This is a genomic window from Streptomyces chlorus (assembly GCF_042655885.1).
Classification (GTDB): domain Bacteria; phylum Actinomycetota; class Actinomycetes; order Streptomycetales; family Streptomycetaceae; genus Streptomyces; species Streptomyces chlorus.
Genome location: NZ_JBHSOA010000003.1, coordinates 179,110 through 234,379 on the forward strand (window position 1 = coordinate 179,110; position 55,270 = coordinate 234,379).

Annotated in this window: 52 protein-coding genes and 2 pseudogenes (1 of these 54 cut by a window edge); 28 read left to right on the forward strand and 26 right to left on the reverse strand. The window is 72.1% G+C overall.

The genetic code is table 11. The annotated features are described in order from the left end of the window. Positions 1–11: 11 nt before the first annotated feature. The 4 genes from ACFPZI_RS01190 to ACFPZI_RS01205 all read right to left on the reverse strand — a co-directional run bounded on the left by ACFPZI_RS01190 (position 12) and on the right by ACFPZI_RS01205 (position 2,209). Complete coding sequence (locus tag ACFPZI_RS01190) at positions 12–386, reverse strand: roadblock/LC7 domain-containing protein (RefSeq protein WP_381356871.1); 375 nt, start codon at positions 384–386, stop codon at positions 12–14. Between the two features lie 85 nt (positions 387–471). Beyond that, positions 472–990: a roadblock/LC7 domain-containing protein gene (locus ACFPZI_RS01195; RefSeq protein ID WP_381356872.1), complete on the reverse strand. Its 519-nt coding sequence runs from the start codon at positions 988–990 to the stop codon at positions 472–474. A gap of 38 nt (positions 991–1,028) precedes the next feature. Continuing rightward, positions 1,029–1,808: a hypothetical protein gene (locus ACFPZI_RS01200; RefSeq protein ID WP_381356875.1), complete on the reverse strand. Its 780-nt coding sequence runs from the start codon at positions 1,806–1,808 to the stop codon at positions 1,029–1,031. Beyond that, complete coding sequence (locus ACFPZI_RS01205) at positions 1,805–2,209, reverse strand: hypothetical protein (protein WP_381356876.1); 405 nt, start codon at positions 2,207–2,209, stop codon at positions 1,805–1,807. Before ACFPZI_RS01205 ends, ACFPZI_RS01200 begins: the two co-directional genes overlap by 4 nt. A 506-nt stretch (positions 2,210–2,715) precedes the next feature. On the opposite strand from ACFPZI_RS01205, the gene ACFPZI_RS01210 reads away from it, so the two are divergent. After that, positions 2,716–3,918, forward strand: coding sequence for a hypothetical protein (locus ACFPZI_RS01210; protein ID WP_381356879.1), 1,203 nt, complete (start codon positions 2,716–2,718; stop codon positions 3,916–3,918). Between the two features lie 81 nt (positions 3,919–3,999). Here ACFPZI_RS01210 and ACFPZI_RS01215 read toward each other — a convergent pair whose 3' ends face one another. Beyond that, a complete protein-coding gene (locus ACFPZI_RS01215; protein ID WP_381356882.1) occupies positions 4,000–5,331 on the reverse strand; it encodes a hypothetical protein in 1,332 nt (443 codons plus the stop codon). Positions 5,332–5,557: 226 nt separating this feature from the next. On the opposite strand from ACFPZI_RS01215, the gene ACFPZI_RS01220 reads away from it, so the two are divergent. The 3 genes from ACFPZI_RS01220 to tgmB all read left to right on the forward strand — a co-directional run bounded on the left by ACFPZI_RS01220 (position 5,558) and on the right by tgmB (position 7,196). Further along, a complete protein-coding gene (locus ACFPZI_RS01220; protein ID WP_381356884.1) occupies positions 5,558–5,884 on the forward strand; it encodes a YkvA family protein in 327 nt (108 codons plus the stop codon). Between the two features lie 120 nt (positions 5,885–6,004). After that, entirely contained in the window at positions 6,005–6,196 is a 192-nt protein-coding gene (gene tgmA / locus ACFPZI_RS01225) for a putative ATP-grasp-modified RiPP (protein WP_381356887.1), read from the forward strand. Between the two features lie 16 nt (positions 6,197–6,212). Then, positions 6,213–7,196, forward strand: a complete 984-nt coding sequence (gene tgmB / locus ACFPZI_RS01230; protein WP_381356890.1) for an ATP-grasp ribosomal peptide maturase — start codon at positions 6,213–6,215, stop codon at positions 7,194–7,196. 61 nt (positions 7,197–7,257) lie between these two features. Here tgmB and ACFPZI_RS01235 read toward each other — a convergent pair whose 3' ends face one another. The 5 genes and pseudogenes from ACFPZI_RS01235 to ACFPZI_RS01255 all read right to left on the reverse strand — a co-directional run bounded on the left by ACFPZI_RS01235 (position 7,258) and on the right by ACFPZI_RS01255 (position 11,254). Beyond that, entirely contained in the window at positions 7,258–7,476 is a 219-nt protein-coding gene (locus ACFPZI_RS01235; protein ID WP_381356893.1) for a hypothetical protein, read from the reverse strand. A gap of 171 nt (positions 7,477–7,647) precedes the next feature. After that, positions 7,648–8,040: pseudogene (locus ACFPZI_RS01240) on the reverse strand (hypothetical protein); the annotation flags it as partial. Positions 8,041–8,071: 31 nt separating this feature from the next. Continuing rightward, positions 8,072–8,338 (reverse strand): DUF5133 domain-containing protein, encoded by a 267-nt coding sequence (locus tag ACFPZI_RS01245; protein WP_381356896.1) that lies wholly within the window; start codon positions 8,336–8,338, stop codon positions 8,072–8,074. A 123-nt stretch (positions 8,339–8,461) separates the two neighbouring features. Further along, positions 8,462–10,231 carry an ABC transporter ATP-binding protein gene (locus tag ACFPZI_RS01250; protein WP_381356899.1) on the reverse strand — a complete coding sequence of 590 codons (1,770 nt, stop codon included), beginning with the start codon at positions 10,229–10,231 and terminating at the stop codon, positions 8,462–8,464. A 165-nt stretch (positions 10,232–10,396) separates the two neighbouring features. Beyond that, positions 10,397–11,254 carry an aldo/keto reductase gene (locus tag ACFPZI_RS01255; RefSeq protein WP_381356902.1) on the reverse strand — a complete coding sequence of 286 codons (858 nt, stop codon included), beginning with the start codon at positions 11,252–11,254 and terminating at the stop codon, positions 10,397–10,399. A 512-nt stretch (positions 11,255–11,766) separates the two neighbouring features. On the opposite strand from ACFPZI_RS01255, the gene ACFPZI_RS01260 reads away from it, so the two are divergent. Together ACFPZI_RS01260 and ACFPZI_RS01265 are read left to right on the forward strand one after the other, a co-directional pair. After that, on the forward strand, positions 11,767–12,972 hold the full coding sequence (locus ACFPZI_RS01260) for a glycoside hydrolase family 64 protein (protein WP_381356905.1): 1,206 nt from the start codon (positions 11,767–11,769) through the stop codon (positions 12,970–12,972). 318 nt (positions 12,973–13,290) lie between these two features. Beyond that, on the forward strand, positions 13,291–13,497 hold the full coding sequence (locus ACFPZI_RS01265) for a hypothetical protein (RefSeq protein ID WP_381356907.1): 207 nt from the start codon (positions 13,291–13,293) through the stop codon (positions 13,495–13,497). A gap of 43 nt (positions 13,498–13,540) precedes the next feature. On the opposite strand, the gene ACFPZI_RS01270 is transcribed toward ACFPZI_RS01265, so the two are convergent. Both ACFPZI_RS01270 and ACFPZI_RS01275 read right to left on the reverse strand, forming a co-directional pair. Then, positions 13,541–15,067: a hypothetical protein gene (locus tag ACFPZI_RS01270; protein ID WP_381356910.1), complete on the reverse strand. Its 1,527-nt coding sequence runs from the start codon at positions 15,065–15,067 to the stop codon at positions 13,541–13,543. A gap of 107 nt (positions 15,068–15,174) precedes the next feature. Then, positions 15,175–15,930 carry a beta-phosphoglucomutase family hydrolase gene (locus tag ACFPZI_RS01275; protein WP_381356913.1) on the reverse strand — a complete coding sequence of 252 codons (756 nt, stop codon included), beginning with the start codon at positions 15,928–15,930 and terminating at the stop codon, positions 15,175–15,177. 107 nt (positions 15,931–16,037) lie between these two features. Here ACFPZI_RS01275 and ACFPZI_RS01280 point away from each other — a divergent pair, with 107 nt between their 5' ends. Together ACFPZI_RS01280 and ACFPZI_RS01285 are read left to right on the forward strand one after the other, a co-directional pair. Beyond that, positions 16,038–16,745 carry a nucleoside/nucleotide kinase family protein gene (locus ACFPZI_RS01280; protein ID WP_381356916.1) on the forward strand — a complete coding sequence of 236 codons (708 nt, stop codon included), beginning with the start codon at positions 16,038–16,040 and terminating at the stop codon, positions 16,743–16,745. A 291-nt stretch (positions 16,746–17,036) separates the two neighbouring features. After that, positions 17,037–17,411, forward strand: a complete 375-nt coding sequence (locus ACFPZI_RS01285; RefSeq protein ID WP_381356919.1) for a hypothetical protein — start codon at positions 17,037–17,039, stop codon at positions 17,409–17,411. Positions 17,412–17,436: 25 nt separating this feature from the next. Here ACFPZI_RS01285 and ACFPZI_RS01290 read toward each other — a convergent pair whose 3' ends face one another. Together ACFPZI_RS01290 and ACFPZI_RS01295 are read right to left on the reverse strand one after the other, a co-directional pair. Next, complete coding sequence (locus tag ACFPZI_RS01290; protein ID WP_381356921.1) at positions 17,437–18,213, reverse strand: peptidoglycan-binding domain-containing protein; 777 nt, start codon at positions 18,211–18,213, stop codon at positions 17,437–17,439. Between the two features lie 73 nt (positions 18,214–18,286). After that, positions 18,287–19,126, reverse strand: a complete 840-nt coding sequence (locus ACFPZI_RS01295) for an ATP-grasp domain-containing protein (RefSeq protein ID WP_381356924.1) — start codon at positions 19,124–19,126, stop codon at positions 18,287–18,289. Between the two features lie 227 nt (positions 19,127–19,353). Between ACFPZI_RS01295 and ACFPZI_RS01300 the strand changes: the two genes are divergently transcribed. Further along, positions 19,354–19,770 (forward strand): Zn-ribbon domain-containing OB-fold protein, encoded by a 417-nt coding sequence (locus ACFPZI_RS01300; protein ID WP_381356926.1) that lies wholly within the window; start codon positions 19,354–19,356, stop codon positions 19,768–19,770. A 34-nt stretch (positions 19,771–19,804) separates the two neighbouring features. On the opposite strand, the gene ACFPZI_RS01305 is transcribed toward ACFPZI_RS01300, so the two are convergent. After that, the gene (locus ACFPZI_RS01305) at positions 19,805–20,191 is read right to left on the reverse strand and encodes a PPOX class F420-dependent oxidoreductase (RefSeq protein ID WP_381356929.1); all 387 of its coding nucleotides are present in this window, start codon (positions 20,189–20,191) and stop codon (positions 19,805–19,807) included. A 216-nt stretch (positions 20,192–20,407) separates the two neighbouring features. On the opposite strand from ACFPZI_RS01305, the gene ACFPZI_RS01310 reads away from it, so the two are divergent. After that, the gene (locus ACFPZI_RS01310) at positions 20,408–21,775 is read left to right on the forward strand and encodes a S1 family peptidase (RefSeq protein ID WP_381356932.1); all 1,368 of its coding nucleotides are present in this window, start codon (positions 20,408–20,410) and stop codon (positions 21,773–21,775) included. 214 nt (positions 21,776–21,989) lie between these two features. On the opposite strand, the gene ACFPZI_RS01315 is transcribed toward ACFPZI_RS01310, so the two are convergent. Further along, positions 21,990–22,175, reverse strand: coding sequence for a hypothetical protein (locus ACFPZI_RS01315; RefSeq protein WP_381210834.1), 186 nt, complete (start codon positions 22,173–22,175; stop codon positions 21,990–21,992). Positions 22,176–22,472: 297 nt separating this feature from the next. On the opposite strand from ACFPZI_RS01315, the gene ACFPZI_RS01320 reads away from it, so the two are divergent. Both ACFPZI_RS01320 and ACFPZI_RS01325 read left to right on the forward strand, forming a co-directional pair. Then, complete coding sequence (locus ACFPZI_RS01320; RefSeq protein ID WP_381356935.1) at positions 22,473–22,658, forward strand: hypothetical protein; 186 nt, start codon at positions 22,473–22,475, stop codon at positions 22,656–22,658. Positions 22,659–22,673: 15 nt separating this feature from the next. Further along, entirely contained in the window at positions 22,674–23,924 is a 1,251-nt protein-coding gene (locus ACFPZI_RS01325; RefSeq protein ID WP_381356938.1) for a Gfo/Idh/MocA family protein, read from the forward strand. On the opposite strand, the gene ACFPZI_RS01330 is transcribed toward ACFPZI_RS01325, so the two are convergent. The 3 genes from ACFPZI_RS01330 to ACFPZI_RS01340 all read right to left on the reverse strand — a co-directional run bounded on the left by ACFPZI_RS01330 (position 23,908) and on the right by ACFPZI_RS01340 (position 26,681). Then, positions 23,908–24,834 carry an SDR family oxidoreductase gene (locus ACFPZI_RS01330; RefSeq protein ID WP_381356941.1) on the reverse strand — a complete coding sequence of 309 codons (927 nt, stop codon included), beginning with the start codon at positions 24,832–24,834 and terminating at the stop codon, positions 23,908–23,910. The two genes, ACFPZI_RS01325 and ACFPZI_RS01330, sit on opposite strands and share 17 nt — an antisense overlap. A gap of 132 nt (positions 24,835–24,966) precedes the next feature. After that, positions 24,967–25,596 carry an MBL fold metallo-hydrolase gene (locus tag ACFPZI_RS01335; protein WP_381356943.1) on the reverse strand — a complete coding sequence of 210 codons (630 nt, stop codon included), beginning with the start codon at positions 25,594–25,596 and terminating at the stop codon, positions 24,967–24,969. Then, positions 25,596–26,681 (reverse strand): S-(hydroxymethyl)mycothiol dehydrogenase, encoded by a 1,086-nt coding sequence (locus ACFPZI_RS01340; protein WP_381356946.1) that lies wholly within the window; start codon positions 26,679–26,681, stop codon positions 25,596–25,598. Before ACFPZI_RS01340 ends, ACFPZI_RS01335 begins: the two co-directional genes overlap by 1 nt. A 198-nt stretch (positions 26,682–26,879) precedes the next feature. Between ACFPZI_RS01340 and ACFPZI_RS01345 the strand changes: the two genes are divergently transcribed. The 11 genes from ACFPZI_RS01345 (at position 26,880) to rfbC (ending at position 40,242) form a co-directional block, all read left to right on the forward strand. Then, entirely contained in the window at positions 26,880–28,634 is a 1,755-nt protein-coding gene (locus ACFPZI_RS01345) for an ABC transporter ATP-binding protein (RefSeq protein WP_381356949.1), read from the forward strand. 191 nt (positions 28,635–28,825) lie between these two features. Next, positions 28,826–29,191, forward strand: a complete 366-nt coding sequence (locus ACFPZI_RS01350) for a nuclear transport factor 2 family protein (RefSeq protein ID WP_381356952.1) — start codon at positions 28,826–28,828, stop codon at positions 29,189–29,191. Between the two features lie 260 nt (positions 29,192–29,451). Continuing rightward, entirely contained in the window at positions 29,452–29,925 is a 474-nt protein-coding gene (locus ACFPZI_RS01355) for a (2Fe-2S)-binding protein (protein WP_381356954.1), read from the forward strand. Then, the gene (locus ACFPZI_RS01360; RefSeq protein ID WP_381356956.1) at positions 29,922–32,318 is read left to right on the forward strand and encodes a xanthine dehydrogenase family protein molybdopterin-binding subunit; all 2,397 of its coding nucleotides are present in this window, start codon (positions 29,922–29,924) and stop codon (positions 32,316–32,318) included. Before ACFPZI_RS01355 ends, ACFPZI_RS01360 begins: the two co-directional genes overlap by 4 nt. Continuing rightward, positions 32,315–33,169, forward strand: a complete 855-nt coding sequence (locus ACFPZI_RS01365; RefSeq protein ID WP_381356958.1) for an FAD binding domain-containing protein — start codon at positions 32,315–32,317, stop codon at positions 33,167–33,169. Before ACFPZI_RS01360 ends, ACFPZI_RS01365 begins: the two co-directional genes overlap by 4 nt. A gap of 119 nt (positions 33,170–33,288) precedes the next feature. After that, positions 33,289–34,146: an AAA family ATPase gene (locus tag ACFPZI_RS01370; RefSeq protein WP_381356961.1), complete on the forward strand. Its 858-nt coding sequence runs from the start codon at positions 33,289–33,291 to the stop codon at positions 34,144–34,146. Positions 34,147–34,160: 14 nt separating this feature from the next. Beyond that, positions 34,161–35,486: a vWA domain-containing protein gene (locus tag ACFPZI_RS01375; protein ID WP_381356964.1), complete on the forward strand. Its 1,326-nt coding sequence runs from the start codon at positions 34,161–34,163 to the stop codon at positions 35,484–35,486. After that, positions 35,479–36,588 (forward strand): XdhC family protein, encoded by a 1,110-nt coding sequence (locus ACFPZI_RS01380; protein WP_381356967.1) that lies wholly within the window; start codon positions 35,479–35,481, stop codon positions 36,586–36,588. Before ACFPZI_RS01375 ends, ACFPZI_RS01380 begins: the two co-directional genes overlap by 8 nt. Before the next feature lie 88 nt (positions 36,589–36,676). After that, a complete protein-coding gene (locus tag ACFPZI_RS01385) occupies positions 36,677–37,333 on the forward strand; it encodes an SRPBCC family protein (protein ID WP_381356970.1) in 657 nt (218 codons plus the stop codon). A gap of 359 nt (positions 37,334–37,692) precedes the next feature. Then, the gene (locus ACFPZI_RS01390) at positions 37,693–39,630 is read left to right on the forward strand and encodes a glycosyltransferase family 2 protein (protein WP_381356973.1); all 1,938 of its coding nucleotides are present in this window, start codon (positions 37,693–37,695) and stop codon (positions 39,628–39,630) included. A gap of 3 nt (positions 39,631–39,633) precedes the next feature. Next, positions 39,634–40,242 (forward strand): dTDP-4-dehydrorhamnose 3,5-epimerase, encoded by a 609-nt coding sequence (gene rfbC / locus ACFPZI_RS01395; RefSeq protein ID WP_381356976.1) that lies wholly within the window; start codon positions 39,634–39,636, stop codon positions 40,240–40,242. Here rfbC and ACFPZI_RS01400 read toward each other — a convergent pair. From ACFPZI_RS01400 to ACFPZI_RS01425, 6 genes and pseudogenes are all read right to left on the reverse strand, one after another. After that, positions 40,232–41,035 (reverse strand): class I SAM-dependent methyltransferase, encoded by an 804-nt coding sequence (locus ACFPZI_RS01400; protein WP_381356978.1) that lies wholly within the window; start codon positions 41,033–41,035, stop codon positions 40,232–40,234. The two genes, rfbC and ACFPZI_RS01400, sit on opposite strands and share 11 nt — an antisense overlap. Next, complete coding sequence (gene rfbD, locus ACFPZI_RS01405; protein WP_381356981.1) at positions 41,022–41,909, reverse strand: dTDP-4-dehydrorhamnose reductase; 888 nt, start codon at positions 41,907–41,909, stop codon at positions 41,022–41,024. The genes ACFPZI_RS01400 and rfbD overlap by 14 nt, the downstream gene beginning before the upstream one ends. Beyond that, a complete protein-coding gene (gene rfbB, locus ACFPZI_RS01410) occupies positions 41,906–42,895 on the reverse strand; it encodes a dTDP-glucose 4,6-dehydratase (RefSeq protein ID WP_381356984.1) in 990 nt (329 codons plus the stop codon). The genes rfbD and rfbB overlap by 4 nt, the downstream gene beginning before the upstream one ends. After that, positions 42,892–43,959 carry a glucose-1-phosphate thymidylyltransferase gene (locus tag ACFPZI_RS01415; RefSeq protein WP_381356987.1) on the reverse strand — a complete coding sequence of 356 codons (1,068 nt, stop codon included), beginning with the start codon at positions 43,957–43,959 and terminating at the stop codon, positions 42,892–42,894. Before ACFPZI_RS01415 ends, rfbB begins: the two co-directional genes overlap by 4 nt. 361 nt (positions 43,960–44,320) lie before the next feature. Next, a pseudogene (locus ACFPZI_RS01420) lies at positions 44,321–45,049 on the reverse strand (SpoIIE family protein phosphatase); the annotation flags it as partial. Between the two features lie 462 nt (positions 45,050–45,511). After that, positions 45,512–46,828 (reverse strand): S1 family peptidase, encoded by a 1,317-nt coding sequence (locus tag ACFPZI_RS01425; RefSeq protein ID WP_381356989.1) that lies wholly within the window; start codon positions 46,826–46,828, stop codon positions 45,512–45,514. A gap of 639 nt (positions 46,829–47,467) precedes the next feature. Between ACFPZI_RS01425 and ACFPZI_RS01430 the strand changes: the two genes are divergently transcribed. The 4 genes from ACFPZI_RS01430 to ACFPZI_RS01445 all read left to right on the forward strand — a co-directional run bounded on the left by ACFPZI_RS01430 (position 47,468) and on the right by ACFPZI_RS01445 (position 53,701). Continuing rightward, the gene (locus tag ACFPZI_RS01430) at positions 47,468–47,683 is read left to right on the forward strand and encodes a type A2 lantipeptide (RefSeq protein ID WP_381356991.1); all 216 of its coding nucleotides are present in this window, start codon (positions 47,468–47,470) and stop codon (positions 47,681–47,683) included. Positions 47,684–47,842: 159 nt separating this feature from the next. Then, a complete protein-coding gene (locus ACFPZI_RS01435) occupies positions 47,843–48,649 on the forward strand; it encodes an HlyD family efflux transporter periplasmic adaptor subunit (protein ID WP_381356994.1) in 807 nt (268 codons plus the stop codon). Beyond that, positions 48,646–50,871, forward strand: coding sequence for an NHLP family bacteriocin export ABC transporter peptidase/permease/ATPase subunit (locus ACFPZI_RS01440; protein WP_381356996.1), 2,226 nt, complete (start codon positions 48,646–48,648; stop codon positions 50,869–50,871). Before ACFPZI_RS01435 ends, ACFPZI_RS01440 begins: the two co-directional genes overlap by 4 nt. Position 50,872: 1 nt before the next feature. Beyond that, entirely contained in the window at positions 50,873–53,701 is a 2,829-nt protein-coding gene (locus ACFPZI_RS01445) for an NHLP bacteriocin export ABC transporter permease/ATPase subunit (RefSeq protein WP_381356998.1), read from the forward strand. 178 nt (positions 53,702–53,879) lie between these two features. On the opposite strand, the gene ACFPZI_RS01450 is transcribed toward ACFPZI_RS01445, so the two are convergent. Beyond that, a complete protein-coding gene (locus ACFPZI_RS01450) occupies positions 53,880–54,314 on the reverse strand; it encodes a subtilase-type protease inhibitor (RefSeq protein ID WP_381357001.1) in 435 nt (144 codons plus the stop codon). A gap of 336 nt (positions 54,315–54,650) precedes the next feature. Here ACFPZI_RS01450 and ACFPZI_RS01455 point away from each other — a divergent pair, with 336 nt between their 5' ends. Next, positions 54,651–55,270, forward strand: partial view of an alpha-hydroxy-acid oxidizing protein gene (locus ACFPZI_RS01455; RefSeq protein WP_381357004.1) — the 5' portion only. The gene runs 550 nt beyond the window's last position; the window shows 620 of its 1,170 coding nt (coding positions 1–620); its start codon is at positions 54,651–54,653; its stop codon lies beyond the right edge, outside the window.

Sequence of the window (55,270 nt, forward strand, 5' to 3'; positions counted from 1 at the left end):
ACGGTCCTGTCTCAGACCTCCAGATCGTTCTCGATCCGGCGCAGCTGGTGGCGGGCCATCGCCAGGTTGGAGCGGGCGCTGTCCAGCACCAGGTACAGGAACAGCCCGTTGCCGCCGCGCCCCTTGATCGGGCGGATCAGGTGGTACTGGCTGCCCAGGGTGATGAGGATGTCGTCGATCTCCTCCTTCAGCCCCAGAAGTTCCATCGTGCGCAGTTTCGAGCGCACGACGTCGGTGTTGCCCGCGGCGGCGACCTCCAGGTTGAAGTCCTTGCCGCCGCCGATCGTGCCGAGCGCCATGCCACTGGTGTAGTCGACGAGCGCGGCGGCCGTGGCGCCGTCGATGGAGCTGAGGCAGTCCTTGAGCGAGGTCTCGGTGTTGGCCATGAGAGGTGTCCTTTCGGTCGTGATGGTTGTTCCGGTCGGCCGCCAGGTCGTGTCACGGGGGCCGGCCGAGGGGAAAAGTCGGGATTCAGCCGCCGGGCTGGGGCCGGGGCTGGTGTGCCGGCCGCTGCGGGGTGCGCACCGGCAGGGTGCCGATCCGGCGGTCGGCGTCCGGGGAGGGCGGGGCGTGCGCGTCGAGCGCCGCGCGCTCCGCGTGTCTGCCCCCGCCCGGACCGACACGGGTGTCGATCAGATCCGCGATCCGTGCACCGCTGCGCCGGCCCTCCAGATGCAGCCGGCCCACGTTGACCCGGTCGTCGGCGAGCAGGGTGAGCACCGCGGTGCTTCCGGCGGCGTAGGTCGCCACGTATCCCCGGGTGCCGCGCACCAGCAGTTCGCGGAACTCGCCGCGGGCGGCGGCATCCGTCATCCGGTACGCGACCCCGAGCGCGGCGGCGGTGAGCGCGGCCAGGCCCTCCGGCTCGGTGTCGGGCACATCGTGGGCGAGGACGAGTCCGTCGACGGTGGCCGCGAGCGACCCCGCCAGCCGGGGGATCCGGGTACGGAGCCGACGCAGTTCGTCCAGCACGTCGGTCTCGACGGCCATGAGCAGTCTCCTTTCGGCACGCTGTCGACGCGCGCGGATCACAGGGCCTCCAAGGCGTCCAGGAGCCGTCGCAGCAGTGCCGTGTCGGGCTCGTCCCACGCATCGCCGGATGCACCGGTGCCCGGGCGGACGGAGGCGACGGGCGGGGGCGGTGCGGGGGTGATCAGTCCGTCTGCGGCCAGGCGGCGCAGCTCGACGAGGGTGTGGAAGGTGCGGCACGCGAGGGCCGAGGCGATCTGCGCGGCGGTGCTGGTGCCGTCGACCCGGGCGAGTGTCCGGCCGCGGCGGGGCGGCAGGTCCGCCGGGTCGGCACCGGGTACGCGGGTGAGCGGGGCGGTGTCGACGGCGGGGTCGGGCCAGATGCGGTCCAGCAGGTCACGGCGGCGCCGTGACTCGCGCAGCACGCCGGCCACCGGGACGGGGCGGACCGTGCCGAACCAGTGGGCGGCCTCGGGTCTGAAGCGGAGCGCGGCGGTGTCCTGGGCGAGCGCGAAGTACGCGGCGTCGAAGAGCGCGCCCAGGTGGCACAACTCCAGCGCGCCGGCGGTGAGCCGACCGCTGTCCACGAGCTGACGGCCGACGCGGTGGCGGGCACCGGCCCGCTCAACCGCCTCCCACCAGCCGTCGGCGGGGAGCGCGCCGCTGCGGGTGAGCAGATCGCCGAGGTCGGGACTGTAAGCGGATTCGACGTGGACGACGTGCCCCGCCGCCAGGTAGAAGACCCCGGACTCGGTGGAGAGGGCTCCGGTGGCGCGGTCGGCCGCGAGACTGCCCAGCATGGCGGGCGCCGATCCGTCGGTGGCTGCCGCGGTGGTCATCCGAGCACCAGCCGGTCCGCCATCTCGGCCAGCCGGATGCGGGCCAGGGCCAGGTTGCCTTCGCCGCGGTCGAGCCACAGGTACAGGAACACGGTGCTGTCGAAGGTCGTGATCACGAACCGGAGCAGGTGGTACGCGTCGACGGTGGTGAGGATCAGGTCCTGGACGGGCGGTTCCTTGCCGGACAGAACGGACGGCGCGCCGTCGGCCGGTGCGAGTGTGCCGCTCTCCATGGCGAGACGGGCCAGTTCGGCGGTCTCCGCCGCCGTGGCCTCCGGGTCGTCGCCCGGTGTCTCGCCCACCACGCCGAGCGCGAGTCCACTGATCCAGTCGACCACCAGTGCTCCTCGCGCGCCGGGCAGTCGCATGGCTTCCAGTAGGCTCTCATCGATTCCGGGCACGCCGGATCCCCCTCCATCGCACGGCTGTACCGCGAACGTGACGTCGAAGCTACGCTGCGTACTCGACCGAGGTGTGGGCTTTGGTTTTTTCCCTTGGAATATGCGACATGACCCCCTCGGGGCTGGTAGCGTCGGCGCTTTTTGAGGTCCGGCACGACCGCCGGGAGGGAGTCTCCTGAGCGGCAGGGCGCGGGCAGGGCCTTCCCCGCTACGGATGGTGGGCCTGCCCTGCTCGCGGGGACCCATGGTGGTGACCGGGTACCGTCGCGACCACGAGTGACGGCCCTCCACCATGTGTGCGCCCCGCACACCCCCGTACGCGGCACACACATGCGCGCATGACACATGGGGATGACACGTACGGGGGTGACACGTGACACATGAGGGCCCCGCCCCACGGGTAGCGAGAACGAGAAGCACCGCTCGGTGATCAACCCGCGTCGGTCCCGCCGTCCGACAGCGATGACAATGGCAGGAAGCACGTGCCCCCGTTCACCCCTGGACCCATGCCTACCTCACGCACAGCCCGCCCCATGATCCCGCCCTCCGTCTGGCTGACCGCCGGCCGGTACTCCGGGACCTCCGCACATGACGTCCTCCGGCGCACCCTGCACCGGCTGGAGGCCAGCGGGGACGTCGACTCCTTCCTGGAACTGCCCGAAGAGCCGCCCGAGACAGGGCCGGAGCCGCGGCACGACGCGCCGGACCTGGTGTTCCAGGCCCGTGTCCGGGTCGCCGGCGCGGTGACCGTGCGCGCCCGGCTGGGTGTCGGACCCGATGCCCACGGAGGCCAGCCCTGGGTCCTGGTCGCCGAGGCCGAACAGCCGTGGGACCACATGTGGCCGTCCCCCACCGGCATGTTCTGGCCCATGGACGAACCGGACATGGGCTGGAATCACGACGCGGCCACAGGACTGCGGCTGGGAGAGATCAGTCCGCTCCCCGAGGACGACAAGGCCGTACGGCGGCTGATGCGCGACTGCGCACGAAGCGCGAACGGGAACGGGTGGAACATCCACGTCGTCGTCCACGAGGCGATGACCACCGACGACCGCGGCCGGGTGCCGCTCGCGCGCTGGCTGCCGCCGGGCCTGCGGCACCGTGTGGTGGAGCACCGGGCCGCACCTCACCAGCTGCGGGTCGTGAACTGGGCGCTGCGCGACTGTGGCGTCGAGGTGCCGCGCGGCGGTGCGGTGGTCCTGCCCGGCAGCCCGGTCCCGGACGGCTACGACGCCGGGGAGTTCTCGGTGCGCGCGGTCTTCCTGGACGGCACCCGGCCGGCCGACCTCGTCGACGCGGTGACCCGGTTCGCGGCCCTGCCTCGTCCGCTGCCGGTCGGGGCCGAGGCGGCGCTGACCGCGCTGCGGGAGGACTGGCGTCTGCTGAACCTGGAGGAGGAACTCGCCCGCGAGCGCCGGCTGGTCTCCCTGTACGCCGACGCGCTGGAGGCCATGACCACGTCCCGCGACCTGTACCGGGAGGCCGCCGAGAGCGCCCACGAGGCGCTGGCCGCGTACCGGGAGGCCGCCGAGGCCTCGGGCATCCGGGCCCTGCCGCCCGGCACGCGGGCCCCGTCTCCGATGCAGCAGCTGACCCGCACGTTCGAGCGCCTGAGGTTCGGCCCCAGGGCACGCCGTCCGTCGCCCGTCGGGGAGGAGCGCCAGGCCCTGCCCGCCGCCGACGCGCGGTCGACGCCTTCCGGCCCGTAGGACGGTCTGTCCGGCGGATCGCGCCGGACAGGGGAGGGCCGGCCTCCGTCGGGGCGACACGCCGTCCGGGCCGTACGGCGGTCAGTCCGGCGTCCGGGATGTGCCGGGCGCCGGCCACACCGCCCAGTGTCTGCCGGGGAACGGGGACGCCACCCGGACGATCAGGGCCGTCAGCGCCAGGAGCGCGGCGACGACGGCCGCCGCGCCGGCGAGCCACTGCGGGGCGAGTCCGAGGCCGACGGCCCGGGACAGGGCGGCGGACGGGAAGGTGCCGCCGTAGGCGTGGGCCCCGGCCAGGACGGCCGGCAGCACGACCGCCGCCGCCAGTACGAGCACGCCGGGGCGTACGACCAGGAACAGGGCCAGCGTCGTGCAGAGCACCGGCAGACCGACCGCGAGGGCGTGCGGGACCAGGGAAAAACCGTCACCCCGGAGCGGGAAGTGGACCACCGCGCACACGGCGAGGGCCACCGCGGCGGACCAGCTCGACCAGGTCATGGACCGGACGAGCTGCGCGTGTACCCGGCGGGGGTGCCGGATCCGCCGCCTCGAGTGCAGGGCCGCCGCGCCCCGGGCGCCGCGGTACAGGGGCGGGAAACCCGCCTCCGGTCTCCCACGGCGCTCGTCGTCCCGCACGCCCCCGCGCTCTTCCCGGCGCCGGTCCCGGTTCCCGCCGGTGTCGCCGGCCCCTTTCCGGGTTCCGTACGCGTCACCGGTCCGGTCCCCGCGCTCGTCCTCGTACCAGGACGGTTCGGGCGCGGGACGGTCGAGGTGATCCGGTGGGGGCTGCGCGGCCAGACGGTCTATCAGCTCGATCAGTTCCTCGACGGAGCGGCCGGAGGCGGCGGCCCGCAGCGCCTCCTCACGGCAGTGGGGTGCCAGCTGCTCGCTGTGCAGCAGCGTCACCAGCCGGGACACGTCCTCCACCGGGCGGTGCGCCGCCGCGGCCCGGATCGCCTCGTCCGCGCTGTCGGCGTCGCGGGGCGGCCGGGTCAGCAGGGCGACCAGACGGGCCACGTCCTCGACGGGGCGGCTCACCCCGATGGCGCGCAGGGCGTCGACCACGGCCCGGGTGTGTTCGGGTGAACGGGCCAGTGACGTGATGAGGTCGGCGACCTCGTCCGGGGGGCGGTCCGACACCGCCGCGTACACCAGGTTGCCCACAGGATCGCCGTACTGCTGTCGATCCTGCCCCGCGTCGGGGCGTAGGGGCTCCGCCGGGTCCACGTCCAGGCGTAGTCCGCCGGTGCCGTAGACCGTCCCGGCGGTCGGAAGGGGCGTCGGTGGCGGCTCCGGCGCGAGGACCACGTCCGTCCCTCCGGGTATCCCGGAGGCAGTCGAGACGGTCGAGACGGTCGAGTCGCTCGAGGGACTCGAGGTGTTCGACGGGGGTGTCGATGAGCAGGTGGTCATGCTCGGCTCCATGAAGGAAGACTCAGGCCGCTCCCCGTCCCCGGACGTACGACGAGCGACGTTACGTGCACCATTACTAAGCGCCCCCGCCCGGCACGGCCACTCGGCTGGGCCACCGGTATGACCTGCGCCACTCAGCCGACTCCCGCGGGTGTCATACCGGAGCCGTTCCCGGGCATCCAGACAGGGAGACCGATCTCCCGCCGCACCCTGAGGAGGACAGCCCGTGGACACAACCACCGTGGTACTCGTCGTGGCCGCCGTCGCCGCGGCCGCCGTGCTGGCCTGCGCCGTGGCCGTCATGGTGCGACTGGTCCGCACCCGGCGCGAGCTGCGGCGCGCCGGCCTGCCCACGGGCCCGCGCTGGGTGTTCTGGGGCGCGGTCCTCTACCTCGTCCTGCCGACCGACCTGCTGCCCGACCCGGTCTATCTGGACGACATCGGCGTGCTGCTGCTCGCGCTGCGCTCCATGCGCGGATCCCTCGGCGCGGGTTCACCCGGAACGACGTCCCGGCGACCGGATCGTGAACCCGCCAATGACTACGCTCCGTGAGGAAACCAACCACCCGTTCGATTCGTATAAGTCTCTGGAAGCCAAAACAAGTCGGCGGACCAGGCAGCGGTGCACAGCGGGCCGTCGCCTGGTCGGCGCAGCACCGACGAGGGAGAGACGATGCAACCGTTCGCGCTCAACTACGCACGTCCGGCACGGGAGTTGGTCGTAACCACTCCGTATGTGTACGACTCCGGACTGCAGTTGAACGTCCTCGCCGACGGACGAGTGGCGGCCTGCGATCACGCACTGTTGCGAGAGGTGGGCACCACGACGTCCACGGCGGGCTCCAAGACCCACTTCGACGACTGACCGTGAGTCGCAGACGATGACCGTACTGATCCTCACCTGCGAGGAGGATGTGACCGCCGACATGGTGGTCGTGCACCTGCACGGCTCCGGGGTTCCGGTGGTACGCCTCGACCCTGCCGATCTGACTGCCGGTGTCTCGCTCTCGGGTGAATACGTCCACGGCCGCTTTCGCGGCCATCTCTCCGCCGGGGGGCGGCTGGTGAGCATCGGCGGACTGCGGTCCGTGTGGGTGCGCAGGCCGGGTACCCCGGCCGGGCGGGCGGCCCAGCCGTCGCCCTGGCTGACCGAGGAGGCCGCTCAAGCTCTCTACGGGATGCTGCGCGGCTCGGACGCCCGCTGGATGAACCATCCGGACGCGGCCCGGCAGGCACGCCACAAGCCGTGGCAGCTCCGGCTGGCGCAGCACTGCGGCCTGCCCGTGCCGGCCACGGCGATCACGACCTTCCCGCGCGCCGCCCGGGAGTTCGCGGAGCGGTTCCCGGATCTGGTGGTCAAGCCGGTTTCCGGATCGCATCCGCAGGATCCCCCGCGGGCCGTGCCGACCAGCAGGGTGGCTCCGGACACCGACTTCGCCGCCGTGGCGTTCGGACCGACACTGCTCCAGCGGCGGATCGCGAAGCGCGCCGACATCCGGCTCACCGCCGTGGGCGAGCGACTGCTGGCCGCCCGCAAGGCCGCGGACCCCGGCGCCGAACCGGCGGAGGTGGATGTGCGTTTCGCGCCGCCCGGGGCACCCTGGGAGCCGGTCGACGTACTGCCGCGTATCGCCGACTCCGTCCGCACCTATCTGCGCAAGGCTGAACTGGCCTACGGGGCCTTCGACTTCGTCGAGGACGCCGACGGGACGTGGTGGTTCCTGGAGTGCAACCAGTCGGGGCAGTTCGGGTTCGTGGAGGTGGAAACGGGGCAGCCGATCGCGCGTACCGTCGCCGAGTGGCTGGCGCGGCCCGTTCCCGAGGAGACGGTGGAGGCCGACGGGCCCCCCACCACGACATGCTGAGGGGCCCGTCACCACGCGGGGGCATGGTGGTACGGGCCCGTCCTCCGGTTCGGTACCCGGATCAGTGTGGCCTGGGGCCGGGCAGAAGGGCGGTGCGCTGCCAGCCGTTGCCCGGGGACTGCTGCCGGTCGAGGCCGCCCTGGGAGCGCCCGGGGGACTGCAGGGGACCCATGACCAGCTCCAGTTCCCTGTTCACTCGTTCGGCCTCGCTGCGGACCTGTGCGGGCACATCACCGCGCTCCGTGATGAGTCGGTCGTAGATGGGGGATTCCTTGAACACCCTGCAACGCGCCTCTCTGCTCCGTCGGCCCCGGGACGGGGACGCGACTGATGAGTGTAGGCGCCCGGACATCATTCAGGGGGAATTCACCCGTACGACTTGACGCAGACCGGCACACGAGGGATATTCCCCGCGCCCCGGGGCGGGACGCCCGCGCTGGTGCCGGATCCGTCAGGCGCCCGTGGTCGAACCGGGGCGGACGATCATGAGGACCGTGACCGTCGCCCACAGCAGGTTGAACACGCCGGTGAACATGGCCAGTCGCGCTGTCGCCCGCCGGTCGACGGACCGGTGCCGGGCCGGCTGCTCGACGAGTTCGTCCTGACGGGGCAGTACGAAGGCGATCAGGACGGCCGCGGCCGCCGCCGTGAGCGCGATGGAGGTGACGAGCCAGCCGTCGCCCAGAACACCCATGGCGAGCGCGGTGGCCAGCCCGAGCACGGGTACCGCGACGCCGATGCGGGAGTAGACCCTGCAGATGCGGTGCAGCACCTCGACGGTGGTCACCGCCGCCGCGACGGGCCCGTCACCCCCGGCGGGGGCGGCGCGGCGCGCGGCCGGCGGCCCGCCGCGGGCACCGGCTCGTAGCCGCCGGTCACACGGTCAGGCAGCGGCCGTTCTCGCCGTCCGGGCCCGGGGCCGTGGTCCGGCCGTCGGCCGCGGTCCACTCCTGGGCGAGCAGCGAGTCCGCGCGGGTGACGGCTTCACGGATGCCGGCCGTTCCCGTCATCACGCAGAGCGTGTACGTGATGTCCTCCAGCTCGCGCGCCGCGACGGGCGAGTGCCGCTCCGCCTGCGCGATCCGCAGCGTCGCGTAACGCGTCAGCAGCCGTCTGACGGTCTTCGGATCCGGTAGCAGCACGAAGGCGCCTCTCTCTGGGTGTGTGGCTGCGCCTACCCGCATCGCACGGAAGTAGTCACCCCATCCGGCAGACCGGCCCCCATGGACTGAATGGAGGGACACCGGACGTGACCTGGCTGCCCGTCAGGCCGCCTGCCCACTGTGCAGCGCGGTGTACGCCCCTCCCCGGCGCAGCAGTTCCTCGTGGGTGCCGATCTCCTGGATCCGGCCGTCCGCCATCACCACGATCCGGTCGGCACCGCGCACGGTGGACAGCCGGTGCGCCACGACGAAGGTGGTCCGCCCGTGCAGCAGCCGGGCGAGCGCCTCCTGGACCAGCGCCTCGGAGCGGGTGTCCAGCGCCGAGGTCGCCTCGTCGAGGACGAGCACCTTGGGGTCCCTGATCAGGGCGCGGGCGATGGCGAGGCGCTGGCGCTGTCCGCCGGACAGGCGTGCACCGCGCTCCCCGACGAGGGTGTCGAGGCCCTGGGGCAGCCGGTCGACGAACTCCAGCGCGTTGGCGTCGCGCAGCGCGGACCGCACCGACTCCTCGTCGGCGTCGTCCATGCCGTAGGCGACGTTCTCCCTGATCGTGCCGTCGAAGAGGATCGACTCCTGGGGCACGACCGACAGGAAGCGCCGGTAGGTGCGCAGGTCGAGGCCGTTCATGTCGGCGCCGTCGAGGAGCAGGCGGCCCGAGGTCGGGCGGATGAAACCGATGACGAGGTTGAGCACGGTGGACTTGCCCGCGCCCGAGGCGCCCACGAAGGCGACGGTCTCGCCCGGGGCGACATCGAGGGTGAAGTCGCGTACGGCAGGGCGCTCGTCCCGCTCGTAGGCGTGGTCCACGCCCTCGAACGTGACCGCGCCGCGCAGGGCGGTGACCTCTGCTTTTCCCTCGTTGTCCTCCAGTTCGGGAGCCTGGAGAACCTCGCCGACCGAGCGCACGGACTCGAGGCCCTTGGTGATGACCGGGGCCAGGCCCGCCAGTGTCGTCGTGGAGTTGGTGAGTGTGGTCAGGAAGGCGCTCAGCATCACGACGTCGCCGGCGGTGACGCCCCAGACGTCGTAGTACGAGATCAGCGCCGCGCCGGCCAGCACGAGGACGCCCACCATGTTGAGCACCACCCAGGCCAGCGAGCCGAACCGGCCGTTGACCAGGTCCAGGCGCATCCCGGAGGTGAGCAGCCGGTTCAGGGTGCCGTCCATCCGGCGCAGGGCCTTGCCCTCCAGCCCGTGGGCGCGGGTGACCGGGATGAGCCGGGTCATCTCCGTCACCCGGGACGACAGGGTCTCCACCTCGTGCCGGAAGTGCTCGTTGTGGGTCCGCAGCCGGGACCGCAGCCGGGCCACGAGCAGAGCGGCGGTGGGCACGACGACCAGGAAGACGGGCAGGAACTCGGGCGTGCGGAGGGCGATGATGACCAATCCGCCGATGAGTACGGTGATCGCGCCGAGCCCCATCTCCGCGGTCTGCTGCACCATCTGTTCGACGGTCTCCACGTCCCGCACGACCTTGGCCTGGAGCACACCGGCGCTCACGCGGGAGTGGTAACCGATGGAGAGCTGCTGCATCCGCGTGCACAGGGCGGAGCGCAGGGCGGTGCCCATGCGGCGGACGCTGCCGTACAGGAGGCGCACGTAGAGCAGGTGCAGCGGATAGTTGACCAGCAGGATGAACATGATGACGCCGGTGCTGGTCCAGAGCTGCGAGATCGACCGGTGCTGCACCACGGTGTCGATGATGGATGCGGTGATCAGCGGCAGCAGCCAGATGGGACTGTGCTTGACCGTGAAGACACCGGCCGCGGCGGCGAGCCGGCCACGGTCGGCGCGGAGGAGATAGGCGAGGGTGCGGACCGGGTGCTCGCCCCGGTAGCGGTGGTCGAGTGGTCTTGCCGGCGACGAAGCCATCGGCGGTGGTCCTCCCCTGAAGCCGGGTACGGCAGGTGCAGCCCGGTTGCGGCGGTACGGCGAACACTCTCCCCCCACTCCCCGGAAAGCGCTTTCCCCCTTACCGGGCAGGAGTACACCAGACCCGTGTGCGTGACCGCACCGGCCTCCATGGCCTGAGATCTCTCAGGCGGCGTCCAGCTCCGCGATCTCCTCGGCACTCAGCACCAGGTCTGCGGCGCGGACCGAGTCGCGGACGGACTCCGGCCGGCTCGCCCCCGGGATCGGCACGACCACCGGCGACTTGGCGAGCATCCACGCCAGACACACCTGGTACGGACTCACTCCGCGCGCCTGCGCGACGCGCGCGAACGGGGCGTACGTCGAGCCCAGGTCACCGGCGCGGGTAATACCGCCGAAGGGGCTCCAGGGCAGGAACGCGACGCCGAGTTCGGCGCACAGCCCCAGCTCGGGCGCGCTGGAGCGGAAGCCCGGCGAGAACTGGTTCTGCACGGAGACGAGCCGGCCGCCGAGGATGTCCCGGGCCTGCCGGATCCGCTCCGGATCGGCGTTGGAGATCCCGGCCATGCGGATCTTGCCCTCGTCCAGCAGGTCACGGACGGCGCCGATGGACTCGGCGTACGGGATTCGGGGGTCGGGCCGGTGGAACTGGTAGAGCCCGATGGCCTCCACCCCGAGCCGGCACAGGGACGCCTCGCAGGCCTCCTTGAGATGCCGGGGGCTGCCGTCCATCGTCCAACTGCCGTCGCCGGGGCGCAGATGGCCGCCCTTTGTGGCGACCAGGACGTCGCCACCCCGATCGCGGGAGGCGAGGGCCTTGGCGATCAGGGTCTCGTTGTGGCCGACCTCGCCGGCGTCCCGGTGGTAGGCGTCCGCGGTGTCGATCAAGGTGACGCCGACGTCCAGCGCGGCGTGGACGGTGGCCAGGGAGCGCGCCTCGTCCGGCCGCCCCTCGATCGACAGGGGCATTGCGCCCAGTCCGATCGCGCTGACCTCGACATCACCGATACGGCGGGTGTGCATGTACGCGTGACCTCTTCCGGATGTCGTCTCGCTGCGTCTGACAAGCGGTTCCAGCCTGGTCTCCGTACGGCGGGAAATCCAATAGAAGAATGCGAACGCATTCAGCAGGTACGGCTCTGAATCGCATGCGAGCCGGTCACCTCCGGAGCCGGGTCCCACGCCCCGGACCCGGGCCGCCGTCGGCCGACCACGGGATGGAGCGCTCTCCGCACACTCCGCCCCCCTCCGCCCGACCTGACTCAAGCGACCCTTAAGAAGCAATCAAGCATGTGTGGGGTTCTCGCACGCACTTCAAGTAAGTGCTGTTCGGGGCGGGCCGAGGGACAAGTCGGACCCATTGGCGGGGGTGGTTCCGGTCCGTACCATCAGAGCCACGTGCCGACACCGACGTACGGCGTGAGAGCGCTCTCATCACCACGGGGAACGCTCGGGGTCCCGACCCCGCACCCGGTCGGCACTTTGTCAGGTACCGCTCATCACGAACAGCTCGATCACCTCAGGAGACCCCCCACATGACTCCTCGTCACCAGCGCTCCCTCGGCCGCCGGAAGGTTCTCTTCGCCCTCGGTGGGGCCGCCATGGCCGTGCCCGCCGCCGCCGCGCTCGCCCCCCACGCCCTCGCGGAGACTTCCCCCGACATGCGGCCCACCGCGGCCGCCGCCGGCACCCTCCCGCTGACGATCGTCAACAACAGCGGTTCCTTCGGCAACGCGAACGTGCACCTCTACATCGTGGGCAACCAGGACGGCCGTCAGGTACGGGTCACCCCGGACGGCACCCTGGCCCCGATCGCCCTGTCGGACAACGGTGCCGACGGCTTCACCGACTACGCGATCAGCCTGGCCGGCAGCGGCGAGACCCGGCTGTCCCTGCCGTACATGTCCGGCCGCATCTATGTCGCCCTCGGCCAGAAACTCAAGTTCAGGGCCGTCACGGACGGCAACGGCAACGCGGCGCTGCAGTACCCGGCCGGCTGGGTCACCTCGGACCCCAACTACCGTGTGCTGCACGACTGCGCGGAGTTCACCCACAACTCCGCCGGCATGTTCTGCAACACCACGATGGTCGACATGTTCAGCGTGCCGATGAACATCCGGCTCACCGGCTCCAGGGACCAGTCCACGGGCGTGTTCCGGAACGGGGGCCGCGGGGCCGTGTTCGCCGCGCTCAAGCAGGTGGAGGCGTTCTCGCGGCTCGTCGTGGACGACACCCGGATCATCGCTCCGGGACACGGTCTGGACGCGGGTCTGTTCGCCGGGGACTACCTCGCTCCGTACATCGACGAGGTGTGGAGCACCTACACCGGACGGGATCTCAGGGTCACCACCAACGCCGGTACGTTCACCGGCCGGGTGCGCGGCGACCGGTTCACCTTCGGCGGGCCCGCCCAGGTCTCCTTCGGCAGGCCGTCCACCCGGGACATCCTCTTCTGCGACGGGGCACTCGCCGCCCCCAACGACGGCACGACCGGCCCGGTCGCCGCCGTGCTCGGCGCCGGCTTCAACCGTTCGACGCTGCTCAGCCACCCCGACCAGCCGACCACCAACACCTCGGCCTTCTACCGGACCGCGCTCACCAACCACTACTCCAGGGCCGTGCACACGGCCACGGAGGACGGCAAGGCGTACGGCTTCGCCTTCGACGACGTCGCCGACTTCGCCTCGTACATCCAGGACACGGCCCCCACGGGCGTGCGCCTGACGCTGTCGCCCTTCTGAAGCCTGTCCAGAAGCCCTGAAGGGCCGGAAGACGAACGGTGTCCCTCCCCGCCCGCGGTGTGCCGCGGGCGGGGAGGGACACCGTCGAGGACTCCGGAACGGTGGGATGTGGCGCCGGCGCCCCCGCGAGCGTCGCCCTGCCGCAGCGGGCAGGTTTCCCGCGGGCCGGGGAAGGTACTCCTGCACCTGAGGAGCGGCCCCTTCCAAGCGGCGCCCCCCGTGTTCCGGATGCACTTCGGGCTCCCGCGTTGAATGGTGATACCGGACCCGGTGACCGCACCGGGGCCGCTACAGCCATCCGGACCCGAGGAGTCAGAGATGTCGACGACCCAGCCCGAGGAGTCCCGGCCGCCCGAGGAACGCACCACCCCGGACGGCCTGCTCCACGCCCGTACCGGCACCGATGTGTCGCCGGAGGATCTCGTCCTTGCCTCCGGCAAGGATCTCACCCCGCAGAATCTCGAATGGGCCAAGCGCAAGCTGGCGGAGGAGGGGCCCGCCGCACTGGACAAGCTCCTCCCCTGACCCTGATCCCGGCCCTTGCCCGGCTCTTCCCGTTCCCCCGCCCTCACTCCGGCCCGTCCGCGGCCGCGCCCCTCGGGGCGTCCTGCCCCGGCGTCGGCGCGATCCTGACCTGGAGGTCGCTGATCGTGTGCGTGGACCAGGCGCGGGCATAGCCGGGCGGGGTTCCGCCGGGGCCGGTGAGCACGGCGACGGGGACACGGTCCGCGGTGCTCAGTATCTCCGCCACTGTGGTGTTCTCGTTGTTCCCGCCCGTCCCGCCGGAGGAGCAGCCGGTGTAGTAGGCCACGGGGATGGCTTCGTGACCGGTGATCAGGCAGGGCGGGCGGATGCCGAGCCGGTGCAGTTCGCCGGCGGTGCGGGCCCAGTCCCGGCGGCTGTCGGTGTTGCGGTCCACGGTGTGCATCAGGACGGCCAGCTGCACGGCCAGATGGCCGACCAGCGCGAGCGCGACCAGTGACGTCACGACCGGCCGCCACGTCCCGGCCGGTGTCCTGACCAGGTGCCACAGCGCGTCGGCGACGGGGATCGCGAGCAGGGCGTAGGCGGGCTGGAGGAAGCGGGGTGCCGCGTACCCGATCATGAAGAGGTACGGGAGGGCTGCCGTGGCGGCGCAGGCCAGCGGCAGCCCGGTGCGCAGGGCGCGCCGGGCCCGTACAGCGACGACCAGCGCGAGGACGGCCAGGAGCGGCAGGGCGAACCACCAGAGGGTGATCACCGGATGGGGCATCGTCCCCGTGCACGGACGGCACAGACCTCGCCCGCCCAGGCTGCGCAGTTGGTCGTCGACGGCGATCTGCAGGCCGAGCCCGCCCTGGATGCGGGAGGCCTCGGCCAGCCGCTCCCCCGGGCCGCCGTACCAGGCGTAGGCCTCGGCCACCCACTCGGCCGCGCCCACCGCGAGGCCCGTCGCGAGGGCGATCAGAAGACGGACGTGCCGGCCTGCCAGGGCGAGGATCAGCAGGGGGATCGTCACCCATACGGCGTCGGTGGGTCTCATCAGCGTCATCAGCGCGGCTCCCGCCGCGACGCCCCACAGCGCCCCGCGCGCCGAGCGGTCCGCGTGGTACCGCAGGAAGCAGCCGACGGCGATCAGGGCGCCGATCGCGACCCACTGGTTGGGCATGGCCTGGGGGCCGTAGAAGAGGGTCACCCACAAGGACGCGAAGAAGGCGCCGGCGGTGACCAGGACCCGGGTGGGGAACAGGCCGCGCCAGGCGCGCAGCGCCAGGTACAGGCCCAGGCCGGACAGGAGGGCGAGGTAGACGCGCAGCAGTGCGGTGGACTCCGACCAGGAGGCGACGGGCGCCACCAGGAGGGGGACGCCCCGGGAGCGCGGGGCGCTGAAGAAGGCGGCCGGGTGGTGGGAGGTGACCTGGCTGACGTAGACGATCTCGTCCCAGCCGAGTCCCAGCACCGGACGGACGAGGACGAGTTGGGCGACGGTGAAGACGGCGGCCAGGACCGCGAGCGGTGCGGTGCCGCCCGTGGCACGTGGTGCGCCCGGCGAGGACGTGCGTGCGCGTGCGCGTCGCCGTCCTCCGGCGAGAAGGGCATCCTTGCCGTCGGCCATCGTCCGTCCCTTGTCCCGTGTGCCGTCGTTCCCGCCGGTCACTTGAGCGCAAACAGAAACAAATTAACCCGCGGAGCGCGCAGGGGCAGGCGGGACTACGGTTGCGGTCACCGCTCGCCCGGTTCTCCGGGTTCTCCGATGAGCTCGGCGAGGTCCGTCACGACCCGGTCGGCGCCATGGGCGTAGAGCGCGGCCGACCGGCCGACGCGGTCCACGCCTACGACGTACCCGAAGCGGCCGGCGCGGCCCGCGTCCATGCCGGCCAGCGCGTCCTCGAACACGGCGGCCCGACCGGGCGGGACGCCGAGATCCCGGGCGGCGGCGAGGAAGGTGTCGGGGCGCGGCTTGCCAGGAAGGCCGCGCTCGGCGGCGGCCACACCGTCCACGCGGGCGTCGAAGAGGTGCTCGGCACCGAGGGCGCGCAGCACGTCCCGGCAGTTGGCGCTGGCGGAGACGACGGCGGTGCGCAGGCCGTCGGCACGGGCCGCCACGATGTAGCGCAGTGTGCCGCCGTAGGCCTCCGCTCCGCCGCTGCGGATCCTTTCCAGGAACAGCTCGTTCTTGCGGCGGGCGAGCCCGTGCACGGTCGCGGCGCCGGGCGGATCGTCCGGTGTGCCCTTGGGGAGGCCGACGCCGCGGGAGGCGAGGAAGGTGCGTACGCCGTCGGCCCGCGGACGGCCGTCCACGTACTCGGCGTAGTCGGCGTCGCTGAACGGCCGGAAGTCCGCCCCGTCCCGCTCGCGCAGGAAGGCGTCGAACGCCTGCTTCCAGGCCGCCGCGTGGACTGCGGCGGTCCTGGAGATGACTCCGTCGAGGTCGAAGAGGCAGGCCAGGATGTTCTCGGGCAGACCCAGATCCGTCATACCGGACATGGTCCCGCGTCACGGCGTACAGCACACGGTGAGAGACGGACGGCGGCGGGACCGCCGGCGCCGTCCGGGCGGCGGGCGGGAGTGACACACTCTCCCGTGTGGCGCCGACCTTCGACGATCTCCTCCACCGCGCCCGAGCCCTCGGCCGGGACGGCCGACGCGCGGTGCTCGGCATCGCGGGCAGCCCCGGGGCCGGGAAGTCCACGCTCGCCGGGGAGTTGGTGCGGGCACTGAACGGCGCCGGGGAGCCGTGGGTCGCGCACGTCCCGATGGACGGCTTCCACCTCGCCGACGCCGAACTGGACCGGCTCGGCCGCCGGGACCGCAAGGGCGCCCCGGACACCTTCGACGCGGCCGGGTACGCGGCCCTGTTGCGGCGGCTGCGCGAGGAGGCGTACGGGGACGTCGTGTACGCGCCCGGTTTTGAACGGGTGCTGGAGCAGCCCGTCGCGGGGGCCGTTCCGGTGCCGCCGACGGCTCGGCTGGTGGTGACGGAGGGGAACTACCTGCTGCTGGACACCGGTGCGTGGGCGCGGGTGCGACCGCAGCTCGACGAGGTGTGGTTCTGCGAACTGGACGAGGAGGAGCGGGTGCGGCGGCTGGTGGTCCGGCACGTGGAGTTCGGCAAGCGTCGGGACGAGGCGGTGGCCTGGGTCGCGCGCTCGGACGGGCCCAACGCCGAACTGGTCGCGCGGACCCGGCACCGCGCGGACCTCGTGGTCCCGGCGTCGGCGGTGCCACGTGTGCGCCGCACCCACTCCTCACCGGCGTCGTCAAGGGGACCTTCCGCTTCAAAGCGCGCATGAATGTTTTCATACGCCTTGCAAACCACATGGCATATATAAATACTGCTGGCAGATCACGACATGTCCACTCCGGACCGCGATCCCTGCCCGCCACGTCATCACCCGCTCCGCCCGGAAAGCCGACGGTCCGCCCCTGCGCAGCCAGACACCTTCGCAGCGGATGACGCCGGCCCCGACCGGACGCCCGTACCAACGCCCGAACCCGCCGGCCCCTGCCCGCTCCGACGGCCGCGCCGGACCAGGGCCGCCCCACCCGTCGTCCACCCCAGCGACGCCGCACACCCGGAAGCGATGATCATGACCGTGACGTCCACGCGCCTCAGTCCGGACTGGCCCTGCCAGGTCAAGGCACCCGGCAGCTACGACTGGGAACGCTCGGCGGCCAAGTGGCTGCGCGAGCTGGTACCGGCGCGCTACGCGAGCTACCCCGCGTTCATCCGGCACCCCGTCCTGCTGGCCCGGCACGCCCAGATCCAGGTCGAGCACGAGATCCGAGTGGCGCGCATCGCCCTGCAGACGGCGCGGGCCGACCTGCCCCGGCTCGGCCTGCACGAAGGGGTCATCGAGCACACGATCAAACTGTACGCGGCCGAGGTCATGCAGTTGCAGCACATCGCGCGCAGCGTGCGCGCGGTCACGCGGGCCCTGGTGGAATCGGGCCGCTGACCGGGCGGGACGCGCCGGTCGGGCGTCACCCCGTACGGGACTCCAGCGCGCGGCGGGTGTCGTCGCCGTAAACGCCGGTCTCGTCACCCTGGACGCCGTACCAGAGCTGGAACCGGGCGACGGCCGCGGACAGGGTGGCGTCATAGCGGCCACTGGTGGCGCCGTCGCGGTAGACGTCCGGGATACGCAGGAGGCGTTCCTGGAGTTCGGCCACCTCGGGGCCCGAGTCGCCCTCGCCGAGGAACCCGGGGGCGGCCGGGGCCCGCTCGGGCGGCGCGGCGGGCGGGCTCGTGGAGGGGCGGGGATCCGGCACGGCTCGGTCGTCGGTGTTCTGCCCCAGGAGCAGGACCGCGCCACCGAAACCCAGTACCGCCGCCGCGGCCACGGCGATCGCCACGGCGGCCCGCCGCGTCGCGGGGCTGTGCGTGGGCGGATGCGCGGGGGCGTGCGAGGGCCGGCCGGGCACAGTGCTGCCGTACGAGGGGCCTTGCGGCGCACGGCGGTTGGCTGGCGTGCGCCCGGGTGCTGGACTGTGGTGCGTGAAGCTCTCGTACGCGGGGCCGGGCACGGTCGTCGGCGGCCGGGCGGGCGGTTCGGAGGCGACCGACGGGAACTCCTGTGTCTCGTCCTCCGGACCGGTCGCCGGCCGGGGCAGGGTGACGGACTCGTAGCCCTCGCACTTCTCCCGTTCGAACTCCTTGAACAGTTCGGCGAGCGCGTCCGTGCGGCGCGGGCGCAGGACGCGGACGGGCTCGAGGGGCGGGCCGCCGTGCGGCTGCCCGGGGTCGGACGGCGTCGGCACGCTGCTCTCCTTCCGCTGTGCACGAGGGCGGAGCCGCCCACAGGAAGAGATACGCGCCCAGAGCGGCGGAGGTTCAGCCGACGGCGCGCAGAAAACGGTGCAGGGAAGCCGTCATGGCGGACACGAAGGACTCCCGGGACGCCGCGTCCAGGGCGTCGAGGGACAAGTACGGGTTCAGGTCCTCCAACTCGACCAGCAGCAGTTCGCCGTCCGGGGCGCGGCAGGCGTCGACCCGCTGGATGCCGTGGTCGAGGGTGTTCCAGTCGACGAAGCTCCGGGCGAACTCCAGGTCGCGCGAGGTGGCTTCGTACGGCTCCAGTTGCCAGCGCCGGCCGGGGTCCGGGGCGTACAGGGCGTACTGGATGTCGTGGTCGACGAAATAGAAGGAGACCTCGTACGCGAAGTCGATGTGCGGCTGCACCAGGACGCTGCCGTCGATGAACTCCCGCACGGCGTCCCTGGCGACGACACGCAGCCCCACCGAGTCGGCGCCGAGCCTGGGTTTGACCACGTACCGGTCCGCCGCGGGCAGCAGCTGCAGGTCCTCGGCGCGGTCGACGGTGGGGATCACCGGCCGCCCGGCGGCGCTCAGTTCGAGCAGGTACTGCTTGCCGGCCATGTCGCCCCGGCCGGTGAGCGGGTTGTAGACCGGCTTCCCGGCCTCCGTGGCCCGCCGGCGGAAGGCTTCGTAGGCGTCCGGGTACGTCAGCACCGGGCCGCTGTTGCGGACGACCACGGCGTCGAAGCCGTCCAGCAGCGCGGCGGCGTCCCGTGGATGACAGAGCGCCAGGTCGAAGTCGGCGCGCAGCCGGGAGGTGAGGTGGACGTCCTCGTCGCCGTAGCGGCGCCCGCGGGCCGGATACGTCAGGTCGGTGACATACAGGAGGCGGGGACGGGGTCGGGCGGGCGCCATGCGGGGCTCCTCGGGGGGACGACAGCGACCTGATCATATGAATGATCCGCAGGTATCGAAACAGCACGGGAACGCGGTGAACACAAAGGAGGGATACGGAGTGCCTTTACGAGTGGCACTGAGTGCCATACGCTGTCGCTGTGCACGGTGGCACACGACACACCGAGCACGTGCGTGCCGGGCACCGTGCACGCGGGATGGCGGCCGAGTGCAGGGAGTCGACCAGCGTGTACCACCACTCAGGAAGCGTGGCTCAGCAGGCAGCCGGCACCACGACGGGTCTGCTCGAACCCCACGGCGCGAACAGTGCGGAGGCCATGGCCTTCCAACGGTGCACCTGGTGCGGCACCACGATGTACCACCGGCTGTTGTGCCCCGTCTGTCAGGGCAGCGACCTGCGCACGGAGCACAGCGTGGGCGTCGGCACGGTCCGCCACTCCACGACACTGCACCGCAATATGCCGGCTGCCCGGAACGTGTCCCTGATCGAGATGGCCGAGGGCTTCGTCGTCCGCGGCCGGGTCATGGGCCCGCCCATCGGCATCCACAGCGGGGACCGGGTACGGCTGTCCACGGCCGAGGACCCGGTGCGCGGCGAGCCGGTCTTCCAGCTCGTCGACGAGCCCTACCGCGCCTGGACCTGACCGCCCGCCCGGAACCGGTCCGGGCGACGGGAGTTCAGTCGGCCGGAGTGACGCGGATACCGACGGTGCCGTCACGGCCCCGGCGCAGTCGGCTGCCGAGCAGCGTCAGCCGGCCCGACAGGCCGTACTTGCGGGCGATCAGCTCGCGGTAGCGGGCGGTGGTGGCCGCATCGCAGATCTCCGCGGTGGCCGGGACCTGGCCGCCGGTCGGACGGCCACGCATGTCGCAGGGGCCGACCAGGACATCGGCGCGGGCCCGGATCCGCTTGACCTTCCAGGAGTCGACGGCGGTCCAGACCCCGAGCGCGTTCCCGTCCCGCACCACCCACACCGGGGTGGCCACCGGCGTACCGTTCCGCCGGTAGCTGGTGACCAGCAGGTACTTTCCCGCTCCGAGCCGTTCGAGCAGCGCGTCGTCCATACCCGGCAGTCTAGGCCCGGTCACCCCTCCTGCTTGTCTTGGACGCCGCCCCGTCCGCGCGCAGGGCCGCTCGACGCGCAGGGCCGGCGCCTCCCGTACATCGGATCGCTCCGGCGGTGAACACGGCGGGGCCCGCGTCCGTATGGACTGAGGGCACTCGACTCAGGGGAGGCCCCGTGGTGTTCGCACCGCGCTGTTCTGGTTCGGGAGTCATGCATGAGGCACGCACGACGACGGGTCGTCCGGCGAGTGACACGGCTGGCGGCCGTCGGCGGACTCCTCCTCGGAGCGACGATGGTGACCCGCGCCGTCGCGACTGAACCCCCGGCGCCGGACCCGGTTCCGTACGCCGTGGCCGAGGAGGGCACCGGCCCCGGCTCCGCACTCGTGTCGCGGCTCGGCGCCTCCCGTACGGCGGGCAGCTGGCTCGGCGAGGACGGGCGGACGGTCGTCGCGGTCACCGACGAGAAGGCGGCGGCCGAGGTGCGGGAGGCCGGCGCCGACCCGAAGATGGTGCGCCACAGCATGCGCGACCTGAAGTCGGCCACGAAGACGCTGGGTTCGGCGCCGCGCGTGCCGGGGACGGCCTGGGCCATGGACTACCGGTCCAACGAGGTGGTGGTCCGCGGCGACAGCACGGTCTCCGCGAACGACTGGTCCGACCTGACCCAAGTGGCGGAAGGGGCCGGTGGTTTCGTCCGCATGGAGCGCACCGAGGGCACCTTCACCACGCGGATCAACGGAGCGGAGCCCATCCTGTCGACCGCCGGGCGCTGTTCCGCGGGCTTCAACGTGACCGACGGCAAGCGTGAGTTCATCCTCACGGCCGGGCACTGCGGGCCGGACGGGTCGGTCTGGTTCGCCGACGACGGGGGCAGGAAGAAGGTCGGCACCACGGTCGGCGGCAGCTTCCCCGGCGACGACTACTCCCTGATCGAGTACGACGGCGGCCGGGCCGGCGAAGGCGCCGGTGTCGTGTCGGTCGGCAACGGCCAGGGCGTACGGATCACCGGCGTGGGCGACCCCACCGTCGGCCAGCGGGTATTCCGCAGCGGCAGCACGAGCGGGCTGCGCGACGGGGAGGTGACGGCGCTCAACGCGACGGTGAACTACCCGGAGGGCACGGTCAGCGGCCTCATCGAGACCAATGTGTGCGCCGAACCCGGTGACAGCGGCGGCCCGATGTTCTCCGAGGGCATCGCGCTCGGTGTGACGTCGGGCGGCAGCGGCGATTGCCGGCAGGCGAGCGGTACGACGTTCTTCCAGCCGGTCACGAAGGCGCTGGCGCAGCTGAAGGTGGACCTCCTCGTGGCCCCGAAGGCCCAGGGCGGAGCGGACACGGCCGCCCCCGCTCCGTCGGCTTCGGCGGACGCGGCGACGGCCCCGGACGCCGCGTCACCGGGTTCGTCGGCGGCGGGGATCGGCGCGTCGACGCTGCTGTCCCGCCTGACCGACCCGCGGAACGTGGGACCCGGGATGCTGGTCATCGGGGGCAGTCTGATGGCCCTCGTGGCGACCCGCTGGATCCGCGCGGAGCAGGACCGCAAGGCGTACCAGCGGTACTACTCGACGACATGGAGCTGAGCCGGGTGCTGGTACCGGAGCATCTTCACCGGCGCCAAGGCGTCGGTGAAGATGCTCGCACGTGACACGGGCAACCCGGGCCACGAGGACGGCATATGCGCCCCGGACCGGAGAGCCGGACCGGCGATGCGGCCGGGACCAGGTCCCGGGCCAAGGCCGAGACCGGCGACAGGGCGAGCGGAAGGAGGTCGGACGGCGGGGCCTGTGCGGCGCCTCAGGCCGCCTCGGCCCGCTCCGGGAGGGCCTCGGCCCACTCCTGGACGAGACGCTGGTACTCCGCGCGCTGCTCGCCGCTCAGTGTCCCGCCCGACCGGAGCCACAAGGCCCGGATCTCCTCGTTGACCTCGGCAGCCGATCGCTCGGGTGAAGGTTCAAGAGTGGTGGACATGTTGTGAAGCATAGGGCCACCGGCGTGAAAGTCACGTGAGTAATCACGAGCCAATCGAACATACCGGACAGTGTCACTGATCACGTCCATCTGCCATGGAACGTGCGCGAGTTCACCTTCACGGACCTCCGAAGGACACCCCTCCCGGCCTCCCCGGCCCCTCCCCGACCGCCCCCGGCCGGCACGGCCGGTGGAGGGCGGGGGCGCGAGGACCCGCGTGGCATGCGAGCCGGGCGGAGTCTCCCGACGACATGCGTGAACCGTCCACTGTCGGACAGGTGCCACCGAACAGCGGGCCGTTACGGCATCGTGCTCCCCGACCCTTCGAAGGGCACCGAGGCCGCGGTCGCCGCCCACGGGAAGAAGGGCGTCGAGTTCACGGCCTCCACCCGGCCGGTCGCCGACCGAAAGGACTTCCCGACGTTCAGCTCCCCGATCACCCACCGCGCGGCCGACATGTGTGCGTCGCAGATCGGCCTCGTTCCCTCCCAGTGAAAGGGCACGCATTCCATGACGTTCTCGCTCGGCATCGTCGGCGCCGGCCAGTTCTCCGGCCAGTTCGCCACCCTGTTCCAGGCGCACCCCGGCGTCGGTGACATCCACGTCACCGACCTACTGCCCGAGCGGGCCCAGCAGCTCGCCGCCGCGCAGGGACTAGCCGGCACCTTCCCGTCGTACGAGGCCATGCTGGAGTCGCCGGAGATCGACGCGGTCGCGATCTTCACCCAGCGCTGGACCCACGGCCCCCTGGTGCTCCAGGGTCTCGACGCGGGCAAGCACGTGTACTCGGCGGTCCCCATGGCGATCCGTACGGAGGAGATCGCGGCGATCATCGACGCGGTCGAGGCGACCGGTCTGACGTACATGATGGGTGAGACCAGCCAGTACCACCCGGCGACGGTCCATGCCCGCGACCGGATCGCCGAAGGCGCCTTCGGGCGGCTGTTCTACGCCGAGGGCGACTACGTCCACGACATGGACCTCGGCTTCTACGAGGCGTACCAGTACAGCGGCGGCGACAACTGGAAGGCCACCGCCAGCTATCCCCCAATGCTGTACCCGACACACGCGGTGGGCGGGGTACTGGGTGCCTGGCGGACGCATGCGATCGGCGTCTCCGCGATCGGCGTCAGGGACGAGCGTGGGGACGGCGTCTTCGACAAGGAGGTCAGCCGGTTCGACAACGACTTCTCCAACGCCACGGCCCTGTTCGAGGTGGCGGGCGGCGGCGCGTTCCGCACGAATGAGTTCCGGCGGGTCGGCTATCCCTCACACATCAGGGAATCGCGGTTCCGGTTCTTCGGTACGGAGGCGAGCATGGAGCAGCTCGCCACGGTCGCGCTGTGGCAGGACAAGAGCGGCGTCCAGGACATCAGCGAGCTGCTGCAGCCCAAGGAGACCCTGTCCCCGGACGATCCGTCCCTCCAGCACGTGGCGCCGGAGCTGCGCTCCGCCTTCACCTCGGGATCGGCGGCGGTGCACGACCGGTCCCGGCTCCCTCGCGAGTTCGACCTGCTGCCCAACGGCCACGAGGGCAGCCATCACTACCTCGTGGACGACTTCGTGACCGCCGTGAGCACCCGCACCCTGCCCTCGGTGAACGCGTGGGTCGCCGCCCGCTACACCCTGCCCGGCATCGTCGCCCACCAGTCGGCGCTGCAGGGCGGCACCAGGCTGGAGATCCCGGACTTCGGGGACGCGTCACAGAGGTGGCCGCCGGTCACCACGGCAGGGCGGCGGACCGTCAGCGGTACCCCGTGACGTCCGCCGGCTTGCCCGGGTCCTGGACCTCGACGAGGTAGCGCCAGGCGTCCGGGCGGCTGCCGTCGAGGTCGGTGAAGCCGTACTCCCGGGCAAGGCCGCCGCTGGAGAGGGAGGTGCCGTTGAAGCGGGACACCCGCGGGTCGGCGGCGAGCGCGGCGACGGCCCGGCCCACGTAGCGCGGGGTCTCCGAGATGGCGAAGTGGGGGACGCGGGTCAGGGCGTCCCGCCAGTTGTCCTCCCTCACCCCGAACTCGTCGAGCATGATCTCCGAGCGGAGCCAGCCCGGGGTGAGCGCGAGGGCCGTGGCGCCGCGCGGACCGAGTTCGTGGCCGAGGGCGAAGGCCATGCGCAGGACGGACGTCTTGGCGAGGTCGTAGAAGAAGGAGACGCGGTAGGTGTCGCGGTTGTAGTCCGCGGTGCCGTCGGTGACCTCGACGACCAGGCCGCCGGGGTGGCGCAGCAGCAGCGGCAGGGCATGGTGGCTGGTGACAGCGTGCGTGTCCACCGCGAGCCGGAGCAGGCGCAGCCCCTTGTCGAGGTCGTGCTCCCAGACGGGGGCGTCCCACTCGAAGAGCTTCTCGCCGCCCCAGATGTCGTTGACGAGGACGTCCAGGCGGCCCTGCTCGTCGGCGATGCGGTCGACGAGGGCCTTGACCTGGGCGGGGTCCAGGTGGTCGGTGGGGACGGCGATGCCCCGGCCGCCGGCCTCGGTGACCAGGTCGGCGGTGTCCTCGATGGTCTCGGGGCGGTCGTACTCGGAGCGCCCGGCGCGGGTGCTGCGTCCGGTGACGTAGACGGTGGCGCCCGCCGCGCCCAGTTCGACGGCGATGCCGCGTCCGGCTCCCCGGGTCGCTCCCGCGACCAGTGCGACCTTGTTCTGCGACGACCCGGTGATCGACTCCGGCATGTCCGGCCTCCCGTCACGCGTGACAGCGATCTGCTGTCGCTACGAGCGTGACGGGTAAGCCGGACATCCTCTGTCCCCTTTTCCCGGGAGTCGCCCGGTCGGACGTGACCGGGGCAAAGTCGCCGGAGCGGCTCAGTGGCCGCGGGCGATCCACTCCTCGAGGTGCGGGGCCTCCGCGCCGATGGTGGTCGAGTCACCGTGGCCGGTGCGGACCTTCGTCTCCGGCGGGAGCGTGAGCAGCCGCTCCCGGATCGAGTCGACGATCGTCGGGAAGTGGGAGAACGAACGGCCGGTGGCGCCGGGACCGCCCTGGAACAGGGTGTCGCCGGTGAACACGGTGGCGAGCCCGGGGTCGTACAGGCAGACCGCGCCGGGCGCGTGCCCCGGCGTGTGCAGCACCGTGAGGTCGGCGCCGGCCGCCTCGATCACCTGGCCGTCGACCAGCCAGGAGTCGGGGTCGCGGTCCGGGTGGGTCTGCTTCCACAGCGGCAGGTCGTCGTGGTGCAGCCAGATGGTGGCCCCGGTGCGGTCGGCGAGGGCGGGCGCGGCGTCGATGTGGTCGTTGTGGGCGTGGGTGCACACGATCGCCTTCAGGCGGCGGTCGCCCACGGCCTCGGCGATGGCGTCGGCGTCGTGGGCGGCGTCGATGACGATCACCTCGTGGTCGTCGCCGACGATCCACACGTTGTTGTCCACGTCCCAGGTGCCGCCGTCGAGGCTGAACTGCCCCGAGGTGACGAGGTGTTCGATGCGGGTGGTCATCAGAGCACCACCACCGAGCGCAGCACGTCGCCGCGGTGCATCCGCTCGAAGGCCTTCTCGACCTCGTCGAGCCCGATCGTCTCGGTGACGAACGCCCCGAGGTCCAGGCGCCCTTGCTGGTGCAGGTCGATCAGCATGGGGAAGTCGCGCGAGGGCAGGCAGTCGCCGTACCAGGACGACTTCAGGGAACCGCCGCGTCCGAACACGTCGAGGAGCGGCAGTTCGAGCTTCATCTCCGGGGTGGGCACGCCGACGAGGACGACGGTGCCCGCCAGGTCACGGGCGTAGAAGGCCTGTTCGTACGTCTCGGGGCGGCCCACGGCATCGATGACGACGTCGGCGCCGAAGCCGCCGGTGAGTTCACGGATCGCCTCGACCGGGTCGGCCGTACGGGAGTTGACGGTGTGGGTGGCGCCCATGGAGCGGGCGGTCTCCAGCTTGCGGTCGTCGATGTCGACGGCGATGATCCGCGCCGCTCCGGCGAGCCGGGAGCCGGCGATGGCCGCGTCGCCGACGCCGCCGCAGCCGATGACCGCGACGGAGTCGCCCCGGCCGACGTTGCCGGTGTTGATCGCGGCGCCGATGCCCGCCATGACACCGCAGCCGAGCAGTCCGGCGACCTGCGGGGAGACGGCGGGGTCGACCTTGGTGCACTGTCCGGCCGCGACGAGCGTCTTCTCGGCGAAGGCTCCGATGCCCAGGGCCGGGGAGAGTTCGGTCCCGTCGGTGAGGGTCATCCGCTGCTTCGCGTTGTGCGTGTCGAAGCAGTACCAGGGGCGTCCGCGCCGACAGGCGCGGCACGTCCCGCACACCGCGCGCCAGTTGAGGACGACGAAGTCACCGGGGGCGACGTCGGTGACGTCGTCGCCCACCGACTCCACGATCCCCGCGGCCTCGTGGCCGAGGAGGAACGGGAAGTCGTCGTTGATGCCACCCTGCTTGTAGTGCAGATCGGTGTGGCACACTCCGCAGGCCTGGATGCGGACGACCGCCTCCCCCGGCCCCGGGTCGGGTACGACGATCGTCTCGATGCGTACCGGCTCGTCCTTGCCCGGTGCGATCACGCCGCGTACTTCCTGCGCCATGGTGCTGGCTCCTTCGTCTCCCGATGTACGTCCTCCGACCCTACGCGACCTGCCGGGGACCCGGCCGGTGGGCTCCACGGCAGGTCGGGGCGTGCCGGCCGGGGGTTTCGTGCCGGGTGCACGAGGGCGGTCCCGGCGTGCCGCGGGCGGACCGCGGCGACATAGCCTGAGCTCTCCGCCCGACGCCGAGGGAGCGACGTGAGCATCGCAGCGCAGAAGTCCGGCCCGCCCGCCTGGCGGGCTCTCCTCGGTTACGTACGGCCGCACCGGTGGGCCCTGCTGGGCGGCGCCTCGCTGTCCCTGCTGACGGGGGCGACCGGCCTGATGCTGCCGCTGGTCGCCCGCGGCCTGATCGACGACCTGTCGGACGACCGGGCCATCACCGGCGCGCTGGTGCTGATGTCGGCCCTCGTCATAGCCAACGCCGCGCTGGGCGCGCTGGGTTCGTACGTGCTGCGGCGCACCGCCGAGTCGGTGGTGCTGGGGGCGCGGCGCTCGTTGTCGTCGTATCTGCTGCGGCTGCGGATCACGGCCGTGGACCGCAGCGAACCGGGTGACCTGATGGCCCGCATCACCTCCGACACCACACTGCTGCGGGAGGTCACCACGGACTCGCTGGTGGGCCTCGGCACGGGCGGTCTGACGCTGATCGCGACCATCGCGCTGATGGGTTTCGTCGATCCGGTGCTGCTGGGGGTCACCCTGGTCGTGATCGTGGGCGCCGGGACGGTCCTCGCGCTGATCGTGCCGCACATCAGCCGGGCCAGCCGGCAGGCGCAGGACGCGGTCGGTGTGATGGGGGCCTCGCTGGAACGGGTGCTGGGCGCGCTGCGCACGGTGAAGGCGTCCGGTGCCGAGCCGCGGGAGGAGCGCGCGCTGCACGAGGCGGCCGAGGAGTCGTGGCGGCAGAGTGTGCGGGCCGCCAAGTGGTCGGCGGCGGCGGGCAACACCGCCGGGCTCGCGATGCAGGTCGCGTTCATCACGGTGCTCGCGGTGGGCGGGGCGCGGGTGGCGACGGGTGCCATCGACATCGGCACGCTGGTGGCGTTCCTGCTGTTCGTCTTCTACCTCATGATGCCGATCCAGAGTGTCGTCGGCGCGATCACGCAGTACCAGACGGGCAGCGCCGCGCTGGCCCGGATCCAGGAGGCGCTGCGGCTGCCCGCCGAGCCTGCCGCGGGGCCCGCGGCCCTGCCCACGCCGGGTGCCGCGCCCGCCGCGCTCGCCTTCGAGGACGTGCGTTTCCGTTACGCGGACGATCTGCCGTACGTGCACCACGGGGTGACGTTCACCGTGCCCGCACGGGGCATGACCGCGTTCGTCGGCCCGTCCGGCGCGGGCAAGACCACCGTCTTCTCCCTCATCGAGCGCTTCTACGACCCGGATTCCGGGGTGATCACCCTCGACGGGCGGGATCTGGCCGACTGGGATCTGCCGCTGCTGCGGTCCTCGATCGGCTACGTGGAACAGGACGCGCCCGTCCTGTCCGGTTCCCTGCGCGACAACCTGCTGCTCGGGAACCGGGAGGCGGACGACGACGAGGTGGCGCGGGTGGTGAAGACGACCCGGCTCGACGGTCTGCTGGCCAGGCTCCCCGACGGGCTCGACACACTGGTCGGGCATCGCGGCACCAAACTGTCCGGCGGGGAGCGCCAGCGGGTCGCGATCGCCCGCGCGCTGCTGCGCAGTCCCCGGCTGCTGCTGCTCGACGAGGCCACCTCGCAGCTCGACGCGGTCAACGAGGCGGCGCTGCGCGACACCGTCGCCGACGTGGCCCGGACGACGACGGTGCTGGTGGTCGCGCACCGGCTGTCCACGGTGACGATGGCGGACCGGATCGTGGTGATGGACGCGGGCCGGGTCCGCGCGGTCGGCACGCACCGGGAACTGGTGACCGCCGATCCGCTGTACGCGGAGCTTGCGGCGACGCAGTTCCTGGCGACCAGCGGGTGATTCCTCCCGGCCGGGGCGCGCCGCCCCGGGGCGGCGCAGTGGGCGCGGTCGCCAGGTCCGGGCGGCGGGGACTGCTCCGAGGACCTGGGCACGGGCCGGGCTTGCCGTACGCACCGGGCGGGGGGAGGCTCGTAGGTGAGGCCCGGCGTGGCCCGCTCCGGACCGGGCCGAGGCCCTCGAAGGAGGTCATCATGGCAACCTCGGCAGAGCCCCGTTTCGGCACTGACACACTGCGCCGAGGGCTCGAGGCCCCGACGGCCGCGCCCCTGATGGCGCTCTACGCGGACGACGCCGAAGTGCGCATCGTGGACCGCAACACCCAGCCCAGCCGCCCCATGGTCCTGCACGGCCGGGACGAGATCGCCACCATGCTCGACGACGTCTACAGCCGTGACATGACGCACCAGTTGGAGCGGTGCGTCGTCCAGGACGACCGGGCCGCCTTCAGCGAGACCTGTGTGTACCCGGACGGAGTGCGGGTGTACTCGGAGTCGATGGTCTCGCTGCGGGACGGAAGGATCACCGAGCAGACGATGATCCAGGCCTGGGACGAATGAGTGATCCGGTTCGGCCGGACGCCAAGGAGCACAGGACACGGTCGGGCACGCGCGCTCCGGTCGTGGAGTACGCGTGCCCGCGTCGGCGTCGGTACCGCGGAAGCCTGTCGCGAAACACGTCGGACCACAGCAATCGATAACGCTCAACAGATCCGTGCCGCACCACTCGCCGTCCCCCGGGACCGGCCCTAGAGTGACCTTCGTCACCCCCAAGGTCCCGCCGACACTCCGCATCCGCCTGCACGGTCTCTGGAGGGCACATGACCCGTATCTCGGTGAAAGTGGACGGCACGGCGTACGAGGACGAGGTGGAACCCCGTCTGCTGCTGGTCCACTATCTGCGCGACCGGCTCGGTCTGACCGGCACCCCGATCGGCTGCGACACCTCGAGCTGCGGCGCCTGCACGGTCGAGCTGGACGGCACGAGCGTGAAGAGCTGCTCGGTGCTGACCGTCCAGGCCGACGGGTGCGAGGTGACCACCGTCCAGGGGCTGGCCCGGCGCGGCGAGTGGACGCCGCTGCAGCGGGCCTTCCACGAGCAGCACGCGCTGCAGTGCGGCTACTGCACCCCCGGGATGATCATGGCGGCGCGTGATCTGCTGCGCGAGAACCCGGACCCCGACGCGGACGAGGTGCGCGAGGCGCTCGAGGGCAACATGTGCCGTTGCACCGGCTACCAGAACATCGTCCGCGCCGTCCTCGCCGCCGCCACGTCGGAGGAGGTCACGGCATGACGGATCAGAGCACCGGCCGGAACACCGGGCAGCGCGCCGAGCGCGAGGTGGGCCGGGGCCGGCTCCGCAAGGAGGACGCCCGGCTGGTCACCGGGCAGACCAACTGGACCGACAACATCTCCGTCACCGGTCTGCTGCACATCGCGTTCCTGCGCAGTCCCATGGCGCACGCCCGCATCGAGCGGGTCGATGTCTCCCCCGCCCTCGAACGCCCCGGTGTGGTGGCCGCGTTCAGCGGCCGTGACCTGGCCGAAGGGCTCGGTTCGCTGCCCTGCGCCTGGCCGGTCACCGAGGACATCGTACTGCCGGACCATCCGCCGGTCGCGGTCGACGAGGTGCGGCACGCGGGCGACCCGGTGGCGGTCGTGGTGGCCCGCGACCGGTATGCGGCGGCCGACGCGCTGGAGGCGGTCGAGGTCGACTACGAGCCGCTGGAGCCGGTGCTCGACCTGGAGGCGGCGCTCGACGAGGACGCCCCGCTGGTCCACGCGGACAAGGGCACCAACCGCAGCTACGTGTGGCCGCTGAAGACGGGCGAGGACTACGAGACGGTGAAGCGGCGTGCCGACGTGGTCGTCACCCGCCGCTTCCACCAGCAGCGGCTGATCGCGAACGCGATGGAGCCGCGCGCGGTCGTCGTCACCCCGCTCGCCGCCTCCGGCGAGTACACGGTCTACTCGGCGACCCAGGTCCCGCACATCCTGCGGGTGATGCTGGCGACGGTCACGGGAATCCCCGAGCAGAAGCTGCGGGTGGTCGCCCCGGATGTGGGCGGCGGGTTCGGCTCCAAGCTCCAGGTGTACGGCGAGGAGGCCGTCGCGCTGGAGGTCGCCCGGCGGCTGGGCCGCCCAGTGAAGTGGACCGAGTCGCGTTCCGAGGGCTATCTGGCCACCCACCACGGCCGCGGCATGATCCAGGACATCGAGGTCGCCGCCACCAGCGAGGGCAAACTCCTGGGCCTGAAGGTCGAGCTGCTCGCCGACATGGGCGCCTATCTGATGCTGGTCACACCCGGCATTCCGATCCTCGGCGCCTTCATGTACCCGGCGATCTACAAGATGGACGCCTACGACTTCACCTGTACGGGCGTGTTCACGACGAAGACACCGACGGACGCGTACCGCGGTGCCGGGCGTCCGGAGGCCACGTTCGCCATCGAGCGGATCATGGACGAGCTGGCGGCCGAGCTCGGCCTGGACCCCGTCGAGGTGCGGCGCCGGAACTGGATCCGGCACGAGGAGTTCCCGTACGCGTCGATCGCGGGTCTGACGTACGACAGCGGCAACTACGAGGCGGCCACCGAAAAGGCGCTCGCGCTGTTCGGGTACGACGACCTGCGCGCCGAGCAGCAGAAACGCAACGAGCGCGGCGACACCGTACGGCTCGGCATCGGCGTCTCGACGTACACGGAGATGTGCGGGCTCGCCCCGAGCCGGGTACTGCGGGACCTGCGGTACGCGGCGGGCGGCTGGGAGGCGGCGAGCATCCGCATGCTGCCCACCGGCAAGGTCGAGGTGGTCACCGGCACCAGTCCGCACGGGCAGGGACATGTGACGAGCTGGAGCCAGATCGCCGCCGACGTGCTGGGCGTGCCGTTCGAGGACATCGAGGTGGTGCACGGCGACACCAGGGCGGCCCCGCAGGGCATGGACACGTACGGCTCCCGGTCCCTCGTGGTCGGCGGGTCGGCGGTGCACCACGCGGCCGAGAAGGTGGTGGAGAAGGCCCGAAGGGTCGCCGCGCACCTATTGGAGGCGAACGAGAACGACCTGGACTTCACCGACGGCGTGTTCACCGTCAAGGGCTCGCCCGAGGCACGGAAGACGATCCAGGAGATCGCGTTCGAGGCGTTCACCTCGCACGACGTGCCCGACGGCATGGAACCCACGATCAACGCCGAACAGGTGGTCGACCCGGAGAACTTCTCGTACCCGCACGGCACCCATCTGTGCGCCGTGGAGGTCGACACGGAGACGGGGCAGTCCCGGATCCGCTCCTACGTCTGCGTCGACGACGTCGGCCGGGTGATCAACCCCGTGATCGTGGAGGGGCAGGTGCACGGCGGCCTCGCCCAGGGCATCGCGCAGGCGCTCTACGAGGAGGCCGTGTACGACGACGAGGGCAACCTGGTCACGGGCACGATGGCCGACTATCTGGTGCCGGTGGCCAGTGATCTGCCGGAGTTCGTCACGGAGCGGACCGAGACGCCGGCGACCTCCAACCCGCTGGGTGTCAAGGGTGTCGGCGAGGCGGGGACGATCGCCTCGACGCCGGCCGTGGTCGGCGCGGTCGTGGACGCGCTGCGGCCGCTCGGGGTGAACGACGTGAGGATGCCGTGCACGCCCGAGCGGGTGTGGCGGGCAGTGCGCTCGGCGAAGGAGGCCTCCGCATGATCCCCCCGGCATTCGACTACGCCCGGCCCACCAGCCTCGACGAAGCGCTGCGGGTGCTCGCCGACGGCGGTGAGGACGCGAAGGTGCTGGCCGGCGGGCAGAGCCTGCTGCCGCTGCTCAGGCTGCGGCTGGCCTTCCCGGAACTGGTGGTGGACGTCGGCCGCGTCCCCGGGCTGCGCGGGGTGCGCGAGGAAGGCGACACGCTCGTCATCGGCGCGATGACCACGCACCACGAGGTCGTCCGCGACCCGCTCGTGCGCCGGCACGCCGGGCTGCTGGCCGCCGCCACCCGTACGGTCGCCGACCCGGCCGTACGGCACCGGGGCACCTTCGGCGGCTCGCTGGCGCACGCGGACCCGGCGGCGGATCTGCCCGCGGCGGTGCTCGCCATGGACGGTGAGCTGGTCATCGCGGGTCCGGGCGGCCGGCGCACGGTCCCGGCCCGTGAGTTCTTCGTCAACTATCTGGAGACGGTGCTGGAGCCCGACGAGCTGCTGGTCGAGGTGCGGGTGCCGAAGGCGGACGGCTGGGGCTTCCACTACGAGAAGTTCCAGCGGGTGGCGCAGTCCTACGCGATCGTCGGTGTGGCGGCACTGGTGCGCCGCGACAACGGGCGGATCGCCGAGGCGCGGATCGGGCTGGTCAACATGGGTGCGACCCCGCTGCGGGCCACGGCGGCCGAACAGGCCCTGGCCGGCTGCGACGGCGCGCCGGCCGTGGCGCGGGCCGCGCAGTCGGCGACGGACGGCACCCAGCCGCCCCGGGACACCTCGGGCTCACCCGAGTACCGGGCCCACCTGGCACAGGTGCTCACCCGGCGGGCGGTACTGACCGCGGCCGGGATGGGGTGAGGCCGATCAGCGGCGCGGCGAGGAGCGCCGGGCCGGGGCCCGGCGGACCGGACGAGGCGGCTGCCGGGCCGGACCCGGGAACGTGCGGGCCGCATTGGGCTGCTTCCGGGCCGGACGAGGTGCGGGCCCGTCTGGAGGCGACGGGGTATCTCGTCGACGACGGGCTGGCCATCGCCTGCTTCCTCGCCCTGAAGCTGCACCGGCCGGTGTTCTGCGAGGGCGACCCGGGCGTCGGCAAGACCGCGCTGGCGGCCGCCCTCGCCGAGGCACTGGACGCTCCGCTGATCCGGCTCCAGTGCCACGAGGGCATCGACGCCTCCCAGGCCCTCTACGACTGGGACTTCCCCCGTCAGCTGCTGCATCTGCGGGCCGCCGAGGCGAGCGGGATCACGGACGCCGAGCGGCTGGAGGGCGAGCTGTACGACCGCCGCTTCCTCATCGCCCGGCCCCTGCTGCGAGCCCTTCAGACGCAGCCGTGCGTGCTGCTCGTCGACGAGATCGACCGGGCCGACGACGAGTTCGAGGCGTTCCTGCTGGAGCTGCTGTCGGAGTTCTCGGTGACGATCCCCGAGCTGGGCACCCTACGGGCCGAGGTGCCGCCGGTGGTCGTGCTGACGTCGAACCGCACCCGGGAGGTGCACGACGCGCTCAAGCGGCGCTGCCTGTACCACTGGTTCGGCCATCCGGACTTCGCCCGCGAGCTGGCCATCGTCCGGCGCCGGCTGCCCGGGGTGTCGGCGCGGCTGGCCGAGCAGGTGACCGCGCTGGTGCAGGCGCTGCGCGCGCAGGACCTGCTCAAGCCGCCGGGGGTGGCCGAGACGATCGACTGGGCTCAGGCCCTGGACGCGCTCGGGGCGAGCGAGGTCGACGCGGACCTCGCCATGGCCACGCTCGGGTCGGCGCTGAAGTACCGGGAGGACACCGAGCGGGCGCGTGGACTCGACCTGGCAGCGGTGCTCGCCGCACGAGGGACGTGATGGACATGGCGGACATGGCGGACGTGACCGGTGGGGCTGCGCGGGGACGCTCGGCGGCGGCCGGGGAGCAGGATGTGCGGGACGGCGACGTACGGGCGGGGGACGTACCGGCCGGCGGCCCGCCCGAAGCGGTCACGGTGCTTCTCGGGTTCGCCCGCGCCCTGCGCGCGGCGGGCGTCGACGCGAGCGCGGAGCGGGTGCACACGTTCCTGCGCGCGGTGGACGCCCTGCGGCCCGGGGCGCGGACGGACGTGTACTGGGCGGGGCGGCTGACGCTGTGCGCCGGCCGGGACGACCTGGAGCGGTACGACCGGGTCTTCGCCGCGTACTTCGGCACCGGCGAGCCCGGCGGACCACCGGCACCGGCCACTCCCCGCCCGCGGCAGCGGCTCGTGGTGCGCGACGCCGCGGGCCGCCGTGCGGCCGGTACGGAGGAGGAGCGTCCGGGGCCGCCCCTGGCCACGCGGGCGAGTTCCACCGAGACGCTCCGCCACCGCGATCTCGCGGGCCTGGCCGCCGCCGAGCGGGAGCAGGTGCGGCGGCTGCTGGCGGCGCTGGCGCCGCGCGGCGAGGTCCGGCGCACGGCACGGCGCCGGCCTGCCCGGCGCGGGGACGTGGATCCGCACCGGACCGTGCGGGAGCTGCTGCGGCGGGGCGGCGAACCGGCCCGGCTGCGGCACCGGGTCCGGGCCGAGCGGCCACGCCGTCTGGTGCTGCTCGTCGACGTCAGCGGGTCGATGGCTCCGTACGCGGACGCGCTGCTGCGCTTCGCGCACGCCGCCGTACGTGGCCGGACGGCGGAGGTGTTCACGATCGGCACCCGGCTGACCCGGGTGACCCGGGAGCTGTCCCACCGGGACCCCGATCCGGCCCTGAGCGCGGCCTGGGCCGCGGTACCCGACTGGCGTGGTGGGACCCGGCTCGGTGAGCTGCTGCGGGAGTTCCTCGACCGCTGGGGGCAGCGGGGCATGGCCCGTGGCGCCGTGGTGGTGCTGCTGTCGGACGGCTGGGAGCGCGGCGACCCTGAGCTCCTCGCGGCCCAGATGCGCCGCCTGCACCGGCTGGCCCATCGGGTGATCTGGGCCAATCCGCTCAAGGCACGCCCCGGTTACGCCCCGCTGGCCGCGGGGATGGCGGCGGCGCTGCCGAGCGTGGACGCGTTCGTCGAGGGCCACAGCCTGGCCGCCCTGGAGAACCTGGCGGCGGTGGTACGGGGTGCCTCGCCCGACCGGGCGGCCTCTCCTGACCGGGCTGCCTCCCCCGGCCGGGCTGCCGCACCCTACCCGGCTGCCGCACCCTACCCGGCCGCGGCACCCCGGGAAGGAGCCCACCGTGCGTGACATCCTCCCGGCGCTCACCCGCTGGTACACCGCGGGCCGGCCGTTCGGCCTCGCCACCGTGGTCGGCGCCGGCCGCAGCACACCACGCGACCCGGGCGCGGCGATGGCCGTGGGGCCGGACGACGAGGTGGTGGGCAGTGTGTCCGGTGGGTGCGTCGAGGGCGCGGTGTTCGAGCTGGCCCGGGAGGTCGTCGGTGACGGCGACGCCCGGCTGGAGACCTTCGGCTACAGCGACGACGACGCCTTCGCGGTCGGCCTGACCTGCGGCGGCGAGATCACCCTGCTCGTGCGCCCGGTGACGCCGGAGCGGGACCCGGCGTTCGGCGCCGTCGCGGAGTCGGTCGCCGCGGGCGAACCGGTGACCGTGGCGACGGTGACCGACGGTCCCGCGCCGCGCGGGGCCACGCTGGCCGTGTGGCGGGACCGGCTGGCGGGCACCCTGGGGACGACCGGCCTGGACGCGGCGGTCACCGCCGACGCGCGCGGCGAACTCGCCCTCGGCGCCACGGGGCTGCGCCACTACGGGCCCCGGGGACAGCGCCGGGAGGACGCGGTGAGTGTGTTCCTGCAGTCCTTCGCGCCACCGCCGCGCATGCTGGTCTTCGGGGCGATCGACTACGCGGCGGCCGTGGCCCGGATCGGCGCCTTCCTCGGCTACCGGGTCACCGTCTGCGACGCCCGCCCCGTGTTCGCCACGCCCCGCCGCTTCCCGGAGGGCGTCGAGGTGGTCGTGGACTGGCCGCACCGGTATCTGCAGGGTACGGAGACCGACGAGCGCACGGTGATCTGCGTCCTCACCCACGACCCGAAGTTCGATGTGCCGCTGCTCCTGGAGGCGCTGCGCCGGCCGGCCGCCTACATCGGCGCGATGGGCAGCCGCCTCACCCACACGGATCGCAGGGACCGGCTGGTCGAGGCCGGGCTCACCGCAGACGAGATGTCCCGGCTGCGCTCACCGGTCGGGCTCGACCTCGGGGCCCGTACGCCCGAGGAGGTGGCGGTGTCGGTGGCCGCCGAGATCGTCGCGCTGCGCTGGGGCGGCACGGGCGCACCGCTGTCCGCAACCGAGGGAGCCGTCCATCCGCGCGTGCCCGCGCCCTGAACGCCCCCGAGCCGCCCGGGCCTCGTCGGAGTCCGGCCCCTGCCCCCCGTCCCTGGTCCCCCGAGAACCGAGCCGCGAGGTGGAAGACATGGAACTGCATCACGAGTTCACCGTTCCCGTCCCGGTCGACGACGCCTGGCCGACGCTCCTCGACATCGAACGGGTCGCGCCGTGTCTGCCGGGGGCGACCGTCGAGGAGTACGACGGCAAGACGGTGACCGGCTCGGTGAAGGTCAAGGTGGGTCCGGTCACCGTGACCTACCGGGGCACGGCCGTCTTCGAGGAACGGGACGAGACGGCCCACCGGATGGTGCTGGTCGCCAGTGGCCGGGAGACCAGGGGCCAGGGCACCGCGCGGGCGACCGTCACGGCGACGCTCGACGAGCGGGACGGCGGCACGGCGGTGTCGGTGCGTACCGACCTGACGGTGACCGGGCGGCCGGCGCAGTTCGGTCGCGGGGTGCTGGCGGAGGTCGGCGAGCGGATCATCGGCCGGTTCGCCGCCTGCCTGTCCGAACAGCTGACGCAGCCGGCCGGGGCAGCCGATGCGGCCGACATGTCGGGGGCGGCTGTCGCGACCGGTGCACCGCAGGCCGCCCGGCGTGCCGAGGCCCCGCCGGACGAGCCCCTCGACCTGCTGCGCACCGCCGGTCTGCCGGTCGCCAAGCGGGCCGCCGCGGCGCTTGCGGGCGCCGTCGTACTGGGCCTGCTGGTCGCACGGATCTGCAGGCGGCGCCGCACCTGACACCAGGGTCGACAAATAGATACAAAAGGTGTGTGTGAACCATGCCGGTGTGGGTAATCGGCCCGGTAGCACCTCCGATCGCGGAAGGAGGTCCGTGAAAAGCGCATCTACTCGCAGCGTCCGGACCGCTTCCACCGACACGAAGCGGTCCGGTCCTTCAAACGTCGGCCCTTCAAGAGCTGACCATTCATCGCATATCCCTTTCCGTACGCCGATCGACCCGGCGTGCGAGGGATGATCACGGCACGGTCTCGACGGCGTTTGAAAGGTGAGACCGGGGTGGCCACGGGGTTACGATCGGGCAACGCGTACCAATCCGCCCGTTCGGCGGCAGGCGACCCGAAGGGCCACAAATCCAGATGCCGGTCAAGGTCAGCGTCATCGTCCCCGTGTACAACCCGGGGACCTACATCGAGGACTGCATCTCCTCGCTGCGACGGCAGTCCCTGCCTCCCGAAGAGTACGAGGCGATCTTCGTCGACGACGGTTCCACCGACGGGACTTCCGCACGGCTCGACCGGCTGACCGCCGAGGATCCCCGGATGCGGGTGATCCACCAGGAGAACTCCGGCTGGTCCGGCAAGCCGCGCAACGTCGGCATCGCCGCCGCCCGGGGCGATTTCGTGATGTTCGTCGACAACGACGACTACCTGGGCGACGAGGCCCTGGAGCGGATGTACGCGTACGGGGTGGCCAACGGCGCGGACGTCGTCGTGGGCAAGATGGCCGGCAAGAACCGCGGTGTGCCGGTGGAGCTGTTCCGCCGCAACCATCCACGGGCCACGGTGGAGAACGCCCCGCTGATCGACAGCCTCACCCCGCACAAGATGTTCCGCCGGGTGTTCCTCGACGAGATCGGGCTGCGTTTCCCCGAGGGACGGCGGCGTCTGGAGGACCACGTCTTCGTCACCGAGGCGTATCTGCGCGCGGCCAACGTCTCCGTGCTCAGCGACTACGTCTGCTACTACCACATCCGGCGCGACGACGCCTCCAACGCCGGTTTCCAGCGCTTCGATCCGGTGGGTTACTTCAGCAACCTCCGCGAGGCGCTCGACGTGGTCGAACGCTACACCGAGCCCGGTCCGGTGCGCGACCGGCTGTTCCGCCGGTGGCTGCGGGTGGAGATGGTGGAACGGCTGCGTGGCCGGCGGCTGCTCGGGCTGCCGGACGACTACCGCAGGGAGTTGTTCGGAGAGATCCACAAGGTGGTCGTCGAACGGTTCGGACCCGCTGTCGCGGCCGGGCTGCAGCCGACGCAGCAGGTGGTCGCCTCGCTGACGGCGGCGGACCGGTACGACGACGTGGTGGCCTTCGCCGAGTGGGAGGCCGGGGTCGTTCCGACGGCGGCGCCCACGAGCGTGGAGTGGGCGGGCGGTTCGCTGCTCATCGGCTTCACCACCGAGTACGCCTCCGCGGGCGCGCCGATGACGTTCCCGGCGGATGCCGCGCGCACCCCGCCGGCCGATACGCCGAAGAACGTGGAGGAGGCGGTGGCATGGGTCGGCGCGGAGGCCGCGGCCCGCTTCGACCAGGCCACCGCGGATCTGCTGCTGCGTGAACGCTCCAGCTCCGCCCAGTACTTCCAGCCCGTGGAGTTCACCCGGGAGACGGTTTTGGCCGACGACGGGGAGCATATGCGGCTGGTGCTGCGGGCGACGGCCACGGTCGACCCGGGCATGCTGCCGGGTGACGGGGTCTGGGATGCCGTCGTGCGGGTCAAGCTCGGCGGCTGGACCAAGGAGTGCCGCCTGGGCCCGGCCCCGCGTGCCACCCGCCCTGAGCCGTACGCGGGCGTCGCCGCCGGCCGGGCGGTCCTGCCGTACTGGACGGAGCCGCACGGCAATCTCTCTCTGGACATCCCGGTGAAGGGCAGACGGCTCGGCCTCGGCCAGGTGCGGCGGCCTGACGTCACGGTCTCCGGGGCGCGGCTGCGCGCCCGGATTCCGCTGCACGCGGTGGACGGCACGCCGGTGCGGCTCCGGTTCACCTCCGCGGGCCGGACCCTGTACACGCCGGGCGCGCTGACCGCTGAGCCGGAACGGCCGGGGTCGCGGCTGGAGGCGGCACTGCCCTCGGGTCTCCCCCGCGGTGTCTGGCGGGTGGCGCTCTGCCTGGACCCGGATGCCGCCGAACCGCGGTTCGGCGGGCTGCCGTTCGCGCTCCGCGCCGGCCGGGGCGGGGTGCTGGTGGTGCAGGTTCCGCGCCCCGGTTCCGTGGAGAAACTGGCGCGCAGGGCGCGGCGGGTGCTCGGCGTTGCCCGTGCGAGGGTGGCGCCGCTGATCAGAGGAAGGTGGTGACCGGTGCGCGCACTGGACCTGGAGGGTGCCTGGGTACTGGAGCCCAAGGTGTTCCCGGACGACCGGGGCAGTTTCCACGAGTGGTTCCGGGGTGAGGAGTTCCGCGGGGCGACGGGGTACGACCTGTCGTTGGCGCAGGCCAACTGCTCGGTGTCGCGCCGCGGCGTGCTGCGCGGGGTGCACTTCGCGGACGTGCCGCCCGGCCAGGCCAAGTACGTGACCTGTGTGCGCGGCGCGGTGCTCGACGTGGTGGTGGACCTGCGGGTGGGGTCACCGTCGTACGGGAGCTGGGAGGCCGTACGGCTGGACGACGACAGCCGGCACGCGGTGTTTCTCGCCGAGGGGCTGGGGCACGCCTTCATGGCGCTCACCGACGATGCGACAGTGGTGTACCTGTGCTCGACGGGCTACGCGCCGGGCCGCGAGCACGGGGTGCACCCGCTGGATCCGGCCCTGGGTATCAAGTGGCCGCAGGGCATCGACCCGGTGCTGTCGCCGAAGGACGAGCAGGCGCCGACGCTGGCCGAGGCGGAGCGCCTCGGCCTGCTGCCGTCGTACGAAGCCTGCCGCGCACGCTACGAGGAGCTGCGCGGCAGGGGGCTCAGCGGCTGACGCCGACCTGGTCGAGCGCGCGGCGCAGGGGCTCCCAGCCCAGGCGCCGCGGCAGACCGCGGTTGCGGGCCTGGGTGAGCGGACGCCAGAAGCCGGCCTCGATCAACGCCTCGGGCGGCACCGCGCCGGCCCGCTCCAGGATCGTCTCGGGCACCTTCTGCGGGTCGGGCACCTTGTACTCGGCCATGATCTCGTCGTACTTGTCGTGCAGCACGGTGTTGTCCGGGTCGGCGCCGAAGATCACGAGCTGGCCGGTGGGCTGGGTGTCGACGAGGACCGTCACCAGGTCGGGGCGGTAGCGCGCCAGCACCTCGGTGATCTTGTAGACGTCGCCGGTCCAGGCCGTGGTGTGGCGGTCCCGGGCGGCCTCGTCGACACTGCGCGGCAGCATGTCGTCGAGGACGATCACGCTGGACCAGTCGGAGTGCTTCTCGACGTTCATGAAGTCGCGCAGGGCGTATTCGAACAGGTGCATGCCGTCGATGAAGGACAGGTCGAGCGTGGTGCGCCGCCAGTGTCCGATGGGGCTGCGGCCGCGGCGGAGGTTGCGCAGCGGGTGCCGGCCGCCCTTGAGGTGGGCCAGCGGGTTGTCGCGGGCGAAGAAGTCGTCACTGGTGGCCTTGACCAGGTGGACGTCGCACTTCAGTTCCGAGACGACCTTGAAGGCGGGGTCGACCGCGATGCTGGGGACGCGTGACAGGCGCAGGCTGCGGCCGTCGTTGACGCCGATCTCCAGGTAGTTGCGGTTGGCGCTGGCCTTGTGCAGTGCGCGCAGGAACTCATGGCGTTTCACGAAGGGGACTCTCCTTGCGGATGCGGGGCAGTGCTTCGTGCAGGGCGACGCGCCAGTCACGCGGTGCCGGCAGGCCGATGTCCTGCCAGCGGTCGTGCGCGAGGACGCTGTACGCGGGGCGCGGTGCGGGCCGGGGAAAGGCCGCTCCGGTGGTGGGCCGTACCCGGTCGGGGTCGGCGCCGATCAGCCGGAACACCTCCCGGGCCAGGTCGTACCAGGTGGCCTCGCCGGAGCTGGTGGCGTGCAGGACGCCGTGCACGTCGTCGCCGACGCGGGGGCCGAGGTCGGCCATGCGGGCGGCGACGTCCGCGCTCCAGGTGGGCTGTCCGCGCTGGTCGTCGACGACGTCGACGGTGGGGCGGCGGGCCTCGAGACCGATCATCGTCCGCACGAAGCTGGTGCCGTGGACCCCGTACAGCCAGGCGGTGCGCACGACGGCGCTCGCGCCGGGCAGCTCCTCCAGCACGGCGCGCTCGCCGGCCAGCTTGGAGCGGCCGTAGGCGGTACGCGGGGCCGTCGGGTGGTCCTCGGGATAGGGGGTGGCGCGGGCGTCGCCGGAGAAGACGTAGTCGGTGGAGACGTGGATCAGCCGGGCGCCGTGCGTGGCGCAGGCGCGGGCCAGCAGGCGCGGTCCGTCGCCGTTGACCAGGGTGGCGCGCTCCTCGTCGGTCTCGGCGTCGTCGACGGCCGTGTACGCGGCGCAGTTGACCACGATGCCGGGGCGGTGCTCGGACAGCGCGCGCTCGACGGCCTCGGCCCGGGTGATGTCGAGAGCGGCCCGGTCGAGGCCGGTGACCTGTTCGCCGCGCCGGGTCAGTTCGTCGACGGTGTCCCGGCCGAGCATCCCGCCCGCGCCGGTGACCAGCCATTTCATGGCTTTCCTCCACTGACGCGCTGCTTGAGCGGCTCCCACCAGGCACGGTTGTCGCGGTACCAGGCGACGGTCTCGGCGAGGCCGGTGGTGAAGTCGTGACGGGGGCGGTAGCCGAGTTCGTCGCGGGCCTTGGTCCAGTCGACGGAATAGCGCAGGTCGTGGCCCTTGCGGTCCTCGACGTGCTCGACCCGGTCCCAGCCGGCTCCACAGGCTTCGAGGAGGAGGCCGGTGAGGTCCTTGTTGGTGAGTTCGGTACCGCCGCCGATGTTGTAGACCTCTCCGGCCCTGCCCCGGGTCCGCACGAGGTCGATGCCCGCGCAGTGGTCGTCGACGTACAGCCAGTCGCGGACGTTGAGGCCGTCGCCGTAGAGCGGGACCTGCGCTCCGTCGAGGAGGTTGGTGACGAAGAGCGGGATCACCTTCTCGGGGAACTGGTGCGGGCCGTAGTTGTTGGAGCAGCGGGTGACGCGGACGTCCAGGCCGTGGGTGCGGTGGTAGGCCAGGGCGAGCAGGTCGGAGGAGGCCTTGGAGGCGGAGTACGGGGAGCTGGGTTCGAGCGGGTACGTCTCGGTCGCCGAGCCCGACGCGATCGACCCGTAGACCTCGTCGGTGGAGACGTGCACGAAGGTGTCCACGCCGTGGCGCAGGGCGGCGTCGAGGAGGACCTGGGTGCCGAGCACGTTGGTGAGGACGAAGTCGGAGGCGGTGAGGATGGAGCGGTCGACGTGCGACTCGGCGGCGAAGTGGACCACTTGGTCCGCCTCGGCGGTCAGTTTGCCGACGAGGTCGGCGTCGCGGATGTCGCCGTGGACGAACTCGAGGCGAGGGTGGGCGAGTTCGAGATTGTCGAGGGTGCCGGCGTAGGTGAGCGCGTCCAGCACCGTGATCCTCGGCGCGTCGACGGTGTCGGGCGCGCCGGCGGCGAGCAGCGTACGGACGTAGCGGGAGCCGATGAAGCCGGCGGCTCCGGTGACGAGGAGGTTCATGTGTGGATCTGCACCTTGCTGTGGTCTCCGAGGACGAATCGGTGGGCGCTGGGGACGCTGGGGGCCGGGGTCACCTCGACATGGCGGCCGATCAGTGAGGACTCGATGCGGCGGACGCCGTCGATCGAGGAGTCCCGCAGCACGATGGAGAATTCGAGTTCGCTGTCGCTGATCCGGCAGTTCTCCGCGACGGAGGTGAAGGGTCCGACGTAGGAGTCGGTGACGACCGTGCCGGAGCCGATGATGGCGGGACCGACGATGCGCGAGTTGCTGATGTGGGCCCCTTCCTCGACCACCACCCGGCCGATGGTCTCGGAGGCGTCGTCCACCTCGCCGTCGATCCGGCGCTCGATCCCTTCGAGGACCGACCGGTTGACCTCCAGCATGTCCACGACGTTGCCGGTGTCCTTCCAGTAGCCGTGGATGACCGTGCAGCGCACGTCGACGCGGGAGTCGATCAGGTGCTGGATGGCGTGGGTGATCTCGAGTTCGCCGCGCCAGGAGGGCTTGACGGCGCGCACCGCGTCGTGGATGGCGGGGGTGAACAGGTAGACGCCGACAAGGGCGAGGTCGCTCTTGGGACGCTCGGGTTTCTCCTCGAGGCCGATCACCTGTCCGCTCGCGTCGAGTTCGGCGACGCCGAAGGAGCGGGGGTCGGCGACATGGGTGAGCAGGATCTGGGCGTCGGGCCGGTGCCGGCGGAACTCGTCGACGAGTCCGGAAATGCCGCCGACGATGAAGTTGTCGCCGAGGTACATCACGAAGTCGTCGTCCCCGAGCCAGTCGCGGGCGATCAGCACGGCGTGTGCCAGCCCCAGGGGCCGTTCCTGGGGGATATAGGTGATGCGCAGGCCGAACTTCGATCCGTCGCCCACCGCGTTCTCGATCTCCTCGGCCGTGTCGCCGACGATCATTCCGACGTCGGTGATGCCGGCGTCCGCGATCGATTCCAACCCGTAGAAGAGCACGGGCTTGTTGGCCACGGGGACCAACTGCTTCGCCGAGGTGTGGGTGATCGGCCTCAGCCGGGTGCCGGCGCCGCCGGACAGCACGAGAGCCTTCATCTGCCTCACCATAGTGGTGCGCGGCACATGGAACATCACTCGCTTTAACGGTTCATTACGAAATCCCCATTAAGTCCCGTCCAGTCGCCGTTTTTCCGGCCCATGACCGCTGGTTCGCGCCGCGCGGGGACACCCGACTCGCCTGTCGGGCGCGTCGGCCCGTCCCGGGCCGGTGCGTCAACGCCCGTGCGCGGGCGGCGGGTTCCCGCGGTGCGGTCCGGGCAGGTCGGGCGCGGACCGGGCCGGCGGCGGGCGCGGGACCGGGACAGGGACCGGGACCGGGCCGCACACTCGTCAGCGTGTCACCCGAAGGGATGACATCGGTTCCGGGAGTGTTGTCGACGGCCGGGACGGCGCCTGCTCACCGGTGCGTGCCGAGTTCGGCCCACACCTGTTTGCCGCCGCTGACCGGCAGCGTCCCCCAGGCCGCCGACAGTGCCTCGACGAGCAGGATGCCGCGGCCGCCGGTGGCCTCCCAGCCGATGCTGCTCGGCTTGGCGGGACCGCGGGGCGATGCGTCGGCGACCGCGAGGCGGAGCCGGTCGCCGAGGAGGGTGAGGTCGAGGCGGACCTGCCCCTCGGTGTGCACGAGCGCGTTGGTGACCAGTTCAAAGACGACGAGCAGGGCTGTGTCGAGGTCCTGGGTCACACCCCAGGAGCGCAGAGTGCGCCAGGTGAAGCGGCGGGCGTGACCGACGGCCTGCGGCACGCGCCACACCGTCCAGGTCTCCCGCAGCGGTCGCAGGGTCATGCCCTCGTAGCGCATCAGCAGCAGGGCGACGTCGTCGCTGCGGGGGGCCTTGCCGAGCAGGCCGTCGGCGACCAGCCCCAGGTCGGCCGGGTCTGCGGCGGCCAGCCGGCGGGTGAAGTGGTCCATGCCCTCGTCGATGTCGGCCTCGGCGGACTCGACCAGGCCGTCCGTGGTGGGGGCGACCACCGTGCCGGGCCACAGCCGGAGCGGGCTCATCGGGAAGTCGGCCTGGGCCATGACGCCCAGCGGCGGGCCGCCCTCCGCCTCCGCTATCTCGGTACAGCCGTCGGGATGACGCAGCACCGGCGGCAGATGCCCGGCACGTACGCACCAGGCGGTGCGGAGCGTGACACGGGTACGGCACCGGGGAACGGGGACGGAGGCGGACAACCGGCAGCGGGGCGATGCACTGCGGGGCTGCCGCGCTCACCGTGCGCGACGCGTCCGCAGGGAGGAGAGCGGGTTTCCGGGACCGGTGACGCAGCCGTGCGAGAAGGTGGTCGGCGTGTCCGAGGGGACGCCCTCCGCGCCGGCGCCGGCGGGCCCGCCGGGCCCGGGGCACGTGAGGGGGACCGGCCGGACGACGTGGCGCTGCTTCTGCCGCAGACGCGGGCCGCGGGCCGCGGGCACCTCGGCTCTTGGCGTACGGGACGGGACGCCCGCGCATGTCGACGTGCCGCCGCCCCCGGGNNNNCCTGGTCCGGCCTGCTTGGCCCGGTCCGGTCCGGACCGGCTTCGGCTGTGCCGGGGTGCGGTCAGGGCCGGGGGCAAGGGGTACCGGGGGCGGTCAGCGGGATCCGGTCAGTGGGTCTCGGTCAGGCCCTCGTCACCTGCGCCGTCCTCGGCGCCCTGGCCGGCTCCGTAACCGGCTCCGTAACCGGCTCCGTCGTCCTGGCCCGCTTCCTCGCCGCCGACTTCGCCGGCCTGGTCGCCGGTACCGGTGTCCTCACCTCCGGCCTCTTCGCCACCCGCCTGGTCGTCGGCTCCGACACCCGCGCCGCCCTCGCCGAGGGTCGCGCCGACCGCCGCCAGGGCGGTGGTGACCGGCTGGAAGAAGGTCTCGCCGCCGGCGGTGCAGTCGCCGCTGCCGCCCGAGGTCAGGCCGATCGCGAGGCCGTCCTGGGTGAACATCGAGCCGCCGCTGTCGCCGGGCTCGGCGCAGACGTTGGTCTGGATGAGACCGGTGACCGTACCCTCCGGGTAGTTCACCGTGGCGTCGAGTCCGAGGACCTGGCCGTCGGCGAGCCCGGTGGTGCTGCCCATCCGGAACACCTCCTGGCCGACGGTGGCCTCCGCGGCCTCGGTGATCTGGACCGTCTGGCCCCCGACGTCGACGTCGCTCGGCGCGTCGGTGGCCGGGTCGTCGTACCGGACGAGCGCGAAGTCGCCCTCGCCGGGGAAGACCGCCTGGTCGACGGTGGCGATCGGCCCGCCGTTCTGCGCGTCGGACCACTCGTCGGCCGCGACCGCGCAGTGACCGGCGGTCAGGAAGGCGGGCGCGCCGTCGTTCGCGGTGACGTTGAAGCCGAGCGAGCAGCGTGCGCCGCCGGAGAAGATCGCGTCCCCGCCCGAGGCGAAGGTCCTGAACGTGCCCTCGGACTTCTTGATGGTCGCCATGCCGGAGCCGAGGCCCCGCACGGTGGACTCCAGTCTGTCCCAGTTCTCGCCGGTCACCGTGGAGTCGGCGGTGACCAGGATCTTGTTGGTGCGCGGGTCGACGGCCCACGAGGTGCCGGGGATGGTGGCCTCGGTCTTCAGTGTCCGCTTGCCCGCGGCCAGCTCGATCATGCTGTTGTCGACCTCGCGGACGGTCGCGCCCGCCTTCTTCGCCTGCACGATCACGTTGTTGTCGTCGCCGGGTACGACGTTGACGACGAGCTGCTGCTTGTCGCCGTCGTAGTAGGAGCCGGCGAACGCGTCGCCGAGGAGCCCGGCGAGCTGTGAGGCGAGGTCCGAGGCATCCGTCGCCTTGAGGGTCTTCGGCGCGGTCGCCGCGTTGTCCGACGCGCCGTCCTGTGACGCGTTGGCGTTGGGGAGCAGGATCGCGGCGGCGCCGAGCGCCACCACACCGCCCACCGCTATCGCGGCCTTGCGCTTCGGAATTCGCTTGTGACTCAAACTTCTCGACCTCCTGGGGGGACCGGAGTCGTGCCGCCGTTCGGCGGCTGTCGGGGGCGCCTGGATGGCTGTTGGTACGCACGGGTCCCGCGGGGCGTTCAAATCCGTTTGCGGTCAGTCGGTTTGCGCCATGGAATCGGCCAACCGGCGTGTCCGGCCCGGCGTTCGGGGGCCCTTCCCGAGGCGACACGTACCGCGACCGGGCGCGTACGCTCCGTCTCTCCCGGGATGCGGAATCCCGGCTTCGGTGAATCTGCACAGTGAATGCCCAGCCCGGTCACCGGAGCCGGGAGCCCTCCACAGACCGGTTGTCCCCCTCATGCCTTTTGGGGCCGTTGTGCCGGATTCCCTCTCGCGGGACGCAAGCCGTGGGAGGGGGTGATGCGGTGATCCCTGTGAAGAAGTCGCCACCGGGCCGTCGCCTTCTCTGCACTCTTGGGCGCGACACGGCCGCAAGTTGCCTGGTGAGGGGTTTGGTTGAGTGGAGGGCCGGACCTGGGGCGTGCTTTGATCCATCGCACCGCAGGTCAGTTCCGGACATCCGGTGACGGGGGTTCGGGGCCCGCGGCCGCGGCCTTCACTCTGTCCCCAGAGGGCCGCTCCCCCTTGTGACATATCCATACGAAGGGAAGTTCCATCATGAACTCCACCCCCCAGGTCGAGACCGTCGAGATCTCCGACACCGAGCTCGACAACGTCTCCGGCGGCCTGTCCGTGAACGCCGTGAACACCCTCACGGGCGCGGTGGACGGCATCGCCCCGGTCTCCGGCCTGGTCGACACCGGCGTGGGCACCGTCGAGGGTGTGACCGGCCTGAACACCGCTCCGGTCACGAACCTGGTCGCCGGTCTCTGATCGCGCCCTAGTGCCGCTGAGCCCTGGAGCCACCCCCCGGCTCCGGGGCTCAGCGTTGCTTGCGTCAGGCCCGCCGTCCTCTGCGGCCCTCGCGATCCGTCTCGGTCCTCGCAGTCCGTCTCCGTCCTTCGCAGAGTTCACGCAGGTGAGGGAAGAACCATGCAGTTCCGCCAACAGGCCCTCGCCAAACTCCAGTCGCCCGAGGAACTCGACCTCCCGGTGCGCTTCGCCCGGCCGCAGGGCCGGCTGGTGCTCGCCGTGACCGTGGTCGCCATGGCCGCCGCCTCGGTGTGGGCGGTGACCGGATCGGTGACCTCCACGGTGACCGCGCCCGCCGTCCTGACGCACGGGCAGGGCAGTTACGTACTGCAGAGCCCGGTCGCAGGCCAGGTCACCGCGGTCCTCGCGAAGCAGGGCGAGCGGCTGCCCGCCGACTCCCCCGTCCTCGAGGTCAGTACCGAGCGGGGCGACACGGTCGTCCGGACCCTCGACGCGGGCCGGGTCACCACGCTCGCCGCCGACGTCGGGCAGATCATCCGAACCGGCGCGGACGTCGCCGCCGTGGAGAAGGTTTCCGGGTCCGACGGCCCGTTGTACGCGACGGTGTACGTCCCCGCCGAGAGCGCGGCCGGCATCCCCGCGCGCGCGGCCGTCGATCTCACCGTGCAGTCGGCGCCGAGCCAGGAGTACGGGGTGCTGCGCGGCAGGGTGAAGTCGGTGGACCGCGCCGGGCAGTCCGCCCGGCAGATCGCCGCCTTCCTCGGAGACAGCCGGCTGGGCGAGCAGTTCACGAAGAAGGGCAGGCCGGTGGCCGTCACGGTCGAACTGGAGAAGTCGTCCGCCACGAAGAGCGGTTACGCGTGGTCCTCGGCGGACGGTCCGCCGTTCCCCCTGACGTCGATGACCCTGGCCTCGGGCTCCGTCCGGCTGTCCGACGAACGCCCCGTCGACTGGCTGCTGCCATGACGACGACCATGCGGGAGACCCGCGGCCGCCGCCGGGCCGCCCCGGCCCGGCGCAAGGTGCCCAAGGCGCGCAGAAGGACCGTTCGCACGCCCACCGTGCTCCAGATGGAGGCCGTGGAATGCGGGGCCGCCTCGCTGGCGATGGTGCTCGGCCACTACGGCCGCCATGTTCCGCTGGAGGAGCTGCGGATCGCCTGCGGCGTCTCCCGGGACGGCTCACGGGCCGGCAACCTGCTGAAGGCGGCCCGTGGTTACGGACTGACCGCCAAGGGCATGCAGATGGATCTGGCCGCCCTCGCCGAGGTGGCGGCGCCTGCCATCCTGTTCTGGGAGTTCAACCACTACGTCGTCTACGACGGCATGGGCCGCCGGTTCGGCCGGCGCGGGGTGTTCATCAACGACCCCGGCAAGGGCCGCCGCTTCGTGCCGCTGGAGGAGTTCGACGGCAGTTTCACCGGTGTCGTCCTGGTCCTGGAACCCGGGCCGGACTTCACCCGGGGCGGCCGCAAGCCGGGCGTCCTCGGCGCGATGCCGGCCCGGCTGCGCGGCACGGCGGGGACGATGCCCGCGGTCGTGCTGTCGAGCCTGCTGCTGGTGGCGGTCGGCGCGGCGGTGCCCGGGCTCAGCCGCACCTTCATCGACGAGTTCCTGATCGGCGGTCAGACATCGATGCTGGGCGTGCTGTTCACGTCGATGGGCGCCTGCGTCCTGCTCACTCTGGTGCTGACCTGGCTCCAGCAGGCCAATCTGCTGCGCGGCCGGATCATCTCCTCCACCCTGTCCAGCGCCCGCTTCCTGCGGCATCTGCTGCGACTGCCGGTGACGTTCTTCGGCCAGCGCAGTCCGGCGGACCTGGTGCAGCGGCTGCAGTCCAACGACGCCGTGGCCGAAACGCTGTCCCACGACCTCTCGGCGGCCGGCGTGGACGTGGTGGTGGTCGTGCTGTACGCGGTGCTGCTGTACACGTACGACCCGCAGCTGACCTTCGTCGGGGTCGGGGCGGCGCTGCTGAACATCCTGGCGATGCGGATCGTCATCCGGCTGCGCGCGACCCGTACGGCGAAACTGCGCGCGGACACCGCGCGGCTCACCAACACGGCATACACCGGTCTGCAGTTGATCGAGACGATGAAGGCGACCGGCGGCGAGGACGGCTACTTCCGCACATGGGCGGGACAGCACGCCACCACGCTGGAGGAGCAACAGCGGCTCGGGGTGCCGACCGCCTGGCTCGGCGTGGTCGCGCCGACGCTCGCCACCCTGAACAGCGCGCTGCTCCTGTGGATCGGCGGTCTGCGGGCGGTCGAGGGGCACATCACGGTCGGTCTGCTGGTCGCCTTCCAGGTGCTGGTCGCCCGGTTCACCGCGCCGCTGACCCGGCTGAACGGGGTCGCGGGCCGCATCCAGGACTTCGCGGCCGACGTGGCCCGGCTGAAGGACGTGGAGAACTTCCGGGCCGATCCGCTCCACGACCGTCCCGCCGCCGGCGACTCGACGCGCCGGCTGCTCGGGCATGTGGAGCTGCAGAACATCTCCTTCGGCTACAACCCGTTGGACAAGCCGCTGCTGACCGGTTTCGACCTGGCGGTCGGCCCCGGCCGGCAGGTGGCACTGGTCGGCGGCTCCGGCAGCGGCAAGTCGACGGTGTCGCGTCTGATCTCGGGGCTGTACGCGCCCTGGGAAGGGGTGATCCGGATCGACGACCGGCGCATCGAGGACATTCCGCGTGGGGCGCTGGCCGCGTCCGTGTCCTTCGTCGACCAGGACGTGTTCCTCTTCGAGGGCACCGTCCGCGACAACGTGGCGCTGTGGGACCCGTCGATCCCGGACGAGGCGGTGGTGGAGGCGCTCAGGGACGCGGCCCTGTACGACGTGATCGCCCGCCGGCCGGGCGGCATCCAAAGCCACGTCGAGCAGGACGGCCGGAACTTCTCCGGCGGGCAGCGCCAGCGGCTGGAGATCGCGCGGGCGCTGGTGCGGCGGCCGAGCATCCTGGTCCTGGACGAGGTGACCAGCGCGCTGGACGCCGAGACCGAGCTGGTCGTGATGGACAACCTGCGCCGCCGCGGCTGTGCCTGTGTGGTGATCGCGCACCGGCTGAGCACGGTCCGGGACAGCGACGAGATCGTCGTCCTCGACCACGGCACGGTCGTGGAGCGCGGGCGGCACGAGGAGCTGGTGGCGCGCGGTGGCGCGTACGCCGCGCTGGTCGGGGAGCGCTGAGATGACGACGACCGTGCAGGAGGGACACGGGGGCGACCTCGTGCTGGGCGCGCTCGGGTCGCTGGGCACCCGGGTGGACTGTGCCGGGTTCGGCCGGCTGGACCTGGCGGGGCCGCAGACGCTGTGGCTGATCGTTTCGGGCGCGGTGGACCTGTTCGGGGTCGACGCCGAGGAGCAGGGCCACTGGCACCATCTGGGCCGGCTGGAGGCGGGCTCGCTGCTGCTCGGTCCGGGGGCGGGGCCGCGGCACACGCTCGTGGCCCGCCCGCTGCGGGACTGCGTGGTGCACCGGATCGGCCTGCGCGAGCTGTACCAGGACGCGGGTACCCAGACCTGGTCGTACGACGAGTACGGAACCCCGCAGTACATCCCGCCGACGACCGGTCCGCTGGAGTACGCCCTCGCCCTCGGTGTCGGCCGCAGTCTGTCGGTGCTGTTCCAGGCGCCGATGGCCACCGAGCGGGCCACCGCGCCCAGCGACGACGACGTGTTCTGGATGCAGGTGCCGCCGGGCAGTGTGCAGTACGGCTCGCTGTACGGGGCCGAGGCGGCGGCCGACCTGCTGCTGGACCCCGCGTTGTGGCAGAGCCTGGTCGAGCAGCAGTACCGGCTGATGACCACGCTGGACCGCTGGATCGAGCAGCTCGAGCACACCCACGAGGCGCGGACCGCGGCGGGCATCAGGGCCGGTGAGGCGGTCCGCGCCCAGGCCGACCGGACGCTGCTCGCCTCGATCGGCACACGGTCGTCGAAGGGGACGACCGCGGCCGAAGCGGACGCCACGTACGCGGCCTGCAGACTGGTCGCCGAGGCGGCCGGGATCCCGCTCGCCGAGCCGGCCCGGTCGGGCACCGGCGGCGACCGGCTCGATCCGGTCGAGCGGATCGCCCTCGCGTCCCGGCTGCGCACGCGTGCCGTACGGCTGGACGGCCACTGGTGGCGGGACGACGTCGGGCCGCTGGTGGGGCACCGGGCGCTGTCCGGGGCGCCGGTGGCGCTGCTGTGGCGGCGCGGCGGCTATGTCGCGGTCCATCCCGCGACGGGGCGCGAGACACCGGTGGGGAAGGCCAACGCCGCGGAGTTCGAGCCGCACGCGGTGATGTTCTACCGGCCGCTGCCCGAGCGGCGGCTCGGTCCGCTCGGGCTGATGCGGTTCTGCATGGCGGGCACCCGGGGCGATCTGACCGGGCTGCTGCTCAGCGGTCTGGTCACGGTGGCGCTCGGGGCGCTTGTGCCGATCGCGACCGGGAAGGTGCTCGGCGAGTTCGTGCCGAAGGCGCAGACCGGGCTGATCGTGCAGGTGTGTCTCGCGGTGATCCTCAGCGGTGTGGCGGCTGCCGCCTTCATGCTGCTGCAGAACCTCACCCTGCTGCGGCTGGAGGGCCGGGTGGAGGCCACGCTCCAGCCCGCCGTCTGGGACAGGCTGCTGCGCCTGCCGACGTCGTTCTTCACCGAGCGTTCGACGGGCGAACTGGCGAGCGCGGCCATGGGCATCAGCGCGATCCGCCGGCTGCTGGCCGGTGCCGGGCCGACGGTCGCCCAGTCCGTCACCGTCGGCGCGGTGAACCTGGGGCTGCTGCTGTGGTTCAGCGTGCCGATGGCGCTGGCCGCGATCGGGATGCTGCTCGCCGTCGCCGCGGTGTTCACGGGGCTCGGGCTGTGGCAGGTGCGGTGGCAGCGGCGTCTGGTGGTGCTCACCAACAAGCTGAACAACCAGGCCTTCCAGACGCTGCGCGGCCTGCCGAAGCTGCGGGTGGCGGCGGCGGAGAACTACGCGTACGGGGCGTGGGCGTCCGGGTTCGCCCGCAGCCGAGAGCTCCAGCAGAAGGCCGGCCGGATCAAGAATCTGACGGCGGTGCTGGGCGCGGTCTATCTGCCGCTGTGCACGCTGGCGATGTTCATGCTGCTGGCGGGTCCGGCGCGCGGTTCGATGACGGCGGCCGAGTTCCTCACCTTCAACACGTCGGTGACGATGGTGCTGACCTCGGTCACCCAGCTGACCGGCGCGTTCGTCTCCGGGGTGGCGGCGCTGCCGCTGTTCGAGCAGATCCGGCCGATGCTGGACGCGACGCCCGAGGTGCGGGCAGCCAGCACCCGGCCGGGCCCGCTGAGCGGGGCGATCGAGGCGCGGCGGGTGTCCTTCCGGTATTCGGACGACGGGCCGCTGGTCCTCGACGACGTCTCCTTCGAGGTCCGGCCGGGCGAGTTCGTGGCGGTCGTCGGCCCCAGCGGATGCGGCAAGTCCACGCTGCTGCGGCTGCTCATCGGCTTCGACCGGCCGCAGTCGGGGAGTGTGCTGTACGACGGTCAGGACCTGGCCGCGCTCGACCGGTCCGCGGTGCGCCGCCAGTGCGGTGTGGTGCTCCAGCACGCCCAGCCGTTCACCGGCTCCGTCCTTGACGTCATCTGCGGCACCGAGCCGTACCCGCCCGACGAGGTGATGGCGGCTGCCGAGATGGCGGGGCTCGCCGAGGACATCAGGCGGATGCCGATGGGACTGCACACCATCGTCTCGGGCAGCGGCGCGGTCTCCGGCGGCCAGCGGCAGCGGCTGATGATCGCCCAGGCGCTGATCCGCCGGCCGCGCATCCTCTTCTTCGACGAGGCGACCAGCGCTCTGGACAACGAGACGCAGCGCACGGTGATCGAGAGCACCAAGGCGCTCCGGGCGACCCGGGTCGTCATCGCCCACCGGCTGTCCACGGTGATGGACGCGGACCGGGTGGTGGTGATGGAGGACGGCAAGGTGGTCCAGCAGGGACCGCCGGCCCGGCTGCTCGCCGAACCGGGCGGCCGGCTGCACGAGCTGGTGCGGCGTCAGCTGGCATGACGGGGGCGGGGCGCCGCGGCCACGAGCCCCGGACACCCGCCCCCGGACACGCCGGAGGCCGGCGGGCGGCCCCACTCCGCCCGCCGGCCTCCCTTGCGGGGCCGCACGTTCCGCGAGGAGGTCGGCACTCCCCAGTACCCGACCGCCACGCGGTCACGGGAACCGTGCGGTCCCGGTCTCAGAACGCGAGGACGCCCGAACCGTGGGCGTTCATCACGCACTCGTTGGCGAAGGTGCGCTCGTACGAGAGCCGCTGCCCCTGCCACACCCCGTCGACGGTGACGACGACCGGGTCGTACTGCTGGGTGCAGAACACGCCGTCTCTCACCGTGAGGGCCTGCAGATCGCCGTCCACCTCGGCCAGTTCCCCGCACGCCGCGGCCGCGGCCGGGTGGGTGCCGGAGGGGCCGGGCGCACAGGTCAGGGTGACCGCGCGCTCCGGTGCGACGGTCATGGCGCTCGCCCCGTGGCCCAGGGTGAGCACCATGGCCGACGGGGCGTAGAGCGCGGAGGGTGCGCCGCCCGGTGCGGCCGACGCGGCCCCGGACAGAGGTGCGCAGACGGCTGCGGCGGTCAGGCCGATGGTGGTGGCCCAGCGCGCGGTGTTCCGCATGGTGTGCATCCTTCCGCTCGTTTCGACGAGTCGCCGGCCCGTGCTCGGTGGTGCCGGACCGGCGAGCGGGAGTCTGCCGAGTCCGCCGCGGAAACACACGTCGACCGGGCCGCTTTCAGTAACATTGCGTATTGAATCAGTGGCGTGAAGTCACGGAATGCGCGGGCGCGAACCCGGTAACCGCACGGCCGGTGCTTGTGCGAAGTGGCCAGATGGCCGAATTCCCGCCGCTTCGCAATAGGCCTGAAACATTCCGTTTCCGTTCCCGGCAGACCGTTCCGCGACGCCTTCTGTTCATGATTCAGTCGGCTCGACGAGGAGAGGCGGGGACGTCATATGGCCAAGCACTGGGCGGACTTCCAGTACGAGATCTATCTGAACGGGATGACGGGTGCCGTGCCCCGGCTGCCCACGGACCTGAACCGGCTGGAGGAGCTGACCGAGCGGCGGCTCGGGCCGGGCCCGGTCGGTTATGTGGCGGGCAGCGCGGGCGACGGCAGTACCGCGCGCGCCAACCGGGCGGCTCTCGCGCGCCACCGGATCATGCCGCGCATGCTGCGGGACGTGCACGAGCGTGATCTGTCGGTGGAGGTGCTCGGCCGCGCGCTGCCGGCGCCGCTCGCGCTGGCGCCGGTCGGGGTACTGTCGCTGATGCACCCGGACGCCGAGCCGGCCGCGGCGCGGGCCGCCGCCGCGCAGGGTGTGCCGTTCGTGCTGTCCTCCGCGTCCAGCACGCCGATGGAGCAGGTCGCGGAGGCGATGGGCGACGCGGAGCGCTGGTTCCAGCTGTACTGGCCGAAGGACCCTGAGGTCGCCCGGAGTTTCCTCGGCCGGGCCAAGGCCGCCGGGTTCACGGTGCTGGTGGTCACCCTGGACACTCCCCTGCTGTCCTGGCGTCCGCGCGACCTGGACCAGGCTTTTCTGCCGTTCCTGCACGGGGTGGGCACCGCCAACCA

What these genes read in the sequence shown, in the direction of transcription:
- ACFPZI_RS01190 (WP_381356871.1), bottom strand. Translation starts at nt 386, where the DNA reads ATGGCCAACACCGAGACCTCGCTCAAGGACTGCCTCAGCTCCATCGAC.
- ACFPZI_RS01195 (WP_381356872.1), bottom strand. Translation starts at nt 990, where the DNA reads ATGGCCGTCGAGACCGACGTGCTGGACGAACTGCGTCGGCTCCGTACC.
- ACFPZI_RS01200 (WP_381356875.1), bottom strand. Translation starts at nt 1,808, where the DNA reads ATGACCACCGCGGCAGCCACCGACGGATCGGCGCCCGCCATGCTGGGC.
- ACFPZI_RS01210 (WP_381356879.1), top strand. Translation starts at nt 2,716, where the DNA reads ATGCCTACCTCACGCACAGCCCGCCCCATGATCCCGCCCTCCGTCTGG.
- ACFPZI_RS01215 (WP_381356882.1), bottom strand. Translation starts at nt 5,331, where the DNA reads ATGACCACCTGCTCATCGACACCCCCGTCGAACACCTCGAGTCCCTCG.
- tgmA (WP_381356887.1), top strand. Translation starts at nt 6,005, where the DNA reads ATGCAACCGTTCGCGCTCAACTACGCACGTCCGGCACGGGAGTTGGTC.
- tgmB (WP_381356890.1), top strand. Translation starts at nt 6,213, where the DNA reads ATGACCGTACTGATCCTCACCTGCGAGGAGGATGTGACCGCCGACATG.
- ACFPZI_RS01250 (WP_381356899.1), bottom strand. Translation starts at nt 10,231, where the DNA reads ATGGCTTCGTCGCCGGCAAGACCACTCGACCACCGCTACCGGGGCGAG.
- ACFPZI_RS01255 (WP_381356902.1), bottom strand. Translation starts at nt 11,254, where the DNA reads ATGCACACCCGCCGTATCGGTGATGTCGAGGTCAGCGCGATCGGACTG.
- ACFPZI_RS01260 (WP_381356905.1), top strand. Translation starts at nt 11,767, where the DNA reads ATGACTCCTCGTCACCAGCGCTCCCTCGGCCGCCGGAAGGTTCTCTTC.
- ACFPZI_RS01265 (WP_381356907.1), top strand. Translation starts at nt 13,291, where the DNA reads ATGTCGACGACCCAGCCCGAGGAGTCCCGGCCGCCCGAGGAACGCACC.
- ACFPZI_RS01270 (WP_381356910.1), bottom strand. Translation starts at nt 15,067, where the DNA reads ATGGCCGACGGCAAGGATGCCCTTCTCGCCGGAGGACGGCGACGCGCA.
- ACFPZI_RS01275 (WP_381356913.1), bottom strand. Translation starts at nt 15,930, where the DNA reads ATGACGGATCTGGGTCTGCCCGAGAACATCCTGGCCTGCCTCTTCGAC.
- ACFPZI_RS01285 (WP_381356919.1), top strand. Translation starts at nt 17,037, where the DNA reads ATGATCATGACCGTGACGTCCACGCGCCTCAGTCCGGACTGGCCCTGC.
- ACFPZI_RS01295 (WP_381356924.1), bottom strand. Translation starts at nt 19,126, where the DNA reads ATGGCGCCCGCCCGACCCCGTCCCCGCCTCCTGTATGTCACCGACCTG.
- ACFPZI_RS01305 (WP_381356929.1), bottom strand. Translation starts at nt 20,191, where the DNA reads ATGGACGACGCGCTGCTCGAACGGCTCGGAGCGGGAAAGTACCTGCTG.
- ACFPZI_RS01310 (WP_381356932.1), top strand. Translation starts at nt 20,408, where the DNA reads ATGAGGCACGCACGACGACGGGTCGTCCGGCGAGTGACACGGCTGGCG.
- ACFPZI_RS01315 (WP_381210834.1), bottom strand. Translation starts at nt 22,175, where the DNA reads ATGCTTCACAACATGTCCACCACTCTTGAACCTTCACCCGAGCGATCG.
- ACFPZI_RS01325 (WP_381356938.1), top strand. Translation starts at nt 22,674, where the DNA reads ATGACGTTCTCGCTCGGCATCGTCGGCGCCGGCCAGTTCTCCGGCCAG.
- ACFPZI_RS01330 (WP_381356941.1), bottom strand. Translation starts at nt 24,834, where the DNA reads ATGCCGGAGTCGATCACCGGGTCGTCGCAGAACAAGGTCGCACTGGTC.
- ACFPZI_RS01335 (WP_381356943.1), bottom strand. Translation starts at nt 25,596, where the DNA reads ATGACCACCCGCATCGAACACCTCGTCACCTCGGGGCAGTTCAGCCTC.
- ACFPZI_RS01340 (WP_381356946.1), bottom strand. Translation starts at nt 26,681, where the DNA reads ATGGCGCAGGAAGTACGCGGCGTGATCGCACCGGGCAAGGACGAGCCG.
- ACFPZI_RS01350 (WP_381356952.1), top strand. Translation starts at nt 28,826, where the DNA reads ATGGCAACCTCGGCAGAGCCCCGTTTCGGCACTGACACACTGCGCCGA.
- ACFPZI_RS01355 (WP_381356954.1), top strand. Translation starts at nt 29,452, where the DNA reads ATGACCCGTATCTCGGTGAAAGTGGACGGCACGGCGTACGAGGACGAG.
- ACFPZI_RS01360 (WP_381356956.1), top strand. Translation starts at nt 29,922, where the DNA reads ATGACGGATCAGAGCACCGGCCGGAACACCGGGCAGCGCGCCGAGCGC.
- ACFPZI_RS01365 (WP_381356958.1), top strand. Translation starts at nt 32,315, where the DNA reads ATGATCCCCCCGGCATTCGACTACGCCCGGCCCACCAGCCTCGACGAA.
- ACFPZI_RS01375 (WP_381356964.1), top strand. Translation starts at nt 34,161, where the DNA reads ATGGCGGACGTGACCGGTGGGGCTGCGCGGGGACGCTCGGCGGCGGCC.
- ACFPZI_RS01385 (WP_381356970.1), top strand. Translation starts at nt 36,677, where the DNA reads ATGGAACTGCATCACGAGTTCACCGTTCCCGTCCCGGTCGACGACGCC.
- ACFPZI_RS01390 (WP_381356973.1), top strand. Translation starts at nt 37,693, where the DNA reads ATGCCGGTCAAGGTCAGCGTCATCGTCCCCGTGTACAACCCGGGGACC.
- rfbD (WP_381356981.1), bottom strand. Translation starts at nt 41,909, where the DNA reads ATGAAATGGCTGGTCACCGGCGCGGGCGGGATGCTCGGCCGGGACACC.
- rfbB (WP_381356984.1), bottom strand. Translation starts at nt 42,895, where the DNA reads ATGAACCTCCTCGTCACCGGAGCCGCCGGCTTCATCGGCTCCCGCTAC.
- ACFPZI_RS01415 (WP_381356987.1), bottom strand. Translation starts at nt 43,959, where the DNA reads ATGAAGGCTCTCGTGCTGTCCGGCGGCGCCGGCACCCGGCTGAGGCCG.
- ACFPZI_RS01430 (WP_381356991.1), top strand. Translation starts at nt 47,468, where the DNA reads ATGAACTCCACCCCCCAGGTCGAGACCGTCGAGATCTCCGACACCGAG.
- ACFPZI_RS01435 (WP_381356994.1), top strand. Translation starts at nt 47,843, where the DNA reads ATGCAGTTCCGCCAACAGGCCCTCGCCAAACTCCAGTCGCCCGAGGAA.
- ACFPZI_RS01440 (WP_381356996.1), top strand. Translation starts at nt 48,646, where the DNA reads ATGACGACGACCATGCGGGAGACCCGCGGCCGCCGCCGGGCCGCCCCG.
- ACFPZI_RS01445 (WP_381356998.1), top strand. Translation starts at nt 50,873, where the DNA reads ATGACGACGACCGTGCAGGAGGGACACGGGGGCGACCTCGTGCTGGGC.
- ACFPZI_RS01450 (WP_381357001.1), bottom strand. Translation starts at nt 54,314, where the DNA reads ATGCGGAACACCGCGCGCTGGGCCACCACCATCGGCCTGACCGCCGCA.